The organism is Alteromonas infernus, assembly GCF_902705815.1.
In genome coordinates, this window is sequence record NZ_CACSIG010000020.1 from 1 (window position 1) to 57,671 (window position 57,671).

The following is a 57,671-nucleotide window of genomic DNA, read 5'->3' on the forward strand; positions in this document are numbered from 1 at the left end:
ATTTTGGTTGACCACGTCATATGGACTTGTAGTTACACATCAGGAGTTTTTCTTAGGAACAGGGGAAAGGATATTAAGTTTTTTATCTGAAAAGCTAAGCACTGAATTAGAGACTTTAGCTAAAGACCTTATTTATTTTCGCAACATCCATTTCTTGACTATCGAGCAATACGAAAAGCTACTTTGTATAACCAATGAAAGTGAACATTCTATAGCTGAGTTTTTGAAGTATGTGAGTAACTGTGAGTCTGATAGTAAAACGATGAAAATGATTATGGAACAATATATTGAGTCATTCTGCATCGAGGTTTGTGGTTTAAATTTACCTAACGGGTGCTCTTCAATACTAGCTGAGAAGGAAACTATATTCGAAAGTTCACTAACAGTATTAAACCACAATAGCGATCACTGGAGAATGATTGGTAGTAAAGGTGGAGATAATGGAATCATGCATTTTCTTAAATGCAGAAAAAACCTTATTCAAAATACGTATTTAAAGAAGGTTATGGCGTAATTTGATTGCTATTCTGGATAGAGTTTTCAAGCTAAAATCAAAATCTCAAAAAGTCCGCTGTTCGTTCAAAGTTGAAACTAGAAAACTAAGTCGCTTGGTGTTAACACGCATCAATTGAATCAGTCTCGACTTGATCTGTCAGATTCGAATAATAGGACTTAAACAAATCTGACAGTCGCATATGTTCCATTAGCAGTCGTTCGAATATTTGTAATTAAACGGCGGAAAAGTACGTAAAGCGGACGTCTAATATCCTCTCCATGAGTAAATGTTAGGTGGTATTTCAGGCAAAACGAGTGTTAGTATGGTGTCTTGGTAGGCAGCTTTTAGTTAGCCCTAAATCTACATGGATGTAATATGAAAATTTTGGTTTTATTTTTCGCTGTTTTCATTGCAACTAGTAGTAATGCTGTAGTGAAACGGCACGATATACCCTCCCGAAATTATGTCTTAGAAAAAGTACCCGAATACTTAATTGATCTACCTCATGAGGGTCATGGGGTATTGATAAAACCTCAATGGGTTGTGACAGTCGCTCATACCATTTTTTATAATTACATAGGTAAAAAATTACGGGTTGGCGATAAAGTCTTTGAAATAGAAGAGGTTCACATACACCCACTTTATATTGAACCAGGTGAGGTTCTCTTTAAAGGTGATGCAGCTCCCTTAATGAAGTTTTTAGAATCTAGAAGTGATATTGCTTTAATAAAGCTATCTTCCCCTGTTACAACGAGTGAACCAATTGATATCTACCCAAACATTGATCAAGCGGGTAAAGAGATCACAGTATTTGGTCGTGGAGCAACAGGTAACGGAGAAATTGGTGAAAACCTCGAAACTAAATCATTGCGAGAATTAAACCATTTTAGAAACATTATTGAATCTTCAAAAGGAAACTGGCTCTCATACAAATTTAATAAGCCGCCTGATGCATTGCCTCTTGAAGGAATGCACGCTGCTGGTGATAGTGGCGGAGCTTCAGTAATAATTGAAAACGGTAAGGCTTATTTGGTTGGTTTATCGAGTTGGCAAGTTTGGCGTGGAGATATTGCTAATTTTAAAGGCGGTTTATATGGTACTACCGCTTATCAAGTTAGGGTGTCAAATTACCGAGGCTGGATTGAAAGTGTATTGGGCAACTCGTGAGCCAGCCCACAAAATACTAATCGTTCAGTTTCTATTTCTTTTTGCCTATTTTAATCAAGCATTCATATTCCCATAGGTAAAGCGTGAACAGCGGCTCTTTGTCTCAATATAAAGCTAGCACTTAGGGACTGAAACGAGCGTAAACCGGCTTCTTACAACGGAGGTATGCAAATGGAAAAACTTAATAAAGTTATATTCAGCAAAGAGAGTAAAACTGGTGTTGCCATTCAAATTTTTGGCGTAGTTTGTTTTTTCGCTGCAATTCCTCTTCTTCACACATCAACTAAATCAAACTCGCCTGCTCTATACTTATTTTTTGCGGGCTTTTTTTCGTTCTCAATTCTTCTATGGGTGATTGGTTCTTATCAGAGACGGAAATTTTCTAAACTGGGTAAAACTCCGTTAACACTAAACCCGTCAGTCTGCACGATTGGCGAGGAATTTAAAGGCTCTATTGAAATTACAAAGCCAGATTTTAATAGTGTAAAAGAAATTTCAATTACTCTTTGGCAAAGAAGAAAGATAGCTGACGATGAATACCGAAACGATATAGTTTGGGAGTCGAGTGCGACTCCGAACATTATTCATGTAGACGGTAAAACAATCTTAGATTTTAGTTTTGTAATCCCGCATGATAAGGAGCCCACAAACCAATGGTTCTTTTCAAAAAATAAATATTTTTGGGAGGCTAGTTTCGAGTTTGTTGAATCAATGCAAAGTATAAAAAGAACTTGGGAAATCCCTGTAAAAAGGTAACTCGCAAGTCAATAGGACTAACACTGTGGGCTCAACTCGTGGCTGGCTAATGTAGACCATAACCTTAGTCCTATTTCTCAAGCTTCGAACGTCCGTTCATTGTCTTTAGCGGACTTGCGAAAAAGTTATATCCAATGTCCGCTTCACGCTCACAGGGGCTGCACAAGCAGCCCCGTACAGCCTAGATTTCAATAGACTCCGATATTTCCAAAACGTCATCAACTTCGATGCCTAAGTAACAAACTGTGCTCTCTAATTTCTTGTATCCAAGCAAGAGTTGAACTACTCGAAGGTTTTTAGTCATCTTGTAAATTAAATAGGGTTTGGTCCTGCGCAGTCAATGGGTACTGTACAGCGAGGTATTCAGTCCAAGTTTGTCAATCCATCCGTGGAAAATGCGATTATATTGTCTAGTTGATATGTGCTCAGCACCGTGTATACGAGATTTAAAAAGGTAGTCGGACGCTTTTAGTTCTGCTTTCTTCACCCAAGCCAAAATCGATTCGCCAGTGTTTGGTGTTATCTCAAATTGGACAGGGCTATCTGTTTTTTGCTGAACAACATTTGTACGCCTCAGCGCAGAACGTCCGCAAACGACGTCTGAAACTTTTAGTTTAACGAGGTCACAACCCCGTAGCTTGCTATCTAGACCAAGATTGAACAGTGCAAGATCACGCGTCCGACCTTCAATTTCTAATCGAATTCGGATGCCCCATATATGCGATATCTGAAGAGGTTTCTTCTGCCCAATTATGCGATCTTTATTCCAAGGTGTATGAATTCGAATTGCCATAAGCTGTCTCCTGCTCAGTAGGAACCAAAAGTATGACAGTCAGTTTAAATAGCATAATAATAAAATGAGCAAAAACTTCGGAATTGTGCCATTAGCGGACACTCAATCTTGACACCAAGTGATCAAAAACCAATCGAATACGTTGTGGTACTGGACCACGTTGAGGGCGATAAATATATAAATCCCAAGGCACCGGCTCGACCTCTTCTAACACTCTCACAAGTTTCTCTTGGCGTAATAAGTCTTGGACCAAAAAGTCAGGAATTTGAGCAAAACCTAGTCCATTTTGTATAGCCATTAATTCAGCTTCGGTGTCGGCACTTCGAAAACGTGTTATGGATGGCGTCCACTGTCTGTCCATGGAAAAAACCCACGGCCAAAGCTTTCCCGTATTGCGATCTACTAACCCTGTAACCGGCAAGTGGTTTAGTTCTTCAATAGACGCAGGCCTTCCCACTCTATTTATTAAGTCAGGCGAAGCCACGACATACATATTAATTTTGGTGAGCTGGCGGGCAATAAATCGACTATCTCTCATGAAACCGATACGAATCCCAATATCTATTTTTTCGTCAACTACATCCACGCGCTCGTCACTGAGTGTCAGGTCTATATCCAGTTGAGGATGTATTGTTGAAAGTTCCAGTAATACTGGCATTAAGCACTTATGACCAAAGCCAACAGGCGCTGCGATACGAACCCGCCCTTGTAATTCATTACCCGAGTTAGGGGCGCTTGTTTGAAACAATTCATCTACAGCGCGCAGGCGTTCTTTTGCTATCAAAGCAAATTTTTCTCCAACTAGGGTCACTTGTATGTGTCGAGTATTTCGATGAAATAAAAGCTCCCCTTGCAATCGCTCTAACTCCTTCACTGCTCGCGTCACTGCCTGAGGAGAAATTCCCAGACGGTTAGCCGCTTCTTTAAAGCTGCGAGACTCAGCAGCAGTACAAAATATCCGGAGCATTTCCAATCTGTTAAGCATCACGGTCATATTCAGGTTTGAAATGAATACATAAATATTATTCCAAAATATGGAATTGTGAAATTAAAACATTTCCATTTATTGGTTTTTGAAGGTAAGAGATACTTTGCTTGTTATTTAGACAACGTCATTCAACTTATTTGAGGATATTAAATATGAGCAGTGTTTTAGCAAATAACATCAGCGGTAAGGTCGTTGTTATCACTGGTGGTAGCAGCGGTTTAGGCGAGACCACGGCAAGACATTTAGCCAGCCTTGGCGCATCTGTTGTTTTAGGTGCCCGACGCATCGACAAGCTTGAAGCTATTGCTGCTGACATACGCGCAGCGGGCGGAGAAGTTGCGGTTCAAGCGACAGATGTGACTAGCCAGGACGAAGTGAAGGCCCTTGTAAATCTTGCACAAGAGCGCTTCGGTAAAGTTGATGTGGTTATCAACAATGCAGGGTTAATGGCGATTGCACCGTTAGCTGAGACTCGAGTTGACGAATGGGATCGCATGATTGACATCAACGTTAAAGGTCTGCTGTATGGAGTAGCCGCAGCGCTTCCGATCTTTCAGGAACAGGGATCCGGCCACTTTATCAATATTTCGTCCGTAGCGGGTATCAAAGTATTCAGTCCCGGCGGCACGGTTTATAGCGGAACCAAATTCGCTGTTCGCGCTATTGCCGAAGGCTTGCGCCATGAAGTTGGGGGTAAAATTCGTTCAACAATCATTTCACCAGGTGCAGTCGAATCTGAATTAAAACATGGAAGTTCAGATACTCAGGGTGCAGCCTTTGTAAAAGATTTTTATCAGCAAAATGAAATTCCATCTGAATCTGTAGCTCGTGCTATCGCATACGCAATTGAGCAGCCTGCGGATGTGGATATCAACGAGATTGTTCTGCGCCCAACAGTTCAAGAATTTTAATTCGTTTAATAAAAGATCTATTAACCAGCGGGTGATTTAACCACCCGCTGAATATTCAGTATGTGAGGTTATTGATGACAGCGTTAAACAGACAAATGCGTGCTTTGGTATTAGATAGCTATGAAGAGGGTACAGTATTCCGAGATGCCCTGATTAACTTACCCTCTCCATCAGCAGGTCAGGTGCAAGTAAAAATATTTGCAAGTGGAGTCAATCCTATTGATTACAAGATCCGCCAAGGTATCGCTCCTTACGCCATGCCGGAATTGCCCGCAGTACTTGGCACCGATTTAGCTGGAGAAATTGTTGCTGTCGGCGATGGCGTCACCGACTTTGCAATAGGCGATGCCGTTTATGGTCTGACTGGCGGAGTGCGAGGATTGCAAGGCTCATTGGCTGAATATGCCAACGTAGATGCTGAGTTACTTGCTCTCAAACCGAAAAATTTGTCCATGCGTGAAGCTGCGGCTTTACCTCTGGTTGCACTTACCGCTTGGGAAGGTTTGGTTGACAAGGCGAATGTTAAAGCGGGCCAGAAAATCCTTATCCAAGGTGGAGCTGGCGGAGTTGGGCATTTAGCCGTGCAAATTGCTAAAGCTTTAGGTGCCGACGTTTATGCCACTGCATCGACTGGAAAACAACAACTGCTCAAGGCCCTTGGTGCCACGCCAATTGATTATCACATTGCAAGCCCTGCTGACTACATGGACGCATACACCCAAGGCAAAGGATTCGATATCATTTACGACACTGTCGGTGGCTCTGCACTCGATGCCTCATTAGGTATCATTGCACATTACGGCCATATTTTAAGCTGTGCTGCATTCAGCTCACATAACCTCGCACCGTCGTCAATACGTTCTGCAACATTGTCAGGAATTTTTGTGTTACACCCACAGCTCAGCGGAGAGGGACGCAAACATCATGGTGACATTCTGCGGCAAATTACGGCTCTTGTTGAAGCTGGACAAATTAAGCCACTACTCGATCCGTTACGCTTTTCCCTAGACACGGCAATGGATGCACATAATGCCGTAGAGTTGGGGTCCATGGGTAAAGTCGTTATTGATGTAATTGCTTAAAAAGTCATTGTTGAGGATGCATATGAGCCCAAGAAAACTAATTCGAACTGTTCGTTTCCATGAATTAGGTGGCCCCGAGGTATTAACTATTGACTCGCTGGCGAGTCCAAGTTTGCAGGCCACTGATGTACGTATTGCGGTCAAAGTTGTTGGGCTCAATCGTGCTGATGCCATGTTTAGGCGAGGCAGCTATATAGAAAAGGCTGACTTCCCTTCGCGAATCGGCTATGAAGCATCCGGGATAGTCATTGAAGTCGGGGAAGAGGTAAATCATTTACGCCTTGGGGACGAGGTTTGTATTGTCCCTCAGATGGGGCTTTCTCAGAACGGCTGCTACGCAGAAGAGATTGTCGTACCAAGTGAATATGTGGCACTCAAACCAGCAGGGCTAACCTTTGCTGAAGGCGCAGCAGCTTGGATGCAGTACCTGACAGCTTATGGCGCTTTGGTCGAAATTGCTAACGTGCAAAAAGGCGATGCAGTACTGATAACCGCCGCATCGAGCAGTGTTGGATTGGCTGCGATTCAAATTGTGAATTCCCGGGGGGGTATCCCTATCGCTACAACTCTAACAGGAGCTAAAAAGGCTGCTGTGCTCAAGGCTGGCGCGGCCCATGTGATTGCAACCCAAGAAGAACCGCTGCTGGATAGCTTGAGAAGTATCTTGGGAGAAAACAATTTAAAAATCGCATTTGATGCTGTCGGTGGGCCGCAGATAGCTGAAATTGCTGAAGCAATGAGCCCTGAAGGAACAATAATAGTACACGGAGCATTAAGTCCCGAAATAACTCCTTTTCCCTTAAAAATAGCACTTCGTAAAAGTCTGATTGTTAGGGGGTATGTGTTTACTGAAGTTATAAAAGACATCGAGCGTTTTCGCAGAGCAAAGCAATTTATCCTCTCGGGTTTATCCGAAGGAACACTCAAGCCTGTCATTGATCGAAGCTTTAAATTTGAAGAGATAGTAGCAGCGCATCACTATCTGGAGTCCAATCAGCAGATTGGTAAAATAGTGGTCGAACTTGATTAACAGTTCGTAGCTTCCGCTAGTATCTCAACTCAGTCAGTGCCTGATAATAATTAGCGTGGGCTTTGTTGCGGAAATCGAATGAACTAAATCAGAATCTTACGATCAGATCAGGGACATTCATTCACTGACTTTGACTACATGCCGAAGTCTCGCTACAAAACCACAAACTGGCGCAAGTACAATATTTCAGGCGTGACAGATGCGGAAGTACTCCCAAATTTACTCAAACAAACACGCCGATCCATCAAGGAAATTTCGGGAGATGGCGCTTACGATACAAGGGAGTGCCACAGGGCGATTAGGGTTAAGAAAGCAATACCTCTAATCCCTCCACGTGAAGGAGTCGCCTTCTGGGAAAAAGGTCATCCACGTAATCTGGCGGTTGGTTGCCAAAAGCTCTATGGTTCGAACAAAAAGTGGAAACGAAAATATGGTTACCACAGTCGTTCATTGTCGGAGACCGCTAAGTATCGCGCAAAACAACTACTAGGCGCTTCATTCACTCTTCGAAATTACAATGCACAAGTTGGGGAGACATACGCCATAATCAAAGCACTCAACAAGCTAACAGAGATAGGTATGCCCGAAACTCAGTATATCGTTTAAAATGCAAACAATTTTGCTAGTATTCGCTCTCAAGTTGAATTCCGCAACAAAGCCGGTTGATTGCACGTGTTAGGGAGATGCATGCCCATTATTACGCTACAGTGGCTGATTTTGGTCGGGAATTTGCATTTTCAGTGGCGAGTAACATGGCGGAATTTATTGGAAGGCTAGATAACCCAAGCAATGAGATTTGGACGATCAAACGGGACGATAAAATCCATCTGTTGCCATTGATGGTTCATTGTGGACGACTCTTTAAGAGGTTTCGGACTAGGTAAACAGCTTCTCAATTCTGCATTAGCTTTTGCCGATGCTCAGGGTTTCGTCCAAATCAACTCATGGACTTTCTCAGGGTTTAATGCAGCTCGATATCTTTACGAAAGTCAGGGCTTTGCACTGGTGGAAGAGAAACTAGGCTTACAACGGGGTATAGAAGTCTTGGAGCAACGCTTCACCAGGTGCCTATAAACGTGAATAAATATTTAAGGAGTCTCAATGACAGCTACAAAAGAAGAAGTTATCGCTTTCATGAAATCGGAGTTTCCACAAAGCAAATGCGTTGTGGAAGCAGTGAGCAACGGTAGAGCGACTGTATCTCATCATGTAGGTCAGGATGAATTACGTCCTGGCGGAACGGTTTCGGGGCCTGTTTTAATGAGTCTGGCTGATGTGGCACTTTATGTGGCGATACTTGGTAAAATTGGCATCGTGCCATTGGCAGTAACAACTAGCCTTAACATCAACTTCTTACGTAAGCCATCGGCAAATGAGCGAATCATTGCGGAATGTTCTCTGATAAAAGTCGGCCGTACTCTCGTGGTTGGGGAGGTTTCTCTGTACTCTGAGGGGGTGAGTGATTTAGTAGCACATGTTGTGGGTACATACTCTATACCGCCCTATACATCGAAACGAAGTGAGAATATTAAAACAATTAACTCTCTGAAAGCTTGACTCCGTTTAAAAGAAAATAGGCAGTTATTTGAGGGGAAGATTAGTGGTTACCAATTGCAATCTAATATAAACGCCTACTTCAGGCCTGCAGCGGAGGCATTGAAGCAATTCGAGGCTAACAAACAAAGTCAGTCGGACAGCTAACGCTGTCGCTGCTTTGGGCGTAGAACGTTCGTCCCTTGTCTACAACGGACAAGCGCGTCAGTAACTTCCAATGTCCGCTTTACGCTCATAGCTGACCTCTGTCCCTAAAAGTGCAAACTTCAGCAATACGTACTAAGCCGCCGCCCACCTGAAGAAATCAATGTTATGCACGAAATAAACAGTAGTTCCTTCACTCCCCCTTCACTATTAACAATAAATACTTTACGCAGTTTCTATGATACTTAATCCATTGCAAGGTCGACTTTAACGTACCTTTACCGAAAACAAGGTTAGCCTTTAAAGTCCTCAACGGTTTCGATCAATTCATCTATATTTTCAATTAGCGCTTCGCGTTGCTTGCGGCTAAGGGTGGAAAACACTTCTGTTATTAATGTGGCGGTCACCGTCATATTGTGCGCACTGCTTTGTTTGTATATGTCACTCTTATAGCTGTCGGGGTTTTGCATAAGTTCGATTAAGTCTGTTTCAAAATTGTTGTTGAAACTTCGAGTAACGAATAGCTTTCTTGCCGCGTTTTGGATGTCTCTGCGATATTTAAGCCACTCTTCCCCCGTAGGGATAAACTGCGTAGCATAAGTACTTACAATTTGTTTTTGTTCATGACTAAGTTTGCCAATGCGTTCACTAATCGCTTCTTCAATACGCTCGATACGGTCCTCTAAGCGCGCTTCTTCTGTTTTTTCAAGCGCCTCTTTACGCTCTTCTTCTTCCTCTTTGTTATCTTTTTCTAACGCGGCAAAAAGCGAAACAACTTGCTCGTCATCTAAGGTCTTAGCAAGAGTCGCCAGTTCCGGGCTTATTTCATCACGAACCCGTTCCCAGTGTGACCTCGCTTTAACTAAGTGGTTGTACACTTTGTTAGAGTCTAACGTGCCTTCATTTATTTCGGCTTTAATTTCACTTAGGTGTGCTTTATACCGCCTAAGCTCTGTTGTTTTATGCCAACGCAACCAGTTCTGAAGGTGGTCATCAAACTTTTCTTCTTGTCCCTCTTTAAGTTCGATGTAGTCGTCTAAATACCAATACACCCACCAATCAAGGTTGTTGTAGGCCAGTTTTGAACTACAGGCAGAGAGAAAGACAACGAATACCAGTATAAACAACGTGCGCATAATCAATCCTTTTTTTGTTGTTTACGTTACTTACAGTCAAACCGCTTACTGCAAGTAAAAAAATAGAAAAATAAAATGGAACACCGTTGTAAAACTTTTTTAATCATTTGGGTGTTCAATGCTTCATTACAAACGTCCACTTTACGTAGCGTAGCCTTTACTTTACCTTAACCGTATTGCCTGTAAAAAGAAGGACTTTAATGTGTCAAAACGTGTCGCAATTTTAACCTCTGGTGGCGACGCACCAGGTATGAATGCATGTATTCGGGCCACTATCATTGCCTGTCAAAAAGCCGGTTATACACTGTTGGGCTATAAGCACGGGTACAATGGGCTACTGCAGCAAGAATATATTTCATTGTCCTTAGACTCTACGCATAACCTTATTCAGCAAGGCGGTACAATTTTACATAGCGCAAGGTGCAAAGAGTTTATGCGCGAAGAGGGGCTGTTGAAAGCGGCTCATAATTTAAAGAAAGCGCACATAGATTCATTAATTGTTATCGGCGGTGACGGCTCGTTTAAAGGGGCTGCTAAATTAAGCGAGCATTGGGATGGGCAAATTATAGGTATCCCTGGCACTATCGATAACGACATTGCGGGAACAGACGCAACTATCGGTTATTTCACGGCTATTGATACGGCCATGAGCTCTATCGATAAAGTACGCGATACTGCCGACGCTTTTGAACGTATCTTTTTAGTAGAGGTAATGGGGCGCAATGCTGGCTTCTTAGCCCTTAATGCTGCCCTCTCCTCTGCTGCAGACTATGTTATTGTTCCAGAGTTTTTCTCTTCAGCTGAATCTGAAATAGAAAAACTCGTGTCACAAATTAACGCTCAGCGAACGCTGAAAGGGCCTGTTAGTTTTATCGTTGTGGTTGCAGAGAACGTATGGCCCAACGGACTAGCGGGCTTAACTGATGCCCTTCAACAACGAAACCTACAAGATGTAAGGCCGGTTACTTTAGGTCACGTTCAGCGCGGTGGTTCCCCGGTAGCGCAAGACCGACTTCTAGCGACTACGCTGGGAGAAGCGGCCATTCGATTGGTAGGAAAAGACATAAGTAATGTTATGGTTGGTGAGGTTAATCAGCGCCCAGTAACCGTGCCATTGTCTGAAACGTGGGAAAATACTAAACCGCTGAACGAGGCCCGTGTCGGCGCTATGCGAACGCTTATGAACGAGCGTTATAACCTAGCAGATAACTAGCGTGCATTAAAAAGCCCTGTGGTGAGTTGCGGTTTAAGCAAACGCCCAAGGGCTTTTCGTTTTTGTAACGCCCGTTACATTTTCATTGCCGCTTTTACTTTGTCGCGGTGACTGCGGCTTACTTTAAGTTCAGTATCGTTTTGCAGTATCAAATGATACTCGCCGCTTATGTGGCTTACTAGCTTTTTGACAAAGCGAATATTAGCAATAGCCGAACGGTGAACACGCACAAAGAACTGCGGGTTGAGTTCTTGCTCTAATTCTTTCATTGTCTTACGCATGATATGCATACCATCTAGGGCATGTACGCACATATAATCGCCCGCGGCGTCTATCCATTGAATATCCTGAACATTAACACGGGTCACTTCCGAGCCATCTTTAATGGCCAGTACATCTGGGTATGGATTAGTTTCCACTGGTTCACCGTTGGCAAGCTTGCGCAAAATTTCTTCGCAGTCGTCACCGGTTAATTCAGCAACAAGGCTAACAAGCTTTTGCGATTGCTCATCTTGATGTTGAGTAGAGAAGTATTCTCTAACCTTGTTAAGCGCCGCGCCAAGACGTTCGTCGTCTGCAGGCTTTAGTAGATAGTCTAAAGCATGAACATCGAATGCCTTAATCGCATAGCTATCGTACGCAGTTACAAATACTATCATTGGGATGGGTTGCTTTAGTTCACGCAGTTTGTGAATTACCTGAAACCCGTTTAAGCCCGGCATTTGGATATCTAGAAACACTAAATCGGGGCGATGCTGAGAGATACTACTCACCGCTTCAAGGCCATTTTGACACTCGGCAAGAACCTGTACATCATCATGACGTTCTAACCTGGCACGAAGCCCTTTGCGTGCTAAAGGTTCGTCGTCCACTACAATGGTTTTAATCACTTGCTTTGTCATGTTATACGTCCTTAACTTCGTAAGGAATACGAATTCTCACTCGTACACCTGACGGCTGATTGTGTTCTATAGAAAATGCAAAATTACGATGGTAGAGCGACTGCAGGCGTTCTTTAATATTAGCTAACCCTACACCGTTTTCCCGGCTGAGCGTACCGTCTTTTATATCAGCGCCCGGGCCGTTGTCGGCAACATCCATTAATAAATCATTGCCAAATGTACGAGCAGTAATTGAAATGCGGCCACCGTTTTCCATTTTTGATATGGCGTGTTTTATCGAGTTTTCAATAATGGGCTGCAATATCATGCTAGGTACAAGGGCACTTTCACACTGCTCATCAATGTCCCACAACACCTCTAGGCGGTCATCAAATCTTACTTTTTCTATCTCTAGATAAAGGCGAAGCGCTTTAATTTCCTGCCCTAGCGGCACGCGCTTTATGGGGTCATTGTCTAAGGAATAGCGCAGAAAGTCACTTAGCCTAGACACCATGGCTTCAGCTGTATCGTTTTCCTTAAGCAAAACCAACGTTGAAATTGCATTAAGGGTATTAAATAGAAAATGTGGGTTGAGCTGATAACGCAGCATCTTTATATGTGCCTGATGAGCCATGGTGCTGGCTTTTAGCGCATTCTGTTTTTCTTTTTGCAACATCTGGAAATTTTTAATGCCAAAGTATACGCCGCTCCAGCAACCTACCATGATGAGTGAGTTAATGGTGTTGGTAAAGTACATGTACCATTCATCTGGGCGGTAGCCGTGCTTGTAGATTTCCCAGTAGTTAATGTTTTTCACCACGGCCCAAAGCAGAGCTATCAAGTAGCATGACACAATCACAATAATGATCATGTTGAGCGGAGATTGTTTTCTTGCCCACCGGTAGATGTAGCGAAGAGGAATGGTTAATAACCACCCTGCATAGGCATTGAGCATGATGATAAAAACCCAAATTGGGCGCACATCATGTAGGAAAGAACCAATGTAATAAATTATCGCGAACCCTGCCCAGCCGGCGCTGTGGAGCGTCCAAAATAAACGTTCATTACTTTCTATTACACGCTGAAAGCGACTCACAATATTACCAATTTAAAAACTTATACAACGATTATACGCAAGCCTTGTTGCGACCCAAGCGGCTTGGTCGTGCCCCTTATGCTTCTGGTCGCAGGACAACATATTGAAAACAGCGTTGTTTTAACAGCGCGTTAATTTGTTACACGCAACTAGTAACTTATGTTCATACGCTTTAGCCAGTGAACCCACCACCACGCCGGACCAACAAGCAGAAAACGTAAATCTTCAAAAAACGAAGGTTTCTTTCCTTCTATGTGGTGCCCGATAAACTGGAGTACCCACATGACGACAAAAAGCACAAGCGAAAACAGCCACACGGAAACATTGAAGTGAGCTAAGGCATTAACTGCCCCAAAGCATAAAATGGTGAGTAACGTCATTGCGGCCCCAATAGGGCCAGATAACATAAAATAGTAATACAACACAGGAACAGCAATAATATGCGCCCACGTGATGTCAAACTGCGCAATAAATTCGGGTACTGGCAAACTCCACAGTAACGCCAGTGAAACAAAATAGATACTTGGTACCGCTATCGCATGAATGATCACATTTGTTCTATTTTGATGACTTTCGCCGTATTGCATTAAGAGTCGTTCAATGCTTCTCATATTATTCCCCTTAGCTCGATATTTTGATTATTATCTAAAGAGCACCCGGCACGCCTTAAAAACAGTTTATTGTTACGTTAATAGCGTGTGTCGGGACAGCAGCGTTTTTATCAATTTTTCATCGCAGGTAAAGGCAAGACCATAGTAGACCACGTCACTTTCTAACCTGTGATTTTTTACCTTTGCGGTAAGCGCAACTTCTTTACCGTCTATTGAATAGTTTAGCTTAACATCTGCTTCATCGAGCATAACGGGCCAGTTAGGCTTAACCTGTAGTGCGACCTTGCAGCCTTTTTCACTCAAATCAATAATGATACCGGTGACTGTTTCATCATCGGGGTAAACCTCGGCATCAAGAGAAACTGAAACGCCAAGCTGCGCTCGCTTGACAGCGCGAAGCCCTATGCTTTCAATGCGTTTAGGAAAAGACGTTATAAGCAACCCGGAGGGCTTTGAGAGCAGCTTGAGTACTTTTACTTTAAATGCAATAACCTGGCCCGTATCACCTTCAAGTACAGAACGTACGACAATATCGTTACCTACGGTCAGCGCATCGCGCACGGTGATCCACTTCGCGGTCGTGGGAATATGGAACAGCATGCATTCATCAATTAGCATGCCTGTGTAATCAGTTTTTACACGCTTGGGCGCTGCAGGCATAGCAATTTGTAAATCTACCGTATCGCCGGGTACCAGAGTACGAAGCGACGCCAAGCCTTCTGCACTGAGTAAATTACTTTGTATTTTTTCAGCCATTTGTATTTGTTATTGCTGGAAATATTGTTGATTGCCTCAATGTACGCATCAATTTAACTTTGATCAACTTTATGCTTCTAACGTGGTAGCGCTTTTCTTACTAATTACGCTATGTAGCCTTACCTACTATTGGGCTTACGCCTATAGGTTGTTATAGTTAACCGATATCATTGTTTATATTAACGGATGTTTATGCCCTCTTCTGTTCTTCATTACGCGTTAACCATTTCTGATTGGCGTTCTCACCAGTTCACTGTTGCCTTGTCAGTGCCAAAACACGAGCAAACTGACCTTGAGCTTTCACTACCTAGCTGGATCCCGGGTAGTTATATGGTGCGAGATTTTGCTAAAAGCATCATCACCCTAAGCGCGGTTGACAACAGTAATGCCAAAAACGCTTTTCCAGTTACTAAATTAGATAAACAAACGTGGCGTGTTAAAACGAACGGTAGTGCCTGTACCATTCGTTATACCGTGTATGCCAACGACCTCTCTATTCGCTCGGCGTTTATGAACCATGAATACGCTTTTATTAACGGCACAAGTGCGTTTTTACGCGTAGCTGGTTTTGAGCAATCGCGCTGTGAGCTTGATATTCAGTTAGATGAAAACGACGAAACTACGGCTAAATGGCAAGCCTATACATCGATGCCTGCTCACGGCAATAGCACAAGCGTATCAAAATGGCATTTTGCTGAAGACAACTACGATGCATTTATCGACCACCCTATTTATGTGGGAATTGCCGACACCCATAGCTTTGATGTTGATGGCGTGACGTTTACCTTGCTGTTTTCGGGTAATAACAATATCGATTATCAGCGTATAGCAAACGACTTAACACCTATCTGCAAGCACCACCTTGACTTATTTGGAGCGCCGCACCCCATCGACAAGTATCTCTTTATGACATTGCTTGCCGACAACGGTTTTGGAGGGTTAGAGCATAAATATTCTACAGCGTTGCTCTACCCGCGTTTTGATCTGCCGCAAGTGGGCGATAATGAGAACAAAACCGATGGCTATATTACATTTTTAAGTTTATGTAGCCACGAATTCTTCCACACCTGGCATGTAAAACGAATTAAACCGAGGGTTATGGTCAATCCCGATTTATCTCAGGAAACTTATACTAACCAACTTTGGATATACGAAGGTTTTACGAGCTTCTATGACGATGTCACTCTTGCCAGAGCCGGGGTTATCGAGCCGCAAAAGTACCTTGATATTGTTGCACAGAACGTCAGCCGGCTAATCCAAAACACCGGGCGATTAAAGCAAAGTGCCGCTGAAAGTAGCTTCGATGCATGGACTAAGTTTTACAAGCAAGACGCTAGTGCTACTAATAATATTGTTAGCTATTATACCAAGGGCGGCGTAATCGCCCTCGGCCTGGACCTTTTACTTCGCAAAGCGTCAAATAATTCAGTAAACCTCGATGCGCTAATGAGGCTACTTTGGGAACACTATGGTGTTGACGAAAAAGGTACGCCCGATGACGTCATTCAAAACCTGTGTAAAACCCACTTTGACATCGATGTGTCAGATTATCTAAACCGCGTGGTTTACGGTACAGAAGATGTTGACTTAATTTCTTTCGTAAGTGAAATGGGCGTGCGCTTTAACACCCGTGCTCGTGTATCTGCTGAAGATAAAGGTGGTTTGACGCAGCTGCCAGCAATACGTAATCAACTTGGGGCGACATTGAAACCAGCAAGCCTAGGCTTAACGGTAGTACAGGTGTTTGAAGGGTTGGCCGCTATGCAAGCCGGCATTTTGTTAAACGACGTTATCATTGCCCTTGATGGGCACATTGTTAATGTGCAAAAGCTGCAGCGCCTGCTTGATACTGCGCAAAAATCAGCTGTAGACGTTACCCTTATTAGGGATGGCAAACTACTTACCCTGCCCCTTAACGTGGTTAAAGCACGCGCTGAAATGGCGTATTTTGATATCGAAGATGTGCAAACACTTAACCAGTGGCTAGGCCGATAAGCTATCATCTTGGCATAGTAAAAAAGGCTCCTTATGGAGCCTTTCTATTTACTTCGAATGTACGCTTTTAAGCGACAATATTATTGGGTTTCAGGGGAGCCAGAGATAATCGTTTGAGGATCAAGGCGCATTTTACCTAAGTTTATACGCCAATCTAAGTGCGGACCTGTAGAGCGTCCTGTTGTCCCGATAGTACCGATCAGCTCGCCTTGTTTAACCTTTTCACCCACGTCTACTGTTATTGTATCCATGTGCAGAAATGTAGAAAACACACGCATGCCATGATCAAGAATAAGCGTGTTGCCTGAATAATAAAGGTCGTCTGCCATGGTCACAACACCGTCTACTGGTGCATACACAGGCGTTCCTGTTTCGTTCGCTATATCCAGCCCATAGTGTGGCCACTTAGGTACCCCGTTTAAAATGCGCTGGCTACCATAAACCCCTGAGATAACGCCTTTTGCCGGCCACTCAAACCGAGTAAAAAGCGCGTCGAGATCCGAATTAACGCTGCGCGCATTAGCCACGTTTATATTATCTTGTTTAATACGCGCCGTGACTTCAGCAGGCGGCGTTACCATTTTTTGTGCTAAACCGTCGATGCGTTGAATATTGTATTCGCGCTTTTCTAGTGTAATTTCTCGTTGCCACGTTTTCCCACCCCCATACTCAACGGTAAGGGTTTGTTTAAGCGGCGCCTCTCTTTCAAACCCAACGACAAATTTTCCATCTTTATTGGTAGGTACCGGCTTACCGTTTAGAAAAACTTTTGACTCAACCGGCGCCTGACCGCGTAAAAGTGCCCCTTGGGTAAATTTACCGTTAAGAGAAACAGCAATATCATTCGAAGCTTTGTTACGTAAATCATTGGATGCTTCAGCTGTCGACGCCACAGATGGCGAAGGCAGTAAGCCCAAAGCTAACGTGCATGCCATGGCCGAGATAACTAAGCTTGCGGTTTTTTTTATCAATGCATTACCTGATTGGGAGAGTCTCATGGTCTATTCCTTAGCTTTAACTGCGTTCGAGCTTTGGCGGTTTAGCCTTTTACCGTGGCACCTTTACCTACGCCTTCATAGGCAATGACTTGGCAAATACCTTCTGGTGTGCGCTTCTTTTGCTCTTCAAGCAAGTATTGCGCTAAGCACTCTACCGTTGAGTCGGTGTCAATCACTTCGCAATCAGATTTAGGAATTAATAATTCAAAGTAACCTTGAGACGATTCATAGGCGAAACAATAGTAATCTTCTGCATTGTCTACCGTACCCTTTAACTTTCTATCGCTGTAGGCAATTTCGTCTTCTTGAGTTGCAATGTAAATATCTTCCCAGCGGTCTGCCCAATATTGCTGACTTTCCACACTAACTTTACCGTCAAGAATGATATCAATACGCGAACGATGACCGTGGGCAATACGCTGACAGTTGCCATCATGCTTTTTCAGGCCGTGAGTATAGTGATAAAACGGCGAGGTTATTACTTCTTCACGTAAATTAAGGGTAATGTTTTCGACGTTTTCAGGAAGATGTGTAGCAAGCACTTCTTTAAGGTAAACACCTACTGAATCCATGTTAATTTCATCAGAATAGACAAAAGCATAAGCTTCTGCCGGGCAGTGCAACATAATGCTGCGGCCATCTGTGCAGGTAAAGCGGGTTTCTACCTGTTCGGTTTCATCGTCGTGAAGTACCTCTGAGCCGCTGTACTCTGCAGGCACTAGCAATTTATGATCGACATATTCATCAATCAAACGCTTAAGGTTCTTCTTCACGTGACCAAAGTCCTGAACCATGCTCTCTTCGTTGAGCTCTCCGTCCAAAACTACATCGACAATCCAACTTTCTCCTACCATCCACGCTGTGGGCACAGGTAAGAAAAGTCCATCACTGTCAAATCATTTACAAATAATTGCATAACACCCTTGAGTCGAGTTTATTTACTATAAAGTGAGGCTGGCGTGTGTGCTTGATTAACACGCAAGCAACAGCTATGCCCCTAGTATACGTCTTTTATCTTGCCTTAGCAGCGACTAGTCCATTGAAGATTGTCGATTCAGCTGATCTTTCAAATTCGGTGGAATTCCACGGATAGTGAGTGTATCTGTCGCTGGGTCATAAAATACCCTATCGCCCATAAGTTTGCGCTCAAAGCTCACAGACACGCCGCCACCCTGACCAGTAAACTTCGCCAACTGTTTAAGGCAGCAGGATCGGGCTGAATTTCTTTTCTAATGGCACGTCCAAAGACTCTGTAAACGCCTTGAAGTTGCTGCTGGTCTCTTCATTTTGAGGTAGACGGTTGGCTAATTCATTAACAGACAAACTTTCGCCCGCATCAATCTTCTCTTTAAAGTAAGATTTTACCTCTTCACGATGTTGATGCTGCTCCTGTGGGTCTAACGACTCACTAGCAAGATACGCATCTACCGAAGAGATAAGTTGCTTATTTTGCTGTTTAACATCAACCAACTCTTCGCAACCAACAAACTGCATAAAGAAGTCTGATACCTTGCGCCCCATTCTTCCTTTAATAAAACTAACGTATCGCTGTTGCTCGGGTTGAATATCCCACTGAGTTAAATCAAAACGTACAGCAAGCTGCATTTTCGCTAAATCTAAATGCTCGCGAGCAGATAAATCTAATGAGTTCGTAACCTCTACATGAGAGCGAGTATTTAATAGCGCAATCATTAAATACTGGGTTGCTAGGTATTCGTACTGGCAAAAAATTAGAAAACCTGTCTCGACCGTGCCAGTTTCCGCTAATGTGCGAACCAAACGCTGAGTAGCAGACACCGAAAAAGCATGGAAAGCATCTTCTACGTTATCGCCTGCTTCTTTTTGAACTTCTAAATATTGCTTTAGACCTTCAGCAAACTCTGCCACATTTTCCGTGCTTTTTTCGGTGGTGGTTTCACCCTCTTCATTTTCTATTTTTGTTTCACGGGTTACTTCACTAACAAAATGCCCCACACCTTTGCCTGGTTTAGCATTAAAGCTGTGGTTAATTTGATGGGCAAGAAGCTCGATTTCCGGTGTCACTGCTAAGCAGTTATCGCGGGGAATCGCTTCAATTTTCTCTTCTTTGTTTACAATCAATCGATGTACAACAAAGTGGTGAATCAGTGCACTCATAGAGTATCGGGTGTCCTGTTGCTTAAAAAGTGTCAGAAATATCCAAAGAATTGCGGGATTTTAGAATGAATGATTGTACTCACTCAAACAACGATTATAATCATTTTACGTGTAAAACCATTCTTTTTATCAAAGAAATCATAAAAAAGAGGCGTAGCAATGCCCCAACAGAGCCGCTATAGCAACGACCAGTTCGAAACGCTAATGAATAACGTTATTCTAACGCTTGAAGAAGGCGGTGCAAACCGTGATCTTTCACTTATGGTGTTAGGAAACGTAATTACGCACATTTTAAACACTCAGGTAGCCCCTGAAGATCGCGAAGCCATGGCAACGCAGTTTGCCGATGTTCTTAAGAAAAGCGTAAAAAATAGCTAAGGGACTGCATGATACTTGCCGAATCACCTCGTCGCCAGCGTGTTACTAAACTGGTAAATTGGGGGCACTGGTTTGCCTTGGCGAATATTATTATCGCCATTGTTATTGCCTCAATTTTTGTTTTCTCTTCACCTATGCCAGGCACGGGTGTCGGCACCTTGTATCTACTAGCCAATTGGTTTGGTCATATTGGGTTTATGACCTTTTTTGGCTTCGTTATTTTTATTCTCCCCCTGTGCTATTTGGTCAATAACCCCAGGGTTATAAAAGGCAGCGCCTCGATTATTGCCGCTGTCGGTTTGGCGCTGCTGGCGTTCGATGCCCTTCTATTTAACCGCACAGGCTTTCACATTAGTTTTCACGCCGCAGACTTATTGAGAAGCGAAGCTCAGTCAAGTATGACCATTGAAAGCTGGCAACAGTGGGCGTTTTTATTCTTGCTGTTTATTGTGTGGTTAGGCTTTCAATTAGTGCTAGCCAATGCAATTTGGAAGCGAGTTGAGCGCTTCACTCGCTATAAGGTCGGCGTACCTGTTACTACTTTCTTCGTAAGCTGCTTTGTACTGAGCCACGCGATACACGTATGGGCAGACGCCAAGCTCTATCAGCCTATAATCAAACAAGACAATATGTTTCCGCTTTCATATCCTGCTACGGCTAAGACGACTATGTCTCGTTACGGGCTTCTTGACCTCGCGGCCTATGAGGAGCGAAAACAGCTGCAGTTTAGCCCAGACATTCACAACATTACGTATCCAGCACAACCGGTTTACTGCTCAGTGGAAACAAACAAGAACCTAACCGTAGTGGTTCAAATAGACAACGAGCAGTCGGTAGATTTACGTAGCGTGGGCGCTAAAAGCTTAAATAAAGTGAGTAATTATTATTCTACTGCTAGCAGCATTGAAGGCTTAATAACGTCAACACTGTTTGGCGTACCGGAAATCTATCAAGACGCGTTATCGAAAAAGCGCCCTGTTCTTCTTGCGCTTCCGTTAGGTTCGGGCATGCCTGTGTCTATTCATAGCGATGAAGCACTGCCACTGCCGCAGCTGTCTGGGTACTTACAACCCATTACGAATAATCACGACGGCCTACATATTGCGTTTATGAAAAGCAATGATATTGCACGTTATGTAGAGAATACGCTTAAACGCAATCACGACGTAATCGTAGCCACAGGTTTTGGAAGTGAGGAAGGTAAAGGCGCGTTGTACAGTACGCTCAATCTGAAGGCCAATTTAGCCAGCACTGAAGACTTAGCGCCGACCATTTTAAATGCGCTAGGCTGTAATGCACCAGCAACCTTTTATTCTACGGGCCAAAGCCTATTAGCCCCTTCTAGAGCGTGGCTAGTAAGCACATCAGGCGAACGTATTGTCGTATTCCACGATAATAAACGTACTGATGTGTTAAGTAACGGCAGCTATGAGATAAGCGATATGGAAACAGGAAAACGCAGTAAAGACGCGCTAAACGTTGATTTATTAAGCCAAGCGATTAAGCATCTTTCGCGGTTTTCAACACAAAACTAACATTCAAAAAGGCTGCAGCAACATAAGTTACTGCAGCCTTTTCATATCATGTTTTTAAAAACTCTTTAATTTCAAATGCTTGATGCGTTACGCGTAACCAGATTAAGCAGTGAATTATGGTGGCGAAATTTCTGAAAGTGAAGTAACGATGTTAATTTTGTGACCTTCACTAAGCCCTTCAGCCTGCTCAGGTGTGACGACCTCTTTTGAAGAATATGCTTTGTTTAAGGCCCGCTGCATCAGCGGCTTGTATGTCACGCCAGCTGTCCCCAATTAGTATGCTGTTACAAAGGTCTATGTTTAAATCTTTTGCAGCTTTTAATAGCATTCCTGGCGCTGGCTTTCTGCATTCGCAGGAAATAGCATAGCGAGATATCGAGCCCTGTGTATGATGAGGGCAGAAATACACAGGTATGTTATTTATATTGTGTGCAGTAAAGTCTTTTTGAACTCTTTCCATGAGCGATTGGAACTCAGTTTCAGTATAAAACCCTCGGGCAATACCGCTTTGGTTCGTTACAATAACAGGCTGATAGCCTTTTAACTGAAACTGCTTGATGACATCGAATATGCCGTTTATATATTCAAAGTCCGCATACGTTCCTACGTAGCCATGGTCAATGTTTATTACGCCGTCACGGTCTAAAAACAATGCTTTTGTCGCTGGGGCAGATTTAACTATATTTGTCATCACGCTTCTACATCACTGTGCTTTTTCCAAAGCTGGATGTGAAAATCGGCGGTAACGCTTTTTAGGGCTTCGACAATTTCATCAATTTTACCTTTGGGTAATTTCCAATAGAAAGGCGTCATCTTAATTAACGCAAGGGCATGTTCGCGGCTTTCAAACGCAATAGGAAATGAAAAAGTTTCGTTTTCTATACGAGAAAACCCTTCCTTTACACTATCGTTCAGCTCATGCGGTCTTGGATTAGCGTAAACCTGTTGCTTAAGCTCGAATAGATGCTTTTGTGCTGGGTCAACGGTGATCAAAAGGCCGTTATCTTTAAGTACCCTAAAGTATTCTTTGTCGCTTCCCGGCGCGAAGACCTGCAGCATCACGTCCTGACTATCTGTTTCAAGGGGAAGTTCAAAGCTACTTGCCACCACAAATTGTGCCTGTTTGAACGCTTTAGCCGCTAGTTCAACCGCGACTTTGGCGATATCACTTCCTGCACCTTGCACATCAAAACCGTGTTCCGATAGTCCTTGAGTTATCGCGTCGAGGTAACTCCCCTCACCGCAACCTGCGTCAAAAATATTGATACAACCGTGCTCGCCTTGACCATTAACAGTAGGTTGCCCCGCGTATAGGTCTTTTAGAGAACGTTGCAACAACGACACCATTTTCTCTTTTAACGGACCATACGCATTTAACTGATGGAATTCCCGTCTCGCTTTAACCATCTCCTTATCGTCACCAGGCGCTTTCGACTTTTTGAACTGAACAGGGAGCAAATTTACATACCCAGACTTCGCTTTGTCGAAGCTGTGGCTATTTTGACAACGAATTGGAGAGGCTATTAACGATATCGGTGCTTTACAAAGTGGGCAGTGCCACATGATGGGTACTTATGTGTTTGAATTTGCCGTAAAGGATACCAAAACCGATAGCTTTACGGCAATAAGCGGTGCGACTGGCGCCATACTTTTCTAATGCATAGTCATAGAAATATGACGCTTACACGGTTGTAGCGGCTTTATGTATGCACAAACCTGCCTGAACAGGATGCCGCTCGCGTTTAGTACGCTTTGTACTACAAAGCAGCCAACGGGTGTGCTTCTTTAGACCAAGGAGACGTGAAGAAATGCGCTATCTCGGCTTCAGGAACGTCTTCAACCTTTTTGAATTTCCATTGGGGCGTCATATCTTTGTCAATTAACAGCGCCCTTACCCCTTCTTGGAACTCACCACTTTCGCCGCATCGACAGGACATATCAGCCTCCATTCTAAAGCAGTCTGCTAAGGACATAGTAGCGCCCTTTTTACATTGTTCGAATACCAAGTGCATCGTTATAGGCGAGCCCTTTGCCAAGGTGCTTTGCGCTCTAGATAGCCATTTGTTGCCCTGCATATTGGCGGTCAATATGGCATTTACAACCTCGCTCACATTGTTGGCACTACACAAGTCATTGATAAGGGGCATGTTGGGCCCTATGTTGCTTTGCACTTCCGCTTCAGGCTTTTGTAGGCGGCTTAACACCGTGTTTACTGCGCCTTCAAGGGTTGAGCTGCTTGTTTCACTCCACGCATAATCTACGAGGCCCTGCAACAAGTTTTCTTTTTCAGCACTACTAACCATTACATCAGCGAGCCCAACGTACATAGCATCTGCTGCATTCATTTGACCGCCGGTTAAACCTAAGAATAACCCCGATTTACCGGGAAGACGGGGAAGAAAGTAACTGCCACCCACATCAGGATACAACCCGATAGAAATCTCAGGCATCGCCAAACGAGAATTTTCTGTCACAACGCGATGGCTGGCGCCACAAAGTAACCCCATACCGCCCCCCATGACAATGCCGCTGCCCCAAACAATAATAGGCTTGTTGTAGTTATGAATGGTGTAATCGAGGGTGTATTCGGTTTCAAAGAAGGTTTCGAGGAATGCGGGAATCTCTCCATGGGCTTCAACCATCGAATTATACATAGAGACGATATCGCCACCTGCACAAAACGCCTTCTCACCTGCAGCGTCTATGACAACAGCGACAATGTCGCTGCGCGCTTGCCATTGCCGAAGTGCGTCCAGCATTATACCTGCCATTTCCAAATCTAACGCATTCAGTGCTTTGGGTTTATTAAGCGTTAACCGGCCTATTTTGTAGTCTTTACTTGCTGTAGTAATTTCATCAACCACTACAACTGAATCGGCATTAATCATCGTTATTTCTCGCCTCCTTCTTCGTGTTTACAACCATAAACACGTTCCATTAAAACCACGTCTAACATAGCTACTAAAAGCGCACTACAATACGCTGCGTTCATCCGCCAACAAACGTCTTCCAATAATAACGCGCATAATCTCATTTGTACCTTCAAGGATCTGATGCACTCTAACATCTCTAAAGTGTCGTTCTAGAGGGTACTCTTTTATATAGCCATAACCGCCGTGTAATTGAAGCGCGTCGTTACACACGTTAAAGCCTACGTCGGTGGCAAAGCGTTTAGCCATAGCGCAGTAGGTAGTTTTATCTGCATCATTATTATCTAATTTACAAGCCGCCATACGCACCATTTGTCTCGCCGCAACTAACTCCGTTGCCATATCTGCAAGTTTAAATTGTAACGCTTGAAACCCGGCAATTGGTTTACCAAACTGTTCTCGCTCATTCATGTAGTCGCGCGCTACATTCAGCGCTTGCTGCGCAGTCCCAACTGAACACGTGGCAATATTAATACGGCCGCCATCTAAGCCTTGCATGGCCATTTTGAAGCCTTGCCCTTCCTCACCTAATAACCAACTTTCATCTAACTTTACATTATCAAAGGTGATCATGCGGGTCGGCTGGGCATTCCAGCCCATTTTTTCTTCTGCTTTTCCATATTCGATACCGTCTGTATTCGCAGGAACGGCAAATGCAGATACTCCTTTAGGGCCGTCTTCACCTGTTCTGGCCATAACCACTAAAATATCTGTACTGCCTGCGCCAGAAATAAATACTTTTGCCCCATTTAGTACGTAGCCACCGTTTTCTTTAGTAGCTTTAGTTTTAAGTGAAGCCGCATCTGAACCTGCGCCTGGCTCGGTAAGGCAGTAAGACGCTAGTTTATTGCCTGTTACCAACTGCTCGCACCATGCATCTTTAACGTCGTCGCTACCCCACGTCGCAATCATCCATGTTGCCATATTGTGTATGGTTAACATTGCTGTCGTCGTGGTGCACCCCATAGAAAGCTGCTCAAAGATAATAGACGAGTCGAGCCTCGATAGGCCAAGGCCTCCGGCACTTTCTGGTGCATACAATCCACAAAAACCCAATTCACCTGCTTTTTTAATAGCATCAACGGGAAAGTGGTGCTCTCTGTCCCACATCGCAGCGTTTGGCGCAAGCTCTTGTTGAGCAAATTGGCGGGCGGTTTCTTCAAAGGCTAACTGATCATCGGTTAAATCAAAGTTCATTTTTCTTACCTTTAATATATTGGACTTTTCGGTAACCATACCCAATACCTACCCCTTACGTAAACGTAAAGGTAAATATTTGTTTAAATATTATAATCTATAACGTAAATATTTTGTGACGAGATGAGTCAGTTAGGTAATTGTGCGCACGATTGGGGGGGAATCTTAGCCTTATTAATAATGCACTTTTATTCTGCTGCTGATAATCTAGTTACTTTACAATAACCCGTCAGGTTACCGTGGAATTTAGAATAGCCATTGTAGAGGACAATGCGACCGCTCGAACTGCGCTTCGAGGGCATTTAATGTCTATCGCAAATTTATCAGTGAGCAGTTTTGCATCAGGCGTAGAGCTAAAAGCCGCCCTCAAGAAACAAAACTTCGAATTACTGCTAATGGACTATCATTTAGGCGAAGGAAAATCGGGCGTTGAATGGGTTCAAATTTTACGGGAATCGGGTTTTATTAGGCCCAGTACCGGCATTATTTTTCTTACCTCTGACCGCTCCCCCCAGACCATTGGTCGGGTCATGGATTTACAACCAGACGTATTACTAATAAAGCCATACACCATTGCGTCGTTAACACGCCAAGTCAATCATTACCTCTCATATCGCGACTTTGTAAAAAACGTACTGCATGCATTAGACAACAAACAAGTAGAACGCGCAGTCAGTATTGTTCGCGCGAAAATTAAAGATGGCATACCGCCGCGTTTAGTTGGTGATATAAGAAAGCTTTACGCCCGACTTCTTTTTGAAAGCGGAGAAATCCGCCGTGCGCTTAGTATTTACGATGATGTATTGACCCGTTCAGACAAAGTCTTATGGGCCCAATGGGGTAAAGTCAAATGTCAGTATGCGTCTGGACAGTGGCCCGAATGCAAAGACCATTTAGGCGATATGGTTAACTCAAGCCTTGCTCGAGATAAAGCATTCGAATGGTTGGCGTCCATTTCATTTGAGCAAAACGCTTATGATCAAGTTGAAAAGTATTTAGATGAAATCAACTTTAGCGAGTTAAGTTTACCCGCAGCAAAGATGAAAACAATAGCATTTCAAAAGCAGGACAAGGTTGTTGAAGCCATAGATCTGCTACAAAGGAAACGCGCTATGCACCGCAGTGCAAAAGACAGGTTTAATGACTTTACCTTTGAACTTGCGGAATTCTATCTTTTCCTTGCAGAAGAATCGCCTGAAACAAATCGTTCAGAAAGTTTATCTCAAGCACGAAAATTGGTGGGTATTGCAGGAAGAAGCCAAGGAGACCCGCAAGCCTTGCAAAAACGCGATTACCTTTTAGCGTTTTCCGCCGTCCTTGACGGCGATGTAGAAAAAGCCACACACCTGCTTGAAGGTGACTATGTCGATAATTATTTGCGTACTGAACCGTCTGTTTTGGTTATTGCTGCTAAAGTGCATCACGGCTTGGGTGATGAACGAAAGGCGGGAACTGTTATTAATGGCAAAGCAAAAGAGTGCTGAGCTACAAGCAGTATCAGAGCAAGTGATGAACGATGAACTCATCTTTTCCGGCGGGGAAAGCTTAGGTCTTAATCACCAGCAAGCCGTTTCGATTAATGAAACCGGTACACAGCTTTTTATTGAAGGGCTATTTAGTAAAGCCATGAAACACTTTTATGACGCCTTTCAACTTTCGCCGCAAACTGCCGCTTTTGGCCTGAATTTACTTCAATGTATGATTGAGGCTGATATTGGCGTATACCGAAAGTATAGGCTCAAGCAGCTTATTGAAAAGGTAACGGCATTGACGCTAAACGAGACAAACAAGGCCCGTTTAGAGCAGCTTGTTTTACTTGCGCAAGAACACGCACTTTAGCTATTGGTTATAAGGGTTTAAGCCATCATTACAAAAAAGGGGGCACCTGAAATATATCTTTAGCGCTGCCCCTTTACAATGACGTAGTCTTTTAAATTATTTCAGCCGTGTAAGTAAGCTCGACGTGTCCCAACGGCCTCCACCCAGCTTTTGTACATCTGCGTAGTACTGATCAACCAAGGCGGTTAGCGCTAGCGTAGAACCGTTTTTTCGCGCTTCATCTAGCGCAATACTCAAATCTTTACGCATCCAATCTACTGCAAAGCCGAAATCAAAGCTGTTGCTTAACATGGTGCTAGCTCTATTTTCCATTTGCCATGATTGGGCTGCACCTTTGCTTATTACATCAACGACGGCGTTACAATCCAGCCCCGCTTTTTGTCCAAAATGTAGGGCTTCGGCGAGGCCCTGTACAATGCCAGCTATACAAATCTGGTTCATCATTTTAGCAAGCTGACCACTCCCACTTTTGCCGAGTAGCTGACTGTGTCGAGCATAGTGAGCCATGACAGGCTCGACCTTGTTATATTTATCTTCATCGCCCCCTACCATTATCGTTAGCTGGCCGTTTTCAGCCCCCGCTTGACCTCCTGACACAGGCGCATCAAGAAACCCTACGCTCTTTTCCTTACACGCAGCGTACAGTTCTCTCGCTATATCGGCAGATGCCGTAGTGTGGTCAACAAGTATACTACCCGGTTTCATTACTTGTAATGCTTGCGTGGCCACTTCTCTTACATCGTTATCATTGCCAACGCACATAAATACGATATCGGCTGCTTCGCATGCATGGGCTACCGTTTCACTTACGGCAACATTTGCCCCACCCTTTTGATATTGGGTTGCCCAGGCTAAGGCTTTTTGTACGGTACGGTTATAAACATTAACCGAATAGCCTGCATTGCTTAAATGCCCTGCCATTGGAAAGCCCATAACCCCTAAACCCAGAAAACTCACTTTCAAATTACTCATACAAAATATACTCTAGATAGAATCAACGATGTTTGGTTTACCTAAGAGTAACAGACTTAACAACAACAAAAATATAGGAAAATGACTTTGGAACTCTATCAGCATTCCCTCACGCTAAATACCGGCGAGCAAACCACCTTGGAACAATACAAAGGGAAGGTGTTGCTTATAGTGAATACTGCCAGCAAGTGCGGTTTTACGCCGCAATATGAGGGGCTTGAAGCGCTCTATAAAAAGTATCATGACAAAGGCTTTGAAATATTAGGTTTTCCTTGCGACCAATTCGGACACCAAGAGCCGGGAAGTGATGAAGACATTGCACAATTTTGCACGCTTAATTTTGGTGTGTCTTTTCCACTGTTTAAAAAAACTAACGTTAACGGCCCAGACGCCAACCCGTTGTTTGAGGCATTAAAAAACGAAGCACCCGGCCTGTTAGGGTCTAAGCGAATAAAATGGAACTTCACTAAGTTTCTTATAAACGCAGAAGGTAAAGTATTAAAACGTTACGCACCGACCATAAAGCCCTCTTCCATCGATAGCGATATCGCAGAACTATTAGAAAGGAATAGCGAATGATCTAGCTTCACTGTATGTTTTAAATTGCGTTTATCGAATACTACGAGGGAGCGTTATGAGCCAGAGCAAAATTGAAACTGACAGTGAAAGTAGCAGAAAAGTTGTGTTTTTCAGCACCCGCCCGTATGAAAAACAGGTTTTCACTGCCTTACTTTGTGAACGTAATAAAACGCTGCAACCCCGTATAGAAGCCACTTTCTTTGAACACCCTTTAACCCCTTCAACGGCGGTAAGTTGTAAAGGTTTTTCTGACGTCGTGGTATTTGTTAATGATGACGTAAATGCAGAAACAATTGACGCACTTAAGCACGCCGACGTAGAGCATATTGCACTTCGCTGTGCAGGTTTTAATAACGTTGATGTTAATGCTGCTACCCGAGCAGGCATTTCAGTAAGCCGTGTACCTGCATATAGCCCTGAAACCGTTGCCGAGCATACCCTTGCCCTTATACTGACATTAAACCGTAAAACCCATAAAGCGTATAATCGCGTGAGAGAGGGTAATTTTAACCTTGCCGGGTTGATAGGGTTTACTTTACATAATAAAACGGTAGGTGTAATCGGCACCGGCAGAATTGGCAAGGCCGTAATACGGATATTGTTAGGCTTTGGCTGTCGCGTGCTTTGTTTTGACCCTATAGAAGACGTAAGCGTAAAGAAAATGGGAGCGCATTATGTCTCTCTTGACGAACTATTCGCAATGAGCGCGATAGTTACGCTTCATTGCCCACTTAATGAACATAGTCATCACATCATCAACGAAAGTAGCCTTGCCCAAATGCCCGACGGTGTCATGCTTATTAACACGTCCCGAGGGGGCTTAGTCGATAACGATGCGATAATAAAGGGCCTAAAATCAAGAAAAATTGGATATTTAGGGCTAGATGTATACGAACGTGAATCTGAACTCTTCTTTGTCGATCATTCCCAAGAAATCATTCAAGATGACGTATTTCAACGGTTAACCACTTTTCCTAATGTGTTGATAACAGGCCACCAGGGCTTCTTCACCGAAGAAGCCCTAGAAGAAATTGCCAATACAACCATCGACAACATACTAAGCGGTAGCAATCGACTTTAACCTTTTTCTAAAATAAGGTGGAAGTATTTACCTAACCACAGGTACGGCGGCATTTTGTGGTATTGCCGTTCAAGCGCTAATAATTCATCAAACTTACTATTTTGATGACTAATATCCCGCATATAGTCGTGAAAGCAGCGGATCCCCGCTTTGTCTAACACCTTAAACCCCAAAGATTCACAATAGTCTACAACTCGCATTGCACCAAGCGGTTGTTTTGGGTTTAGCCTCACCTGCTTTTTCGCTTTCATGCCCTTAGCAATGTAATCGAAATTACCGTAAATCGCATTTGCAAATAGGTTTGCGTCTTGATTAAAAAAACCTCAGGCTAAGGCGTGCGCCACGTTTCATATTCTTATGAATAAAGTCGATAGCATCGAAGGGGGCATCTAACCACTCTAATACCGCATGGCAAACCACTAAATCATAGGCTGCTAAATCATCTATTTCCTGCAAGTACTGATGTCGAATTCGTATATTATCGCTGGCGTTGAGCAAAGGGGCGGCTTTCGATAGAACATCACTTGATGCATCGGTAAGGACAACGTCATGACCCATTGCAGCAATATGCGCAGTCATCACGCCCGTTCCTCCACCAATTTCAATGGCTTTTAACGGCCGGGCTAAATATGGCGCAAGTACATCACACAACAAAGTATGCCTAAGCCTGCCCTTCGTTGTACCATAAATGTTGTTTGCGAACTTTTCTGCGATGCCGTCAAATATATGGTCGTTCTTCATATTGTGCAATTACAGCTAAGCTGGGTTATCAATATCGATAAATTCAACCGTTACGTCGAAGTGTTCAGCAATATGCTCTCCAAGAGATTTAACACCGTATCGCTCGGTAGCGTGGTGGCCGGCTGCTAAAAAGGTTATTCCCATTTCTCGGGCTGTATGGACAGTTTGTTCCGATACTTCTCCGGTAATAAAAGCATCGACACCAAGTTCAACAGCTTGTTCAATAAAACCCTGACCACCGCCGGTACACCATGCCAGTGTTGTAATGGGTTTTGACGTTGGACCTTCTAATAGCACATCTCTTTTTAGTATTTGCTGAAGTGTAGATTGCAACGTCACACCGTCGGTTTCATCTTCTAACGTGCCCTGCATCACTACGCCAATCGGTTTAACATGGCTAACTGCATGAATATCTTGAATACCTAACAAAGACGCCAGCTGGCGATTATTGCCAAATTCAGGGTGAACATCCAAAGGAAGGTGGTAGGCATATAAGTTGATATCGTTAGCAAGTAAAGCGGACAATCGGCGTTTTTTCATACCCGTGATGGTCTGCGACTCACCTTTCCAAAAATAACCGTGGTGAACGATAATGGCATCTGCGTCAGCGTCTATCGCTGCGTCAACAAGCGCTTGAGATGCGGTAACACCAGTTAACAATTTTTTTAATTTTACCTGTGCCCTCTACCTGTAAGCCATTTGGACAGTAGTCACTGATTTCATTCGCCCTTAGAACGCCATCGAGATAGTTTTTCAGCTCAAGGTTATTAATAGACACAGGTCCTCCGGTGGAAAGTTAGACAAATAGGTTAAAAAACGCTATAAAATGTAGCGAACGTTTATGAAATTACCTGCTATTTAACTGAAATAAGCGCGAGATACTGGTTGTCACATAGGCGCTGCATATGTGCACCGCGCCTTTAGGGTTTCCGCTGTAAACGTTGCCTTTACGTTTAACGCGTATCTGGTGTTCAGGTAAGTCATTATTCGTTCGTCATCTTAACAAAATAAAGAGCAAAAAAGCATGGCAAACTTAGACAAAGACACGGTAATCGCTGCATTTTCTGACGCTTATAAAAAAGCCCACGGCAAAGCACCTAACATAGAAGCTAAAAGTGGCTGGTACAGTGTTGATGGTGGTAAAAATGTACGTTTAGCACAGCTTCAGGAAATGGTAGATTCGATGTCGTCACAAACAACGACGAAGAAAGAAGCCAAAGCCTCGTCTACACCGAGTAAGAAAAAAGCATCTGGTCCAGCAAAGTCAGGTTTTTCTGTGAAAGATTTTTGGGCAGAAAAGCTTAATGCAGAAGTACCAGGAGCCACTTTACCCCGTTAAAAATATGTTTAACGGTGTATATTGGTTTTACACCTACAGGCAGATACAAACTGTAGGTGTAATCTTGGCTTTTTCGCAAAAAAAAACCGTTATATATCGATTACCTGCCGGCTAAGCCCTGTGCAACAAACGGAACAAGGTGGTTTATCACCTCTTCGATATTGACGTGCTTGTGAAAATCCGACTCGGCTATCTCTGTCAATGCCTGACTTGATGCCATTGAAAATACAAAGCTCCCCATTGCAAAATGAAGACGCCAGAATAACTCCTCTTCAGGCAAGTCTGGCAAACACTGCCTAATGGCATTCACAAGTGTTCTAATACAATCACCATAATCAGTCATTATAAACTTACGCAAATGGCCTTGGGTTTCGTTATACCCGCGGCCAAGAAGTTTTACAAAGGTGGCGGTGCCCTGAGGCGACAATTCGTTTAAGTCTAACATTGGGGGAATGAGTGAATACAGCAGCTGCTCTACCCCTTTTGCCCCCTTACTAGGCTGAATTTCAGCTAAGCACGACTGTACTTGCGGCATTAGATGGTCAAAGTAGCGCTTAAATACCGCCTGAATAAGGTTTTTCTTACTGCCAAAGTGATAGTTAACCGACGCTAAATTGACGCCGGCTCTTGCAGTAATATCTCGCATGGAGGTTTGTGTAAACCCGCTTTGAGAAAACAGAAACTCTGCCGCATCTACAATATCGCTTTTAGTATGCCGTGCCATATTCTTTTTATTATCTTTATGTAGGTTAATTAATTACGTTACGTCTGCACCCCAAAAGCCGTAAAAAAACAGCATAGTGCGCCCTTAAAGCGCAGACGTACCGCTTGCGTTAAAACCAGTGACGCGCTTTGCTCATTGATTTCATAAATACCCTTTCAACAACGCTTGCTGCTGACATACCTAGCTTTTCAGCGACGTTCTTCTTCACTGAATATTTAACGCTAAATATTTCCCGTGCTGGATAATGAGAGAGAATATAATCATCTGATGTGGTTATCTCGTCGACCAAACCTAGCGTCTTAGCTTTGATACCAGGCCAGTACTCACCTGTAGCGACTTTGTCAATGTTCATATCAGGGCGTTGGCTTTGAACAAAGTCTTTAAAAAGAACATGAATTTCTTCAATTTCTTCTTTAAATTTGGCACGACCTTCGTCGTTATTTTCACCAAAGATCGTCAGCGTTCGTTTAAATTCACCGGCGGTGTGTTGCTCAAACTCAATGTCATTCTTCTTGAGCAATTTATTGAAGTTAGGAAGCTGCGCCAAAACGCCAATACTGCCAATATAAGCAAACTGAGAAGCAAGTAATTTATCAGCAACACACGCCATCATATAACCGCCACTCGCCGCTACTTTATCCACAGCGATAGTTAACTTAAGGCCTTTTTCTTTAATACGCTGAAGCTGTGATGCTGCAAGTCCGTACCCGTGTACCACACCGCCGCCACTTTCAAGGCGAACTAACACTTCGTCCTCTTTATTAGCAACACAAAGAATAGCGGTAACTTCTTCGCGTAAATGTTCAACTTCGTTTGCGTCCATCGAGCCTTTAAAGTCGATGACGTATAAGCGGGACTTGTTCGCGTCTACGCCCTTTTCCTTATTTTTTGCCTTAGCTTCTTTCTTTTGTTCCTTTGCCAGTTTTTTAAGCGCGTTCTTATCTAAAAGTACCTGCTTTGCATAATTCGTTATGTCTTTTAACTGTTCAGAAATAGACACGATTTCAAGTTGGCCTTTCCCCTGCTTCTGCTTACTTGCCACACCGACAATGGTTGATACAACCACGATAAAAGCAACGACGAGTGTTACTGCTTTGGCAACAAACAAACCGTATTCGTACAAAAACTCCAAACTCTACTCCTAGTAAAATAAACGGGTAAGCAACGTTATCTACCCAACACGTAAATAGCGACTTTACCAATAAATGGCAAAGTCGCTGTTTTCATTGCGCTATAATACCAGTCTCACCTTAGTCTGACGATAGTGTAACGTGCTCAATCTTATTGGCCTCGATCTCTTCTTCCGTAAAATAGATATCTCGTAGCGTTGGTTGCGTTGAGTAGAGGCGAGTTTGGTCTAAGAAGTGTTCACTGCCATATTTTCGAGACTGAGAATACGTCAAAATACCACGGCCTTTCGGGCCTTCATCGGTAAAATTGATTACCATAGCCCAGCTCGTGCCGTAGTTAATGTGGTAACCCTCGGCTTGGGCACTCATTGCCGTATTGTTGTTTATTGTCTCGTAGGAATGTCTAGGCAACAGCGTTCCATTTCTATTGCTACTAACATCGAATACGTTAAAGCCACCTTCAATGTTGTGTGCGCCAGCCCACGGCAGTTTTACACCCGAAGCCGTTCCATCAGGAAGACTACGTTCAACAAACTGCACATCGCCAAGTGGCGCATCAAAAGCAATACCTGCTTCTTCAATTACCTGCGTTGCACGCGCTAATTGCTGAAGCGTTACATCATTTTGCATTAAGCCTGAAGGTGTGGTTACTGGCATTTCCAATGAGAACGGTGTTTCCCACTGTGGCGCTTGGTTAAATTGGAACGCAAACTCTCTAAAGACGTGAGCGCCGGTACTGGTAAGATTCATGGTTCCATCCCAGTCTTCCAGTGCAGCACAAGATACAGAGATATCCACTGCCGTACCGTCTACATTAACAGGCGTATCGCCCTGATTCGCACACGCCTCTAATAAAGAAGGTAAAATATTTTCAGCCAAGTAGCTTCGGTTGTTAAACAATAAACCTTCTACTTCTTGTGGCGTAAAGGTACCGTCACTCCCCGCTTCATTTTCGATAAACTGCTGCCCCATTCGTGAACGCAGGCTTTGCTGGTTGTCGACATTACCAAAAAGCGGGTTGCTCACAACAATAGGTGAATTCAAATTTGTCAGCCAGTAACTGTCATTTGAATTTTGAACTGAATCTGTTCCTTCGTATTTAGGCGCTTCTTCGTAAGGTACAGGCCCCTCGAAGTCGAACTGAGAAATATTTCCGGGTAAGACCGTAAAACCCGCAGCAGCCTTCGTCTGAATAAGCAACGGGTTAGTGGTGAGTTGTTCAATAGCCGTTTCTGTTAAATTCGGCACCGTCGAATCATCGATATAAAATACCTGGCCGTCGCTAGAAGCCGCCATCGTATTGTTAAATATTACCCCGTCATAGTCTTTAAAGGCTTGTTTGAACTCGTCCATTGACGTGGCCATGTTCATGGCTAGCCAGTGGTCGACAATATCAAAGTTAGGCAAGTTAGCGTCTTTTATTGCAAACGCGTTGGTGTCGCTCCAATCAAAATTACCTGGCACCTCTATCATAGGGCCATAATTCGTATAATAAGCCGTTTTTTCTAGCGTTATTGTTTGTCCACCGCCCACAGCCACGTCGATTTGCATTGGCTTTTCGTAGATAGTACGTCGGTTACCATCGACAACATGGGTTAGCCCTGCTTCGTCGTTTTCATCTAGCGTTAGTTGATAAACCACAAAATGTTCTGCCGTGGAAAAGGTATGTGTCCACGCGACGTTTTCATTAAAACCAATGTTCACTGCCCCAGGTAACCCCATTAATGAGCCCCCCGTTACGTTTAAATGACCGGGAACTTGCGCATGAAAGTTCCAAAAACGTAGGTTGCCAGTATGTGGGAAGTGTGGATTACCCAATACCATGCCTTTGCCATTCGTTGTTTTATCACTGCCTAAACCCCACCCATTTGAGCCCATTTCCTGCGGATTGCGATCGGGCACCTTAACGGTAGGAGCGATCTTAATGGACGCCGTGGACTCAGTTGAAGATGCAGTTGGGGTTGGTAAGTAACTTTCCCCTTCAGGCGCTGCGATAAACATTGGGCCTAAAAAGTTAGCGGCACCAGGTAGCAGCGCTACGCCTAATGAATAGGTTAATAGGTCTACACTGTCGATTTCAGTAACCCAAGGCTGACCTGCACAGCTTTGATCTTGCTCATCTACGGGCGTTTCGTTTAAGTAGCGATTGTACCCAGCAGTATAGCCCTGAAACATAGCTCGTGAGTTTGCAGATAACCGGGGGAGGTTTTCCTCTGCTAGCTCTCTTATGCCTAAAGTTATAAAACCAAAATCATTAATGAGATGCTCTGAGTCTCCGCTGCCTGGTACTGCATCCGGTCCGAAATACTTAGCACGCTCTGAATTATATTTAAGAATTTGATCGGCCAGTACGCATAAATTGTTACGCGCAAAAGCATAGCCAACACCGTAGGCCATGCTCTCTAAAGTATCGGCTTTAACATGAGGCACACCGTACTTAGTCCAGGTTACGTCTGCCGATAACGTTCCGTCAGGTGAAAAAGCGGGAATAGGCTCAGGTGCTGGCGCTGGTGAAGTTGGGGGCGTTGGTGCCGGCTGTTGTATGTTTGAAAAATCGTTGTCGTTATCTCCGCAAGCACTTAGAAGCGCTGTGAGAGAAAGTGCAATAAGCGTCCGTTTACTAGTAAACGTGGTTTTATTAATCATCGCATGTTTTCCCTAATGATGAATGAATAGGCCCTTTTCTATGCTGCTCACACGTTTTTTTAATGAGTGTGTTACGCAGAGAGATTTATACTGATCTGACCTCTGTTAACACTACATTAACAACCTGCAACTTTCAAACAACATTATAATTTATATACAAAAAAGCCGGTTTAAAGAAACACTTTAAACCGGCTATAACATTGTTTAATGGTGTTGTTTTAACTACACCTTGTTACCAAAGTAACGTGCACTTTTAGTTTGCAACCACACTTTCATCAGAGATAGGTAACGCTAACGCATCTGAAGCTATGTAGCCAGCCACTTCTTTTTGCATTTCGGTAGTAACCGCTGCGCTCGCCGCTGGGCTTAAGCTAGATGCGTGAGCCCCACTGTTGAACAATACCAAGCCACTAATTGGGTCAGTACCTGGCCCTTGAGTCGTTGTTACCTGCTCTAGGCCAATAGTAGCAGCTAGCGGTAACTGGCCCGACAGTGGTAAGGCTGTAGACACTGGAATTACTTGGTCAGGCAAGTTCTCTTCGCTGCCATCACCTACTACCGTCATCATGTGAACAGGCGTATTACTACCAAGCGTTTGTGCATAGTTGGTTGGGTCACCCGCATCCATGACGGTTTGAGCAGCAAAAGCAAACTCAGCAAATACCGCATTTACTTCAGCAGCCTGTTCTTCTGTTAACGCCTCTTCAAAGATAGCGACTGCCGCTGCAAGTTGTTCTTCGTTTACGTCAGTTGTTTCATACAACTGCTGTAATAGAGCAACAAAATCTTCTGATGCCTGTGAAAGCAGTAACCCTTTGATCAGGGGACCAAAAGCAGCAGACTCTAGTAAGAATTGTGCTACGCCGCCTCCCGGCGATTCAAGAGACGCTTCTCTAACAGCAAACATACCATCAAGTGCTGCTAAATCACCGCCCATTGATGTATTTGCAACCGCAGCAAAATTACCGCCAGTAATCGCCCCTAAAGAAACACCCATGATAGACACACGAGACATATCAAACTTAACGTTTTGTGTTGTTGTATTATCAATCACTGCGTTTAAGCCTAAACGTAAGCCAAGAAGATCAGACACACTTTGGCGCAAGTTATCCCGCGCCGTAGGCAGGCTTGCTAGGTTCATATAGTGCGTGGCGCTTACGCTTGTAGCGTTAAGGTCGTCAGTGCCATCGCCATCTAAATCAAAGCCACGGCTACCGTGTAGCGGTTGGTCAATGGCTACAGACGCAATACCTGCCAGCGACAGCGTACCCGTAATGGCAAGCATATCTTCTTTTTGACTTGTAATGCCATGCGCTAAAATAACGACCGGCCATCCTGCTTCTGGCATACTAATTGGGAAACCTAGTGCACCAGCAATGGCTGGATCAGGAATCGTTACCTGCACGTCTAGCGTCTCCGTTCCCATGTTACCGCCGGTAGGCTGTGGATATGGATTGAACTTCGTAATGTTTCTAGCGCTATCTAGCATTTCACCATTAATGCGAACATCGGCAAGGCCAAGAGAAGAACACATTTCTGCATTTGGACCTGGCTCAGCATTAGCAAGCAATTCTTGCGGTGCGCCTGCTAGCACAATGCCGCTATCACACGCTGCTTTCCAGAAGTCATTTACTGGTGCTAATGGGTTTTCAGCGCTCGGAACACCTAGGAAATAAGGCAGTGCAATATTACCCTCGTAGCGCTGTGCCGCACAGAATGGACCTGCTTGCGCCAAGATACCCGTAGATACGCCAACAGCAAAGTCGTTTAGTGCGCCCCACTGCGCAGACAATTGGCCAGAAACTGTACCAGCCAGACCTGCACACGTTTCCAACGCGCTAAAATCAGTTGCATCAATGGCAGCCTGTACTTGCTCAGATAACCCCTGTTTTCCCTGCTCTACCGCACCTGCAACAACCGTAGAGTTTACAAGCCCTAGTGCTTCCATTGCATTTGGCGCTACTGCTGCATCACCAACTGTAATCGCCGGTAGTGCTGAAGGCGCAGAAGGATCACCGCCTGCTGCAAGTTGAGCAAAACCACTAATCATGACTTTTTTAATCGTATCTAGCGAATTAGCAACAGATTGGGTGGTAAAAGCAGACACATAAGTAATATCTTCACGGGCAAAGCCGGCACCTAGAAGAGGGTTAACTAAAGAATTAACTAAACCTTGTAATTGAAGCTGTGCATCGCTTCCTAAAGGGTTGGCATTAATATCTTGCCTTACCAAGTCCCACGTAGTTGAGCCTTGTACTGACTTGCCTGAAGAATCTTTCAAATCAGTAGTCATGACCAACATGTAACCTTGCGCAGCCTTAAGTGGTTTTAAAGGCACAAAAGTAATCGTGTTGCTATCAGCAAGGCTTAATACATAATCAACACCGAAAGTAAGTTGGTCACCAAGCTTACAACCCGCTGATGGCGTGGTGATTTGCGCGCAATCTGGGTCGCTTTGGTCAAGACCTAGCGTTGCTTCATACAACAATACGCCAGATGCTAGCGTGCTCTCGTCTAACGAAGCACCCGGCGGTGTTTCTACGTTGATAACGAACGGGTGCTGAGTAGACCACCCATCTAACACGTTAAGCGCATTTTGCGGGTCAGCAAAGTCTGTGGGGTCAGCCACTGGGATATTTAGTGTGTAATCGAAGAAACCGTCATCGCCCGGAAGCATAAGAAGGTCGTTTGGAATGTTGAGGTTCCCTGCTGCTGGGTCAAAAAGGATCCGCGAAAATGGGGTTTGGACTTCTGTTTCGGCCTGAATGTCGGAAAGGGTTTCATCGGAGCCACCACAGCCTGCTAGACCCAGCGCAAGGGCCACACTGGAACTTAATACGAGTTTTCTCATCTCTACTCCCTACAAGCATTGTTGTTATTCTGCGTCTAAAACTCAACTCTTATAAAAGTAGCCTGCACTATCCTGTCTTTACAGGTGTAGTTAATAGTTTTAAACATGTTAGACCAGTTGTATCTTCCTCAATCTTATTGACTTTGTTGCAACTTTGCAAAGTTTTGTTAACTATTAATGTTAACTTTTTTTACGTTTGAAGAGTTTTTTCATTCAATGTTTTACTTGTGAGTCAGGCTGAGTATGATCTGGGGACTTAAAAAGCGAAGCGTTACTGACCTTTAAAACTTATTAAAGGGCAACAAGCTTCGACTTTCGCGAATGAAAAATTAACCTTTTAAAGGAATACGATGAACGATTACAACGCACCAGTAGATTTGTTACGCGACAAAGTGATTCTTGTCACCGGTGCCGGCGATGGGATTGGTGCACAAGCCGCGAAAACTTATGCTGCTCATGGCGCTATTTGTATTTTATTAGGCCGTACTGTATCAAAACTTGAAGCCGTCTATGACGACATTGTTGCAGCTGGTGGCCAAGAGCCTGCGATTGTCCCCTTAGACATTAAAGGTGCTACCCCCTCTCACTATCAGCAGATGACCCAGACGATTATTGACCAGTTCGGCCGTCTAGATGGGGTGCTACACAATGCAAGCATTCTTGGGCATTTAAGCGCATTTAAAGATATCGACGCCGAAGAGTGGCAAGACGTGATGCAAGTTAACGTAAATGGTATGGTGTACATGACTCAAGCACTCATTCCGGCGTTAGAGAAAGCCGAGAATGCATCAGTGATTTTTACCACATCGAGTGTAGGCCGAAAAGGCCGTGCGTTTTGGGGAACCTATGCGGTTTCTAAGTTTGCGACAGAAGGCGTTATGCAAACCCTCGCCGATGAGTACCAGAACAAAACACTAAGGTTTAATTGTATCAACCCTGGCGGTACTCGCACGCAAATGCGCGCTCAAGCGTTTCCGGCAGAAAATCCAGATACATTAAAAACGCCTGAAGATATTATGCCTATGTATCTTTACTTAATGGGGAATGACAGCATCGAAGTTAACGGGCAGTCACTCGATTGTCAGCCAAAAAAATAGCGCGTACACACGATATCTATTAAATTAAAAACGAGCGCTACCAATATAAAAATAAAAACCGCTTAAGCTAGCTTAAGCGGTTTTTTTTAACAATGAAGCCGATACATGTGGCGTATATAACTAGATTATTCGCCTATTTTAGCCCATGTGTCTCTTAGGCCGACAGTGCGATTAAACACCGGTTTTGCATCAGTACTGTCTTTGTCTACACAAAAGTAGCCCGTGCGTTCGAATTGCCATGCACCTACTTCTGGCACATTTCCAATTAAGCCAGCTTCTGCCCAGCCCTGCTTAACTTCGAGAGATTCAGGGTTAATTGCGTCGGTAAAGTTCTCTTCTGCCGCTGGGTTTGGCACATTAAATAAGCGGTCATAAAGTCTAAATTCTGCCGCTTGTGCGGTTGCCGCATCTACCCAGTGAATAACGCCTTTGACCTTGCGGCCATCGGCTGGATCTTTACCTAATGTATCAGGGTCGTAAGTACAATATACTGTGGTAACGTTCCCTTCTTCGTCTTTCTCGACCCGATTAGCTTTAATAACGTAGGCGTTGCGTAGTCGTACTTCTTTTTCTAACACTAAGCGTTTGAATTTCTTGTTAGCCGACTCACGGAAATCTTCCGCTTCAATGTAAACCTCACGACTAAAGCCAATGTTACGCGTACCCATACTTTCATCGTTAGGGTGATTTGGCGCAACTAGTGTTTCGGTCTTCCCTTCTTCGTAGTTTTCGATAACGAGCTTTATTGGGTCAAGTACCGCCATAGCACGTGGCGCATTAGCGTTTAAGTCATCGCGAATGCAGGCTTCTAGCATGGACATCTCAACCATATTGTCCATTTTAGTTACGCCAATTCGTTTACAAAACTCAACAATAGAACCCGGTGTGTAACCACGACGACGCAAGCCCGCAATTGTAGGCATGCGCGGGTCATCCCAACCACTTACGTGGTTTTCTTCTACCAGTTGAATAAGACGACGTTTACTTAATACCGTGTACTCCAAGTTCAAACGAGAAAATTCGTATTGACGGGGCGTACAGTCGATAGAAATATTTTCAATTACCCAGTCGTAAAGACGACGGTTATCTTGAAACTCTAGTGTACACAAAGAGTGTGTTATACCCTCAATGGCGTCAGAGATACAGTGGGTAAAATCGTACATCGGATAGACACACCACTTATCACCTGTTTGGTGGTGATGAGCGTGTTTAACCCGATAGATTACAGGGTCGCGCATACACATAAATGGCGATGTCATGTCTATTTTAGCGCGTAAACTACACTCGCCCTCTTTGTAGTCGCCTGCTGTCATTTTGGCGAACTCTTTAAGGTTTGTTTCCACGTCTGTATCGCGATAAGGACTATTTTGGCCTGGCTCTTTCAACGTACCACGCATTTCACGCATAACGTCTTGCGCAGAAAAGTCTACATAGGCTAAGCCTTTTTCAATAAGTTCAACCGCATAAGCGTGAAGTTGATCGAAATAGTTTGATGAATAGCGCGCCTCGCCATCCCACGTAAACCCAAGCCAGGTTACGTCTTCTTTGATTGAGTTAACGAAAGTAATGTCTTCTTTCGCTGGATTAGTGTCGTCAAAGCGAAGGTTACAAGACCCGGTGTAGTCTTCTGCAATACCGAAGTTTAGGCAGATAGACTTAGCATGGCCTATGTGAAGAAACCCGTTTGGTTCCGGCGGGAATCGAGTTTTAATAGCGTCATGCAGACCATTAGACAGGTCTTTATCAATAATCTGACGGATAAAATTGGTCGGACGGTGTTCAGTCTCGGCCATTCGCAGGTTCCCCTTATGCACGTATAATTTCAAAATCTGTTTGAGTATAACACTGTCACAATTGGTTCAACCATGTTTTATTCAAAGAAGCATAACAAGTGGTTGAATTAGCAGCGATCCAGCAAACCTAAGAGTAAATGTATGCACCGCGTTGATAAGCCACACAGGTACACTACGCCTTTGCTTGCCATTGCGTTACGATTCCCGCTTTCGGCATTCAAAAAGCGCGCGTAAAAAGAAAAATATGGTAATCTACGTGCAGCGACAACAAAGTCGTAGCAGCAAATCATGGTATTTATGAAAGAAAAAGCAACCTCTTTTGACATTGCCCATCTGGCAGGGGTTTCACAGTCAACCGTTTCTCGGGCACTTAATAATAGCCCGTTGGTTAATCAAGAAACTCGTGACCGCGTTCAGCGTATTGCTAGGGAACTCAATTACAAAGTTGATAAGAACGCAAGTAACTTGAGAAAGCAAAAGAGCAGTACAATTGCCTTACTCTTGTTTGAAGACCCAACGTCTGATGACTCAATGATCAACCCGTTTTTTCTGGCAATGCTAGGCAGTATTACTCGAGCCTGCGCTCAGGCTAACTATGACCTCCTCGTGTCTTTTCAAAACTTAGAAGATGACTGGCACGCAGAATACGAAGATTCTAATAAAGCTGACGGCATTATTTTGTTGGGTTATGGTGACTACACCGACTACCAAAACAAAGTTGCACAGCTTGAATCTCAAGGTACGCACTTTGTTCGCTGGGGTGCACCTGATGAAGCCCACCCGGGCGTTAGCATTGGGTGTGACAACTACCAAGGTGGTCAAAGCATCACTGAACACCTGATTGCATTAGGTAAACGCTCGTTTGCTTTTATTGGTGACAATGGTGAACATGCCCCCGAGTTCAAAGCGCGCTATAACGGATATTTTGAAACCCTTATGGCTCATGGCCTGGATAAAAATAGTGTGCAAGAAAACGCGAATTCAACAGAAGATGCAGGCTCAGAAGCCATAAAATCGCTACTTCAAAACAAAGCGCTGCCTCAAGCTATTGTTTGTGCATCTGACCTTATCGCTATGGGCGTGCTTAGGGCGCTTAGGCAAGCTAAAGTCAATGTACCCGACGATGTAGCCGTGGTGGGGTATGATAATATTGCGGTGTCAGCATACACCACGCCTTCGCTAACCACGGTTCAGCAAAATACGAAGCTTGCCGGCGAATTACTTGTTAATACACTGCTTAAAGCTATTAATAATGAAGAGGTAGAAGATTACTTAATGCCTGCTGATATTATTATTCGCCAATCTTGTGGTAGCGAATAGCGCAGTTGAGTTGACCGTTAGTTATCGTTATTGAATAGTGACGTAGCGAATATAAAAAGCCCCGAAAAATGTCTATCGGGGCTTTTTTGTATCAGTAATCAGGTGAGTATCACCTGAATGTTCGTTAAAGCATGGGCGTCACGCGATAACATCAAGGTAATAAAAAATAACAGACCTTTACTGACGCGATAGCTGATACTTAATTTGAGCAAGCAGTGCCTCGTTCTCAACCTTCCCTTCGCGCAGCCACACCTGCACCCCGTTTGGTTCAACAGTAGCGCTTAATTTCCCGCCTTCAGCAATGGTTAATTCGCGCCCCGTTAACTGCTCAACCCAGTTACCCGACTGGATGAATTGATTAACATTAAACGTCTGTGCACTATCGCCTTTATTAAGCAGAACCAGAGCAGTTTGCTGGCTTTCTTCCGTATTAATCACTCGGTAAAACGCTGCCGTGTGCCCGCTAAGCGCTACACTTACCTGAATACCACGTTGTAAAGCAGGCGTATTTTTACGAACGTTTGCTATGTCGGTTAAGGCTTGTTGAATAGGATGATTAACCGCTGCATCTAACCTTTCTTGCCCTACGTAATTACGGTTCCCTGCATGTTCTGCAGTGCCGCGCATAAACCCGATTTCAGAACCCATGTATACCACAGGTATTCCCCTTACCGTGAATAACCAGTTGTGTGCGTTAATAAAACCATTGTCCGTCGCGTTGATACGCGCCATATCATGGTTGTCGTAAAACGTCGTTAAATCGTACGGGTTATGGTAAGGTCCATGCGTAAGATGTAACGCATTTTCTAAATCAGCAAAATCGCTTTCCAGTGGCTTTTCAAATACGCTGACCATGGCTTTTTGCATCGGAAAATCAAGAACGCTTACCCCACCATTTTTTGGCAGTGTATGCTGAGCAATATTATTGGCCTCGTAATCAAACGCTTCACCAAACATGAAGAAGTCTGGGTAACGCTCTCTAATTCTATCGGAAGCTTCTCGCCAAAAAGCGTGGGGAACGTGTCTAATCGTATCAATTCTAAAGCCATCGGCGCCCTGTGAAATCCAATATAGATAACTATTTATGAGATAATCACGAACTTCAGGGTTCTCATCATCAAGGTTCGACAGCTTTACCAAATCAGGATAGTCATGAAAAAAACGGTGAAGCGGGTTGTTTTCTGGGTCTAATTCTTGAGGGGGTAAATTTTGATGATCAGCAACCAAGTTGTCATCTTTATCATAAATTTCACCGTACCCAGGTAAGTCTTCCTCCATCGTAAAGCTTGGTGTACCGTGATTTGCCACGATATCAAACACCGATTTTAACCCGCTAGCCTTCATTTTAGCGGTGTAATCCCTCACGCTTAAATCATCACTAACAAGGTGCTCGTCGGCTTTGTAGAAATTTGTTGCCCAATAACCGTGATACCCTGTTTTGCCACCGTCTTTAAAGGCGCCACCATAGGTAATAGGTTCATCGCCATTGAAGGCGTAATCAGGGTTATCGTGAACAGGCGTCATCCACACTGCAGTGAAACCCATATCCTTGATGTAATCAGCATTGTTTAAAATGCCTTTTAGATCTCCGCCCATGTAGCCCACGTACGCTTTTTTACCCTCAGGGCCTTCAAGCGGAAGTTGCCAAGTGGGGTATTCCCCACCTTGTGTCTCATGGTTATTTGAAGGGTCGCCATCAACAAATCGGTCGGTAACAACAAAGTACACCGCTTCACTGGCAAACGGCGTGTCCGTACCGACAATACGGTCAGCGGCAACCTTTGACCTTACTTCATTATTTACAGTGCTTGCGCACGCTGAGCAAAGTACACCTGCTACAGTCAACGCGATAGCTGTCCGATTAAATTTCATATTACGCTCCCTTTGCTGCTTCAAGGTCTTGCTTATCGGCTTCTTTTACAAAAAATACTGAGGCAGCTCCAATCAACATAGACACACCCGCTACAACAATGATGTATTTAGCATCGTTATCGAAGACGCTACTTAAAATCCATCCAGCTGTTAAACCCGAGACAATCTGTGGCGCTGCAACGGTAAAATTAAATATTCCCATGTAAACGCCCGTTTTATTTGCAGGTAGTGCACCCGCAAGCATAGCGTATGGCATCGCTAAAATGGCCGCCCACGCGATACCTACACCTATCATCGGAATAAGTAACTTAACAGCGCCAAGCGGCACCGTTACTTCGGTGATAAGTAGGTTAACGTTTACCATGTTTAAGTCTTGGAAAAGCAGGAAACTTACATAGCTGATACCGCCTAATGCGAGGGAACCGGCATAAACGGTTTTACGACCGAATTTATCTGCAAGCTTTGCAAGAAAAATAGAAAATATGGCGGCAAACACAGAATAGGCAGCAAACAAGATCCCCACCCAATCACCTGCGGCACCTTTAGCCATAACTATCGCTTCCGGCACAACTGGCGCTGCTGCGATAAAAGTAGGGTCAAACCATTGCTTATCTACGTTCCATATATGTTGCGTAATGGCTGGCGTGGTGTAAACCCACATAATAAACAGTGCAAACCAAGAGAAAAACTGCACTACAGCTAATTGCCTCATGGTCGTTGGCATGTCTTTTACCAGTGTAAAAAACTCAGCCAGACGCTGCCCTAGCGGCGCCTTTTTCTCTTCAGTTGTTACAGAAGCTGTCTCGCTAAGGCCTTTGTAACGATTGTAGTCTTCGGGTGCATATTCTTTAGTGCGGATCACGGTCCAAATGACAGTACCTAACAACACTGTTGCGCCAATATAAAACGCCCAAATGACGGAAGGAGCAACCTGCCCCATTTGTGCCGTATTTTCAAGACCAATGACGTTCGTTAGGACAAAAGGAAGAATAGAGCCGATAACAGCGCCAATATTGATAAGTAGCGATTGGATAGAGTACCCAACATTGCGTTGCGACGGCGGTACCATGTCAGAAACTAACGAGCGAAATGGCTGGAAGCACACGTTAAACGATGCGTCCATTAGTGCCACCATCAATGCCCCCATTAGCATGGGCGCAAGAAACGCCACAAATAGCGGGGCGTTTGGTAACAGAATCATTCCCAATACTGCTGCAATAGCGCCTGCTAGAATAAATGGGCGGCGTCTGCCTAGACGGTTCCAGGTTCTATCTGAAGCTGAACCAACGATGGGCTGTACAATAAGCCCCATAATGGGCGCTACAAGCCAGAAAAGAGAGAGTGAGTGTAAATCGGCCCCTAAGTCTGACAAGATGCGACTAACATTTGCGTTTTGCAGTGCAAAACCAAATTGAACACCGAGAAAGCCAAAACTGACGTTCCATATTTGCCAAAAAGAAAGGCGTGGTTGAGTTGCTTGCATACTTTGCTCTATTTATTGTTTTATTTTAATGGATACCGTTAACGCACAATGAAAACATTAGCTGACATAGCAGACAGGCTTATGGTATCTGTTGACTTGAACGTTTTACCGTCACTTATTCTTGTTATCGAATCGTTGGTCTTAAGCATTTCTGTGTAGGTCGATAAAGGCAAATCTACCGCTTTCTTGTTAAGAATTACCATGATTTTTTCAACATTGTTTCCGTTATCTGATTGGGCACTGCGCTTAGCCCCCTTTTCAGCCTCTCGAAAATAGGTGTAAACACCGTCAACGGGCGCATAGTGCTTTAACTTGCCTTGAAATAGTTGCGGGTATGTTTGGCGCAGCTGCAATAAGGCTTTAATGCGCTGCTGAGCCCAACGTTCATCGTTATTAAGCCCCTTACCCGTAAAGGCGTTTTTATCATTATCTGAAGGCCACCCGCCAGGGAAATCAGAGCGTATAATACCGTGATCGTCACTGCCTTCGTTACCCATTAGAATTTCCGTTCCGTAAAATACCTGTGGGATCCCTCGGGTTGTAAGCAATAAAGTCATCGCCATATTCCACTTGGCTTTATCGTGTCCAAGTTGCGTATAGATTCTGCTCATATCGTGGTTATCGGGAAAGACAACCAGATTGTTCGGGTCGCCATATAAAAAGTCGGTAGCCAGGGTTTCATAAACCGTAATAAAACCAGAATTCCAACTTTCATCGCTATTTAATGCTTTAACAACGGCAGCCTGCAATGGAAAATCCATCACGGATGGTAGCGCGCTATCATAGTCATCGTGGCGCTGACTACCCGCTTGCCAATAGGCCGTGATTGCAGGGTTTACAGACCATTCTTCACCCACGATATTAAAGTTAGGGTATTCGTCCATTAAGCGATTTGTCCATTCACTTAAAAACGCTTTATCAGGGTAAGAGTATGTATCTACGCGAATACCACTTAAATCTGCAGTCTCTACCCACCAAATAGCATTTTGGACTAAATAGTTCGCCAAGTGTGGATTGCGTTGATTTAAATCTGGCATGGTAGGCACAAACCACCCATCGCTAAACCCTTTAATATCGCTTTCTATTGCATGAGGGTCGTGAAGAGATTCTCTTTTATGGGTGGTGCCGACGAACTTTCCTTCATTATTGATCCAATCCTTTGATGGCGTATCTTCCATCCACTTATGATTACTACCAATGTGATTAAGCACCATATCCATGATAATGCCAACCCCTTCGGATTTTGCTTTTTCACTGAAATCTATAAAGGCGTCATTAGAACCAAAGCGCGGGTCAATGCGATAGTAATCTGTGGTTGAATAGCCATGGTAGCTGTACTTGTCCATCGCATTTTCAAGCATAGGCATGGTCCAAATCTGCGTGAAGCCCATGCTTTTAATGTAATCTAAGTTGTCCACGATACCTTGGATATCGCCGCCATGACGGCCACCTTTAAATTGGCGGTCTACCTTATCTTGATAACCGTCAACATTATCATTTGCGGTATTACCATTTGCAAAGCGGTCAGGTGCAATAAGGTAGATAGCGTCTTCTGGTCCAAAGCCTTTTCTTGATGCAGAGCCTTCTTTGCGTTTTTCAAGCGGGTAATGCACCGTACGTTGGCTTCCATCATTGTCAGTCAATGTAAGCACGAGGTCTTGCGCCTGGGCGCCTGAAGTATCAAGCGTTACGAAAAGATAGTTTTCACTATCAAGTGCCTTAACTCGGCTAACTTTTACATTTCCCGTAGCAAGAGAGGCGGCGTCATCAGCTACGTCTTCACCGTAAATCATCAACTCGACTTCGGGATTTTGCATACCTGCCCACCAATTAGGTGGGTATACTTCAATTTCACCCTGCTGCAATGCATAAACGGGAACCGCGGCTAGTGAAATAGCCGAAGTGAGAATTAACGGTAACGCGCGATAGCGGTTTAAACAAATAGAATGGCTTACGCTGTTAAAATTAAACACATGAACACCAATGTTAAAAATACGTTAAGTACAAGATTATATCGAGATACTACCGTGTACACTTATTCATACCAACGCTCTGCATACGTATTCACCGAAGACCTTTTAAGAATACCTGGTCAAAATACCATGTAAAAAACAATAGCCTTCCACGTTGTACGCCTGCGCTAACTTAATGAAACTTACGGAGCTTGCTTAAAAAGCAAACACCTTGGTTTCCAACGCGTCTAACGTTGTTGTAGCGCGGTAGTTCACCTCGCCCTGCTCAAGCGTTAAACCGTCATGAGAAAGTAAAGGTTTAAGCTCAAGCTTGTTGCCCGCGGTTTCTATCGCAGAAGCCGGTACTGTCAGTGAAATAGGGCCTGTAGCGTTATCGCTAAAGTTAGCAATAACAATAAAACCTTGGTCGTTTTTCTCTCTTATGAACGCAAACTGCTGCTCAGAATACGCAGATCCTTCAACGCCTAGGTTCAGGGCATGCAGGCTTTGATAACGCCCAGTAATTGCGCTATTGCTTGTAGCGATGTTCATGACGTCTTTATAAAAGCGATGCAACGCTTTTTCTTTCTCTGTTGACTGCCCTGCATCAAATTTGCCGTTGTTCATAAAACGTTGATGAGCCGGTACGCCTGCATAGTCAAAAATAGTGGTTCGTGTTGGATCGCCAAACCCAGTCTCTTCGCTACCGTCTTCACCAACATCTTGTCCAAAGTAAAGCAAGGTAGGAGCGCTACTAATTAGTGCACTTACGGCTAAGGCAGGTTTTCCTTTGTCAGCGTCGCCGACAAAATCTGGGCTGGCTATGCGCTGTTCATCGTGATTTTCTTAAAAAATGCAGCATATGTGGCGCAATATCGCGAACTTCTTCATGGATAGCGACCAAATCACTTACTGCACCACTGCCCTGCATAATCTTTTTCAACGTATCGTAGAAACCTACTTTGTCGTACAAATAATCCATTTTACCTTGCTGGATATAAGCACGGTATTTATCTGGTTGGTAAACTTCAGCCAACAGGAAGGCGTCTGGCGCCTTTTGTTTTATGCTGCTGTTTAAAAATGACCAAAATTCAACGGGTACCATTTCGGCCATATCATAGCGAAACCCGTCTACCCCTTTATCGAGCCAATAATGCGCTATATTTCTAAACTTGTACCAGGAATCCGGTACGTCTTTTCCTTCCCAGAACGCCGCATGTTCCGCAAAAGACTTTTCGCTAAAACCTTCAGGTAGGGTTGGGAAATCATATGTACCGTCGGGCCTTACGCCATAATTAACCTTAACGGTTTCATACCAGTCATTAATATCGGGCTGAGCGGCACGTGCCCCATTACCCGTCCACTTAGCTGGAAACTCATCAAACTTGCCATCGGATAAGGGATGACTGTCACCACCAAGGGGCTTATAGTCGCCGCCATCAGGAACTTCAAACGCTTCGCCAACAACATAATAAAAGTTGTTGTCGCGGGCATATTCCACAGAGGTATCATCATGGGCACCAAAGTCGCTGACTCCCTCTGGGGCTGACAGTGATTCATAGTCGCGGGCCACGTGATTAGGCACAATATCGATGATAACTTTCATTCCCGCATCATGCGTTCTGGCAATGAGAGCTTCAAACTCCTCTAAACGCTTGGCCGGATCATCGGCAAGGTCGGGGTTAACATTGTAGTAATCTTTAACCGCATAAGGTGAACCTGCGCGGCCTTTAACCACATCTGGGTCATCATTTGAAATACCAAACGCGGTATAGTCGTTAATAACGGCGTGGTGCGGAATGCCTGTATACCAAACATGGCTAGTACCTAGGGCTTTTATCGCTGCCAGCGCTTGGGGCGTAAAATCACTAAACTTTCCAACTCCGTTTTGTTCTATCGAACCCCAGGGGTGGTTAGCGTTATTAGTATTGCCAAATAAGCGAGTAAAAACCTGGTATACAACCGGTTTTCCCTGTGTTTTGTCAGAAGTATTAGGTGCAATCATCTCTGCATTTTGCGTTGAGTTAGCAGTTGTCGAGGTCGCTTCTCCAGCTACTGACTTTTGAGAGGGTGATGGACCTGAGCACGCAGCCAGTCCAATGGAAAGCATAACAAAAGATAATGGTTTGAGACAAAAACGACGTTGAATTCTTGGCATTGTAATCATCATAGTAACTATTAATAATGCCAACAGGATACGCGTTAACCGTTTGTTAAAAAACATGCATACGTATTCAAAACTAAAAAAGCCGCCAGTGTAGGCGGCTTCTGCTGTTAGATATTAAATACTAACTAGGCTGCGTGCGCAACGCGTCGGGGTTGCGGTGTATACTGTACAGTTGGTACCTGTGGAGTATCCATAGCTTGAAGGGCGTTTTGTAGTCTATTGTGAATCTTCATATGAAAACCTTTTAAAGGCTTTGCAATCTCTTCAAGAAGCACGCTAGGCGACAATCGATATGGCATTCGTTTGCCATTAAACTCAATAGCCTCACCCACAGGCTCAAAATGAATACCAAATGCTTTCATACGTCGCGCAAGCTTTGGCTCCATAAGTACATAGGCATGCTCTACATTTAGGTGCTGACATACGCTGGTTGCCATTAAATAAAGCGCGATAGAAAGATAGGGAAAATGTTCTAGGTTAAACGATGTAGTACTTTTCTTTTTAGCTTTTTCTAACTTCTCTGAGGGCAAAATCTTAGAGCGCATCTGGCGTACTCTAAATTCTCTTGGTATCGCTAAACGCGATATTTCACATACGCTTTGCGGTGCTAAATTAGAGGGAAGTAACGTACCGTCTTCAAATGCATCTTTGCATTTCTCTTCTAAGGGAAGTGAAAGACCAGCATTGGTCGGTAAAACTAAACGTATTGTACCTGCGCACTCCCCTGTTGGAAGATGTTTGATGTAGCAGTTTATAGCGCGGTCGTCGAACTTATCTTTTTCAAGAGCAGTAGCATTGGTTTGCTCAAAGTTCATCTCTTCACAATAAACCTTATGCCGTGTTTTATAACTTTCTTGCTTTTCGCTTTCTTCGTTAGCAATCACTAGTTCATAACGGCTAAAGAAGAAATCGGAAATACTTTGCTCAAGCGAAAGTCGTTTTGGAAGCACTTTTGAAAGTTGCGTAGGCAGTTTATTTAATGTGCTTAATACAGCACCGTTAAATGCACGCATTGCATTCACTGTTCTTATCTTCAATGTAAAGTTCCCCTGAATTAATTTGTTATTAGGCTTGTGGGTAACTTCCTGGTCGCAACGACAGCCTTTAGTTAACGTTTAATTTATTTTTGCTTTGTTATTGGTATCTCGGCTTTGTCTGATAAGCGCATCCCCGCTTACATAATCAGACTTCGCTAAGCGGTCATACAGTAATACATTTGCAGTGGCCGCTAAATTCATACACGAATAGGTGGGCACGTACACGACGTGATCGCACCAAGACAAGATGTCTTCACCAATACTTCCATCCTCCGGACCAAGTAAATAAAACGCATTTTCCGGATGCTCAAATGAGGGAAGCGGCGTTGCGCCTTCTACTAACTCCACTGCAACGACAGACGCATGTTGCGGAATAACATCGCGCAGGTTATCTACACCTATCGTTGGAATGGTTTTATGAAACGCTTTAGTGTCTGCATTGAAATCCTTAGCGAAGCGATAGCGCTGGCCTGTGTAAAATACACTCGCTACGCCATAGCAACCCGCCGCTCGTAGAATTGATGCAACATTTACTGGATTTTTAGGGTTCACTAACTAACCCAATTGATATTTTTTGATTTTTTATTTGCACGTTTTTTGTTTTTTTCTTATTTAATTTTGATAGTGCCACGTATGACTTAATGCTTCTAGATCAACGCGTAAAAAGTAACCTTAAGTATAATAAGCGCTCTCTAAAACAGCGCATTTTCAACACTTTAAAGCCTAGATAAGCGCTAATCGCGCTATTTTTACCGATTTTATAAGAAGGCCCCACGTTCTCCCATTTTTCTACTTGTTCTTATGTTTTAAGGCTACAACGAGACGAGAAGCTAATTTTTTAATGTCAGATTACTTCGCGACATTTCTCACGTGTGCATACACATCGTATTGAGCAATTTGCAGACCAAGTTAATGAAAGAATTACACAATGCGTGCAAACTTTACATACCTACACGGTGACAATTATGTAAATAGTCATGAGATCAGAGGCTTAGGGTTTAGTCTTTTCAACGCAATAGCGTTAAAAGTAGGCAGCCGGTTAGTATTCGAGGGAAAAATTTAAGGAAAGTAGGCGGTGATACGTTTAAGAATAATTCACTTCAGACACGTTAAAGCAACTTACTCCCCGCAGCTGTTGCAAAAAAGAAACATCGTAAGAATCTGAAAAATAGCAAATTTTTTAACGTTAACAAAAAAGCCCAGTAGAAACGTGGGCTTTTGTTCGATTTGTTGCTGTTTGCAGACACAAATAATTGATAAAGATAGGTTGCTTTTACAACGCTACCTTTTTTTGATGTCTAAAACCGTTCCCACTTGAAAGCTTAAGATAGCGCCTTGCCATACGCCTACCCTGCCCGTAACCTTTTAAAAGTTTCTTTTTGTCCATGGTTAACCGTTTTACACAAAACGCCTCATCGGGTGCAATTACGCGAATGGTACAGTCGCTAGGAGGGCTGTTAAGAAACGCAAGGGTGTCGTTATAAATGGAGGCCCGTTGCAGCATTTTTTCAAGCAATGCGGGTTGGTTTTTGTACATCTTTTGCATCAACCATGGCGATTTAACTTCAGGCTTCGTGAAACCCACGGGTTGAGACAAGATTACAGTAATATCTCTCGCCCCCATTTTATACGCTTGTATAGCGGGAATAGCGTCAGCGACACCACCATCTAAATAACGCGTACCGTTAATGGTTATTTCATCGCGGTACGCCGTTGGTAACGCACATGATGCCACCATCAAATCGTCTACATTATCTTTTGTCGCTTGAATATATTCGCACTCTCCAGAGTCTGCATTAGTAATTCCAACAAACAAGGGCATGCAGCTTTTCTCGCCAGGTGCAGGGATATTCATAGACTGTTTTGAATGATGCCAAAGCCAGTGGACATCCGTCATATGCCCGCCTTTGATGAAGCGTAATGGGCTGAAGAATTCTCGTTTGGTGGCATATTGAGTAATGATGGTTTTACTCAAACCCGGCATTTTAGATACATACGTAGAGAGGTTAGTTGCGCCCGCCGAAACCCCCAGGGTGAAATCGAACGCGTAATAATCATGCTCCATAAATTTATCGAGTACGCCAGCTGCAAATATGCCACGCATCGCGCCCCCTTCTACTACCAGTGCACTTTTCATTTTCCATCTCCTTTTGAAATACGCTTTTATCTGGTAAGACCACCTATGACAAACTTCATCCTACATGATTTTACAGAATTTCAAAGTACAAGAGATGTGCCATGTTAAAAGAGGTACCAAAATAAAAAACCGCGAACGATGTCGCGGTTTTACAATTTTTTCATAACGAGGTCGTTTATTTCATCGTTATCGTTAACGTTGGCGCATTTCCATCAGGGCCTGACACTTTAAATTCATAAAGCCCAGACTCCGCAACTTCAATCATGAGATTATTGTTACTTGCGCCAAGTATTTTCGGCTCGCTAGGCGTTACTACGTTGCTTGCTGCATCGTTCGGGCTGCCAAGGTTTACTGTCGACCAGTCTTCAGAAGCGACTTTGAATTCAATACTACCTGCGCTCAATTCAATGTCTGCGGTATAAACACCTTCTCCTTGATATTCAAACATATCGACCGCTCCCCAGCCATTCATACCACCACGAATATAAACTTGAGTGTCGCCCCAAAACGCTTCTTTAAATACACCAATGGTTGGCGCATCTAAATCAGTGACGTTGAATACGAACACATAGCGGTCTGCGGTTTCAATGTTCAAAATAAGATTGTCGTTAGTGGCGGCGAGTCCCAATGTCTGACCAGGCGCAAGGTTGCGATCTGAATCATCGGCTGAGATCGCACCGAAGTTCACGGTATTCCAATCTTCTGAAGAAACCTTAAACTCGTAAGTCCCTGGCTCAACATCACGAGAGAAAGTGTAAACACGTCCGCCTTGGTAAGCAAACTCCTCAGCCGTACCCCAGTCGTTCATTGCACCACGAAGATACACTGGTGTGCCAACATAGGGCTCTTCGTTCTCTACCATAAGGATTGGTGCTTCGCTATCAGTCGCATCAATAGTAAACAGGTAGGTCGCGCTCGTCGCTGGTGTAAATGAAAGGTTGGTATTAGTACGTGCAAGAACCTTTTCTTCACCCGCTATTACCGTACCTTCTTCACCATCCGCTGCGCCAAAGTTCACTGTACTCCAATCTTCAGATGCGAATTTGAATCCATATGTAACGCCACCTTCAAGTGTAGCTGTTACGGTGTACTTACCGTCACCCTGATAGGCAAATGCATCATCCGTTGACCAACCATTCATATCTCCACGCAGGTAAGCGATGGTGTCGCCGTAAGGAACAACATCAGGCGCACCAGACGTGGCATACGCTGATAGTCCATAACCTTGGGCTCCAGACTGTGGTTTTACGAACACAGCAATAGTTAGTGCAGGAACGGTAAAGGTTCCATTACCATCCTCACCTTCTACAAATGTGGCGCCGCGTACCGCAGCATCGACAGAATTCATTTGTGTGGCGTGAAGCGAAAAACCTGTTGCTGTGTTTACCGTGATAGACTTCTCTTCATACCCTGTATTCACTAGCACCATAACCGCATCATTCATCATGTCTAAATCTTGGCGAGGTACTTCGCTGTTTTCAGATATGCCGTCATCAATACTCATCGCTATAAGACCACGCTGCTGGCGTTCGCCAATATTATGGAAACCTATACGGTCGATGATGTCTTCAGCGGTGGTTAATCTAAACAGCGGACTTGTCATTCTAATATTAAGCAATTCTGCAAACACATCAGAGGCAAACATTATATCTGCCATTGAGGCCGCGCGATTTGGATTGTAAATGAATTCACCCATTTCTTCCCAACGGGCTTCGTTGTCTTGTGCCAACGGTAAACCTACGTTCCAATTGTTCGTTTCGTAGGTGAAATCGACGTAGTTAAACCAGTCGCCCGCATCATAGGTATTTCTATCCATTGATTTTGAGCGAAGCATGTCGCCGCCCATTTGTAAAAATGGAATTCCCTGAGACACTAGATTAATACCCATTGCTACATTTTGGGCACGAACCCGCTGTTCTAGAGTAATATCTTGTGGAAGCGTATAGTTTAACTGATCCCACAATGTTTCATTATCGTGCTTCGACACGTAGTTAATGATATCCGCAGGATCTTCTGCATAGCCGCCTAAGTTACTGGTAGCGCCTGCACTTCCTGAAGACGTCTCCAAAACATAGTCTTTTAACGTTCCGATCATGCCCATTTTTACACGGTCTTGCGCGCTTAATAGCCCTTCATCTTCCGGCCTAAAGATAACGCCTTGGCGAATAGCTTCGCGAATACGGTCGTTATAGGTACCAATCTCGGTACCAGCCATATTGAGCTGGCTCGCTTGCTCGTAACCGCGGTCTATTTTAGTCCAGCCTTCACCGTAGAAATAGTTGTCAGCATCGATAGCTTGGACTGCATCACGCAAGCGTACCATAGTGTCTTTTGTAGCTTGGCTCATGATGTCGAAACGGAATGAATCATACTTATAATGCTCAGTCCACATTAGCAGCGAGTCTTCCATGAACTTTTCCATCATGACATTGCGAGGCTCTGTGTCATCACAGCACGTTTCACGAACAATCGCACCCGTATCCACTTCATATCGGTGATAGTAGCCCGGTACCGCTTTGTCTAATACTGACTTACTGAAAACACCCGACGCATTGGTATGGTTATAGACTACATCAAGTGCAACACGTAGCCCCATCTCGTGAAGTGCTTGGATCATGGCGCGCATTTCTACAATGCGTTCTACACCCTCTGCACTCGACGCATAGCTGCCTTCCGGCGCGTTAAAGTGATGAGGATCATAGCCCCAGTTAAATGTATCTAGATTACGTAAATCATTAGTAAGCTGCTGAGCTTTACCCGCTTGAGATAAAGGATCGTAACCGTTGTAAACGTCAATTAGCAATGCATCAGCGCTTTCTTCTTCACATACAGCAGCACTGCTATTTAAGCGACACAGTTTGCCTACCGTATCGTATAAATCTACCGTTTTTGTTGGATCCTCATCGATGGTTGCAATGTCATTTGCTGGGAGTATATGGAAGTAAGTAAGCCCTGCTTCAACAAGCTTTTTAAGGTGCTCAACCGGTGCAGTGCCCTCTTCAGTAAAGGCAAGGTATTTACCTCTATTTTCCTCAGACGTAGACATATCACGTACGCTAAAGTCACGAACGTGCCCTTCGTAAATGACTGCATCTTCATAATTTTCAACCGTCGGAATAGTATGAGTA

The 57,671-nt window shown here is 44.0% G+C and carries 47 protein-coding genes and 5 pseudogenes (1 of these 52 running past the window's edge); 20 read left to right on the forward strand and 32 right to left on the reverse strand.

Annotation, left to right across the window (positions count from 1 at the left end):
* From ACX5J7_RS05610 to ACX5J7_RS05620, 3 genes are all read left to right on the forward strand, one after another.
* A partial coding sequence (locus ACX5J7_RS05610; RefSeq protein WP_498706393.1) for a hypothetical protein occupies positions 1–514 on the forward strand: 514 nt, incomplete at its 5' end.
* A gap of 357 nt (positions 515–871) precedes the next feature.
* Positions 872–1,663, forward strand: a complete 792-nt coding sequence (locus tag ACX5J7_RS05615; protein WP_023559708.1) for a S1 family peptidase — start codon at positions 872–874, stop codon at positions 1,661–1,663.
* 171 nt (positions 1,664–1,834) lie between these two features.
* Entirely contained in the window at positions 1,835–2,419 is a 585-nt protein-coding gene (locus tag ACX5J7_RS05620) for a hypothetical protein (RefSeq protein WP_287149568.1), read from the forward strand.
* Between the two features lie 337 nt (positions 2,420–2,756).
* Here the strand turns inward: ACX5J7_RS05620 and ACX5J7_RS05625 are convergent, their stop codons facing one another.
* Together ACX5J7_RS05625 and ACX5J7_RS05630 are read right to left on the reverse strand one after the other, a co-directional pair.
* On the reverse strand, positions 2,757–3,212 hold the full coding sequence (locus tag ACX5J7_RS05625) for a tyrosine-type recombinase/integrase (RefSeq protein ID WP_024016314.1): 456 nt from the start codon (positions 3,210–3,212) through the stop codon (positions 2,757–2,759).
* A gap of 91 nt (positions 3,213–3,303) precedes the next feature.
* On the reverse strand, positions 3,304–4,197 hold the full coding sequence (locus ACX5J7_RS05630) for a LysR family transcriptional regulator (RefSeq protein WP_041912891.1): 894 nt from the start codon (positions 4,195–4,197) through the stop codon (positions 3,304–3,306).
* A 155-nt stretch (positions 4,198–4,352) separates the two neighbouring features.
* Here ACX5J7_RS05630 and ACX5J7_RS05635 point away from each other — a divergent pair, with 155 nt between their 5' ends.
* From ACX5J7_RS05635 to ACX5J7_RS05660, 6 genes and pseudogenes are all read left to right on the forward strand, one after another.
* On the forward strand, positions 4,353–5,111 hold the full coding sequence (locus ACX5J7_RS05635; protein WP_012518416.1) for an SDR family oxidoreductase: 759 nt from the start codon (positions 4,353–4,355) through the stop codon (positions 5,109–5,111).
* Positions 5,112–5,185: 74 nt separating this feature from the next.
* Positions 5,186–6,193 carry a zinc-dependent alcohol dehydrogenase family protein gene (locus ACX5J7_RS05640; protein ID WP_020745896.1) on the forward strand — a complete coding sequence of 336 codons (1,008 nt, stop codon included), beginning with the start codon at positions 5,186–5,188 and terminating at the stop codon, positions 6,191–6,193.
* A 22-nt stretch (positions 6,194–6,215) separates the two neighbouring features.
* Complete coding sequence (locus ACX5J7_RS05645; RefSeq protein WP_012518414.1) at positions 6,216–7,223, forward strand: zinc-dependent alcohol dehydrogenase family protein; 1,008 nt, start codon at positions 6,216–6,218, stop codon at positions 7,221–7,223.
* A gap of 180 nt (positions 7,224–7,403) precedes the next feature.
* Positions 7,404–7,829, forward strand: a pseudogene (locus ACX5J7_RS05650) (transposase); the annotation flags it as partial.
* 243 nt (positions 7,830–8,072) lie between these two features.
* Positions 8,073–8,297 (forward strand): GNAT family N-acetyltransferase, encoded by a 225-nt coding sequence (locus tag ACX5J7_RS05655; RefSeq protein ID WP_012518411.1) that lies wholly within the window; start codon positions 8,073–8,075, stop codon positions 8,295–8,297.
* Positions 8,298–8,324: 27 nt separating this feature from the next.
* Positions 8,325–8,780, forward strand: a complete 456-nt coding sequence (locus ACX5J7_RS05660; RefSeq protein WP_012518410.1) for a PaaI family thioesterase — start codon at positions 8,325–8,327, stop codon at positions 8,778–8,780.
* 434 nt (positions 8,781–9,214) lie between these two features.
* Here ACX5J7_RS05660 and ACX5J7_RS05665 read toward each other — a convergent pair whose 3' ends face one another.
* A complete protein-coding gene (locus ACX5J7_RS05665) occupies positions 9,215–10,057 on the reverse strand; it encodes a DUF6279 family lipoprotein (RefSeq protein WP_278384004.1) in 843 nt (280 codons plus the stop codon).
* Between the two features lie 202 nt (positions 10,058–10,259).
* Here ACX5J7_RS05665 and ACX5J7_RS05670 point away from each other — a divergent pair, with 202 nt between their 5' ends.
* Positions 10,260–11,270, forward strand: a complete 1,011-nt coding sequence (locus ACX5J7_RS05670; protein ID WP_498706400.1) for an ATP-dependent 6-phosphofructokinase — start codon at positions 10,260–10,262, stop codon at positions 11,268–11,270.
* A 74-nt stretch (positions 11,271–11,344) separates the two neighbouring features.
* Here ACX5J7_RS05670 and ACX5J7_RS05675 read toward each other — a convergent pair whose 3' ends face one another.
* From ACX5J7_RS05675 to ACX5J7_RS05690, 4 genes are all read right to left on the reverse strand, one after another.
* The gene (locus ACX5J7_RS05675; RefSeq protein ID WP_012518407.1) at positions 11,345–12,172 is read right to left on the reverse strand and encodes a LytR/AlgR family response regulator transcription factor; all 828 of its coding nucleotides are present in this window, start codon (positions 12,170–12,172) and stop codon (positions 11,345–11,347) included.
* Between the two features lies 1 nt (position 12,173).
* Entirely contained in the window at positions 12,174–13,247 is a 1,074-nt protein-coding gene (locus ACX5J7_RS05680) for a sensor histidine kinase (protein ID WP_012518406.1), read from the reverse strand.
* A 149-nt stretch (positions 13,248–13,396) separates the two neighbouring features.
* Positions 13,397–13,858, reverse strand: coding sequence for an Mpo1 family 2-hydroxy fatty acid dioxygenase (locus ACX5J7_RS05685; RefSeq protein WP_012518405.1), 462 nt, complete (start codon positions 13,856–13,858; stop codon positions 13,397–13,399).
* Between the two features lie 72 nt (positions 13,859–13,930).
* Positions 13,931–14,614 carry a PilZ domain-containing protein gene (locus tag ACX5J7_RS05690; protein ID WP_012518404.1) on the reverse strand — a complete coding sequence of 228 codons (684 nt, stop codon included), beginning with the start codon at positions 14,612–14,614 and terminating at the stop codon, positions 13,931–13,933.
* A gap of 192 nt (positions 14,615–14,806) precedes the next feature.
* On the opposite strand from ACX5J7_RS05690, the gene ACX5J7_RS05695 reads away from it, so the two are divergent.
* Complete coding sequence (locus ACX5J7_RS05695; protein ID WP_498706401.1) at positions 14,807–16,609, forward strand: M61 family metallopeptidase; 1,803 nt, start codon at positions 14,807–14,809, stop codon at positions 16,607–16,609.
* 80 nt (positions 16,610–16,689) lie between these two features.
* On the opposite strand, the gene ACX5J7_RS05700 is transcribed toward ACX5J7_RS05695, so the two are convergent.
* From ACX5J7_RS05700 to ACX5J7_RS05715, 4 genes and pseudogenes are all read right to left on the reverse strand, one after another.
* Positions 16,690–17,607, reverse strand: coding sequence for a M23 family metallopeptidase (locus tag ACX5J7_RS05700; RefSeq protein WP_474376495.1), 918 nt, complete (start codon positions 17,605–17,607; stop codon positions 16,690–16,692).
* A gap of 41 nt (positions 17,608–17,648) precedes the next feature.
* Positions 17,649–18,523: pseudogene (locus ACX5J7_RS05705) on the reverse strand (6-carboxytetrahydropterin synthase).
* A gap of 115 nt (positions 18,524–18,638) precedes the next feature.
* Positions 18,639–18,770, reverse strand: coding sequence for a nucleoid-associated protein (locus ACX5J7_RS05710; RefSeq protein WP_498706403.1), 132 nt, complete (start codon positions 18,768–18,770; stop codon positions 18,639–18,641).
* A gap of 34 nt (positions 18,771–18,804) precedes the next feature.
* Entirely contained in the window at positions 18,805–19,743 is a 939-nt protein-coding gene (locus ACX5J7_RS05715) for a nucleoid-associated protein (RefSeq protein WP_498706404.1), read from the reverse strand.
* 159 nt (positions 19,744–19,902) lie between these two features.
* On the opposite strand from ACX5J7_RS05715, the gene ACX5J7_RS05720 reads away from it, so the two are divergent.
* Together ACX5J7_RS05720 and ACX5J7_RS05725 are read left to right on the forward strand one after the other, a co-directional pair.
* Entirely contained in the window at positions 19,903–20,121 is a 219-nt protein-coding gene (locus ACX5J7_RS05720; RefSeq protein WP_012518399.1) for a YejL family protein, read from the forward strand.
* 8 nt (positions 20,122–20,129) lie between these two features.
* Positions 20,130–21,656: a DUF3413 domain-containing protein gene (locus ACX5J7_RS05725; RefSeq protein WP_071951533.1), complete on the forward strand. Its 1,527-nt coding sequence runs from the start codon at positions 20,130–20,132 to the stop codon at positions 21,654–21,656.
* Positions 21,657–21,843: 187 nt separating this feature from the next.
* Here ACX5J7_RS05725 and ACX5J7_RS05730 read toward each other — a convergent pair whose 3' ends face one another.
* From ACX5J7_RS05730 to ACX5J7_RS05745, 4 genes are all read right to left on the reverse strand, one after another.
* The gene (locus ACX5J7_RS05730; RefSeq protein WP_498706405.1) at positions 21,844–22,347 is read right to left on the reverse strand and encodes a D-glycero-alpha-D-manno-heptose-1,7-bisphosphate 7-phosphatase; all 504 of its coding nucleotides are present in this window, start codon (positions 22,345–22,347) and stop codon (positions 21,844–21,846) included.
* Positions 22,347–23,219, reverse strand: coding sequence for a putative RNA methyltransferase (locus ACX5J7_RS05735; RefSeq protein WP_287149114.1), 873 nt, complete (start codon positions 23,217–23,219; stop codon positions 22,347–22,349). The genes ACX5J7_RS05730 and ACX5J7_RS05735 overlap by 1 nt, the downstream gene beginning before the upstream one ends.
* Before the next feature lie 194 nt (positions 23,220–23,413).
* Entirely contained in the window at positions 23,414–24,544 is a 1,131-nt protein-coding gene (locus ACX5J7_RS05740) for an enoyl-CoA hydratase/isomerase family protein (RefSeq protein ID WP_278383993.1), read from the reverse strand.
* An 84-nt stretch (positions 24,545–24,628) separates the two neighbouring features.
* Positions 24,629–25,783 carry an acyl-CoA dehydrogenase family protein gene (locus ACX5J7_RS05745; RefSeq protein ID WP_012518393.1) on the reverse strand — a complete coding sequence of 385 codons (1,155 nt, stop codon included), beginning with the start codon at positions 25,781–25,783 and terminating at the stop codon, positions 24,629–24,631.
* 239 nt (positions 25,784–26,022) lie between these two features.
* Between ACX5J7_RS05745 and ACX5J7_RS05750 the strand changes: the two genes are divergently transcribed.
* Complete coding sequence (locus ACX5J7_RS05750) at positions 26,023–27,267, forward strand: response regulator (protein WP_498706408.1); 1,245 nt, start codon at positions 26,023–26,025, stop codon at positions 27,265–27,267.
* On the forward strand, positions 27,245–27,622 hold the full coding sequence (locus ACX5J7_RS05755) for a hypothetical protein (protein WP_498706410.1): 378 nt from the start codon (positions 27,245–27,247) through the stop codon (positions 27,620–27,622). The genes ACX5J7_RS05750 and ACX5J7_RS05755 overlap by 23 nt, the downstream gene beginning before the upstream one ends.
* Positions 27,623–27,718: 96 nt before the next feature.
* Here ACX5J7_RS05755 and ACX5J7_RS05760 read toward each other — a convergent pair whose 3' ends face one another.
* Positions 27,719–28,594: an NAD(P)-dependent oxidoreductase gene (locus ACX5J7_RS05760; RefSeq protein ID WP_015067229.1), complete on the reverse strand. Its 876-nt coding sequence runs from the start codon at positions 28,592–28,594 to the stop codon at positions 27,719–27,721.
* Positions 28,595–28,681: 87 nt separating this feature from the next.
* Between ACX5J7_RS05760 and ACX5J7_RS05765 the strand changes: the two genes are divergently transcribed.
* On the forward strand, positions 28,682–29,173 hold the full coding sequence (locus ACX5J7_RS05765) for a glutathione peroxidase (protein WP_071951528.1): 492 nt from the start codon (positions 28,682–28,684) through the stop codon (positions 29,171–29,173).
* 55 nt (positions 29,174–29,228) lie between these two features.
* Positions 29,229–30,254, forward strand: coding sequence for a 2-hydroxyacid dehydrogenase (locus tag ACX5J7_RS05770; RefSeq protein ID WP_071951527.1), 1,026 nt, complete (start codon positions 29,229–29,231; stop codon positions 30,252–30,254).
* Here the strand turns inward: ACX5J7_RS05770 and ACX5J7_RS05775 are convergent.
* From ACX5J7_RS05775 to ACX5J7_RS05785, 3 genes and pseudogenes are all read right to left on the reverse strand, one after another.
* A complete protein-coding gene (locus tag ACX5J7_RS05775) occupies positions 30,251–30,505 on the reverse strand; it encodes a hypothetical protein (protein WP_498706413.1) in 255 nt (84 codons plus the stop codon). The two genes, ACX5J7_RS05770 and ACX5J7_RS05775, sit on opposite strands and share 4 nt — an antisense overlap.
* Before the next feature lie 61 nt (positions 30,506–30,566).
* Positions 30,567–30,995 (reverse strand): methyltransferase, encoded by a 429-nt coding sequence (locus ACX5J7_RS05780; RefSeq protein ID WP_498706415.1) that lies wholly within the window; start codon positions 30,993–30,995, stop codon positions 30,567–30,569.
* A 15-nt stretch (positions 30,996–31,010) separates the two neighbouring features.
* Positions 31,011–31,773, reverse strand: a pseudogene (locus ACX5J7_RS05785) (Nif3-like dinuclear metal center hexameric protein).
* A 246-nt stretch (positions 31,774–32,019) separates the two neighbouring features.
* Here ACX5J7_RS05785 and ACX5J7_RS05790 point away from each other — a divergent pair.
* Positions 32,020–32,334: a hypothetical protein gene (locus tag ACX5J7_RS05790; protein WP_012518386.1), complete on the forward strand. Its 315-nt coding sequence runs from the start codon at positions 32,020–32,022 to the stop codon at positions 32,332–32,334.
* Between the two features lie 100 nt (positions 32,335–32,434).
* Here the strand turns inward: ACX5J7_RS05790 and ACX5J7_RS05795 are convergent, their stop codons facing one another.
* The 4 genes from ACX5J7_RS05795 to ACX5J7_RS05810 form a co-directional block, all read right to left on the reverse strand.
* On the reverse strand, positions 32,435–33,058 hold the full coding sequence (locus ACX5J7_RS05795; protein WP_462835339.1) for a TetR/AcrR family transcriptional regulator: 624 nt from the start codon (positions 33,056–33,058) through the stop codon (positions 32,435–32,437).
* 109 nt (positions 33,059–33,167) lie between these two features.
* Complete coding sequence (sohB, locus tag ACX5J7_RS05800; RefSeq protein ID WP_020743564.1) at positions 33,168–34,190, reverse strand: protease SohB; 1,023 nt, start codon at positions 34,188–34,190, stop codon at positions 33,168–33,170.
* A gap of 118 nt (positions 34,191–34,308) precedes the next feature.
* Complete coding sequence (locus tag ACX5J7_RS05805; RefSeq protein WP_498706418.1) at positions 34,309–36,834, reverse strand: acylase; 2,526 nt, start codon at positions 36,832–36,834, stop codon at positions 34,309–34,311.
* Between the two features lie 253 nt (positions 36,835–37,087).
* A complete protein-coding gene (locus tag ACX5J7_RS05810) occupies positions 37,088–39,685 on the reverse strand; it encodes a VolA/Pla-1 family phospholipase (protein WP_474369863.1) in 2,598 nt (865 codons plus the stop codon).
* Between the two features lie 350 nt (positions 39,686–40,035).
* On the opposite strand from ACX5J7_RS05810, the gene ACX5J7_RS05815 reads away from it, so the two are divergent.
* Positions 40,036–40,782, forward strand: coding sequence for a YciK family oxidoreductase (locus ACX5J7_RS05815; RefSeq protein WP_015067224.1), 747 nt, complete (start codon positions 40,036–40,038; stop codon positions 40,780–40,782).
* A gap of 125 nt (positions 40,783–40,907) precedes the next feature.
* On the opposite strand, the gene glnS is transcribed toward ACX5J7_RS05815, so the two are convergent.
* Complete coding sequence (glnS, locus tag ACX5J7_RS05820; RefSeq protein WP_015067223.1) at positions 40,908–42,575, reverse strand: glutamine--tRNA ligase; 1,668 nt, start codon at positions 42,573–42,575, stop codon at positions 40,908–40,910.
* 297 nt (positions 42,576–42,872) lie between these two features.
* On the opposite strand from glnS, the gene ACX5J7_RS05825 reads away from it, so the two are divergent.
* Positions 42,873–43,895, forward strand: a complete 1,023-nt coding sequence (locus tag ACX5J7_RS05825) for a LacI family DNA-binding transcriptional regulator (protein ID WP_015067222.1) — start codon at positions 42,873–42,875, stop codon at positions 43,893–43,895.
* Positions 43,896–44,072: 177 nt separating this feature from the next.
* Here ACX5J7_RS05825 and ACX5J7_RS05830 read toward each other — a convergent pair whose 3' ends face one another.
* From ACX5J7_RS05830 to ACX5J7_RS05865, 8 genes and pseudogenes are all read right to left on the reverse strand, one after another.
* Entirely contained in the window at positions 44,073–45,767 is a 1,695-nt protein-coding gene (locus tag ACX5J7_RS05830) for an alpha-amylase family glycosyl hydrolase (protein ID WP_498706420.1), read from the reverse strand.
* A gap of 1 nt (position 45,768) precedes the next feature.
* Positions 45,769–47,250: an MFS transporter gene (locus ACX5J7_RS05835; protein ID WP_015067220.1), complete on the reverse strand. Its 1,482-nt coding sequence runs from the start codon at positions 47,248–47,250 to the stop codon at positions 45,769–45,771.
* A gap of 38 nt (positions 47,251–47,288) precedes the next feature.
* On the reverse strand, positions 47,289–49,223 hold the full coding sequence (locus tag ACX5J7_RS05840) for a glycoside hydrolase family 13 protein (protein ID WP_498706422.1): 1,935 nt from the start codon (positions 49,221–49,223) through the stop codon (positions 47,289–47,291).
* Between the two features lie 195 nt (positions 49,224–49,418).
* A pseudogene (locus ACX5J7_RS05845) lies at positions 49,419–51,360 on the reverse strand (alpha-amylase family protein).
* Between the two features lie 134 nt (positions 51,361–51,494).
* Entirely contained in the window at positions 51,495–52,406 is a 912-nt protein-coding gene (locus ACX5J7_RS05850) for a PEP-CTERM/exosortase system-associated acyltransferase (RefSeq protein WP_278384208.1), read from the reverse strand.
* A 78-nt stretch (positions 52,407–52,484) separates the two neighbouring features.
* A pseudogene (locus ACX5J7_RS05855) lies at positions 52,485–52,998 on the reverse strand (RNA methyltransferase).
* Between the two features lie 681 nt (positions 52,999–53,679).
* Positions 53,680–54,543 carry a patatin-like phospholipase family protein gene (locus ACX5J7_RS05860; protein ID WP_015067215.1) on the reverse strand — a complete coding sequence of 288 codons (864 nt, stop codon included), beginning with the start codon at positions 54,541–54,543 and terminating at the stop codon, positions 53,680–53,682.
* A gap of 175 nt (positions 54,544–54,718) precedes the next feature.
* A protein-coding gene (locus tag ACX5J7_RS05865; RefSeq protein WP_498706425.1) for an alpha-1,6-glucosidase domain-containing protein crosses the window boundary here: on the reverse strand, positions 54,719–57,671 show its 3' portion. It continues 1,379 nt past the right edge of the window; 2,953 of the gene's 4,332 nt are visible here — the last part of the coding sequence; the start codon falls outside the window, past its right edge; the stop codon is at positions 54,719–54,721.

Coding starts and splice junctions, on each gene's coding strand:
- ACX5J7_RS05615 (WP_023559708.1), top strand. CDS start 872: ATGAAAATTTTGGTTTTATTTTTCGCTGTTTTCATTGCAACTAGTAGT.
- ACX5J7_RS05620 (WP_287149568.1), top strand. CDS start 1,835: ATGGAAAAACTTAATAAAGTTATATTCAGCAAAGAGAGTAAAACTGGT.
- ACX5J7_RS05625 (WP_024016314.1), bottom strand. CDS start 3,212: ATGGCAATTCGAATTCATACACCTTGGAATAAAGATCGCATAATTGGG.
- ACX5J7_RS05630 (WP_041912891.1), bottom strand. CDS start 4,197: ATGCTTAACAGATTGGAAATGCTCCGGATATTTTGTACTGCTGCTGAG.
- ACX5J7_RS05635 (WP_012518416.1), top strand. CDS start 4,353: ATGAGCAGTGTTTTAGCAAATAACATCAGCGGTAAGGTCGTTGTTATC.
- ACX5J7_RS05640 (WP_020745896.1), top strand. CDS start 5,186: ATGACAGCGTTAAACAGACAAATGCGTGCTTTGGTATTAGATAGCTAT.
- ACX5J7_RS05645 (WP_012518414.1), top strand. CDS start 6,216: ATGAGCCCAAGAAAACTAATTCGAACTGTTCGTTTCCATGAATTAGGT.
- ACX5J7_RS05660 (WP_012518410.1), top strand. CDS start 8,325: ATGACAGCTACAAAAGAAGAAGTTATCGCTTTCATGAAATCGGAGTTT.
- ACX5J7_RS05665 (WP_278384004.1), bottom strand. CDS start 10,057: ATGCGCACGTTGTTTATACTGGTATTCGTTGTCTTTCTCTCTGCCTGT.
- ACX5J7_RS05675 (WP_012518407.1), bottom strand. CDS start 12,172: ATGACAAAGCAAGTGATTAAAACCATTGTAGTGGACGACGAACCTTTA.
- ACX5J7_RS05685 (WP_012518405.1), bottom strand. CDS start 13,858: ATGAGAAGCATTGAACGACTCTTAATGCAATACGGCGAAAGTCATCAA.
- ACX5J7_RS05690 (WP_012518404.1), bottom strand. CDS start 14,614: ATGGCTGAAAAAATACAAAGTAATTTACTCAGTGCAGAAGGCTTGGCG.
- ACX5J7_RS05695 (WP_498706401.1), top strand. CDS start 14,807: ATGCCCTCTTCTGTTCTTCATTACGCGTTAACCATTTCTGATTGGCGT.
- ACX5J7_RS05700 (WP_474376495.1), bottom strand. CDS start 17,607: ATGAGACTCTCCCAATCAGGTAATGCATTGATAAAAAAAACCGCAAGC.
- ACX5J7_RS05715 (WP_498706404.1), bottom strand. CDS start 19,743: ATGAGTGCACTGATTCACCACTTTGTTGTACATCGATTGATTGTAAAC.
- ACX5J7_RS05720 (WP_012518399.1), top strand. CDS start 19,903: ATGCCCCAACAGAGCCGCTATAGCAACGACCAGTTCGAAACGCTAATG.
- ACX5J7_RS05725 (WP_071951533.1), top strand. CDS start 20,130: ATGATACTTGCCGAATCACCTCGTCGCCAGCGTGTTACTAAACTGGTA.
- ACX5J7_RS05730 (WP_498706405.1), bottom strand. CDS start 22,347: ATGACAAATATAGTTAAATCTGCCCCAGCGACAAAAGCATTGTTTTTA.
- ACX5J7_RS05735 (WP_287149114.1), bottom strand. CDS start 23,219: ATGTGGCACTGCCCACTTTGTAAAGCACCGATATCGTTAATAGCCTCT.
- ACX5J7_RS05740 (WP_278383993.1), bottom strand. CDS start 24,544: ATGATTAATGCCGATTCAGTTGTAGTGGTTGATGAAATTACTACAGCA.
- ACX5J7_RS05745 (WP_012518393.1), bottom strand. CDS start 25,783: ATGAACTTTGATTTAACCGATGATCAGTTAGCCTTTGAAGAAACCGCC.
- ACX5J7_RS05755 (WP_498706410.1), top strand. CDS start 27,245: ATGGCAAAGCAAAAGAGTGCTGAGCTACAAGCAGTATCAGAGCAAGTG.
- ACX5J7_RS05760 (WP_015067229.1), bottom strand. CDS start 28,594: ATGAGTAATTTGAAAGTGAGTTTTCTGGGTTTAGGGGTTATGGGCTTT.
- ACX5J7_RS05770 (WP_071951527.1), top strand. CDS start 29,229: ATGAGCCAGAGCAAAATTGAAACTGACAGTGAAAGTAGCAGAAAAGTT.
- ACX5J7_RS05775 (WP_498706413.1), bottom strand. CDS start 30,505: ATGAAAGCGAAAAAGCAGGTGAGGCTAAACCCAAAACAACCGCTTGGT.
- ACX5J7_RS05780 (WP_498706415.1), bottom strand. CDS start 30,995: ATGAAGAACGACCATATATTTGACGGCATCGCAGAAAAGTTCGCAAAC.
- ACX5J7_RS05790 (WP_012518386.1), top strand. CDS start 32,020: ATGGCAAACTTAGACAAAGACACGGTAATCGCTGCATTTTCTGACGCT.
- ACX5J7_RS05795 (WP_462835339.1), bottom strand. CDS start 33,058: ATGGCACGGCATACTAAAAGCGATATTGTAGATGCGGCAGAGTTTCTG.
- ACX5J7_RS05805 (WP_498706418.1), bottom strand. CDS start 36,834: ATGATTAATAAAACCACGTTTACTAGTAAACGGACGCTTATTGCACTT.
- ACX5J7_RS05810 (WP_474369863.1), bottom strand. CDS start 39,685: ATGAGAAAACTCGTATTAAGTTCCAGTGTGGCCCTTGCGCTGGGTCTA.
- ACX5J7_RS05815 (WP_015067224.1), top strand. CDS start 40,036: ATGAACGATTACAACGCACCAGTAGATTTGTTACGCGACAAAGTGATT.
- glnS (WP_015067223.1), bottom strand. CDS start 42,575: ATGGCCGAGACTGAACACCGTCCGACCAATTTTATCCGTCAGATTATT.
- ACX5J7_RS05825 (WP_015067222.1), top strand. CDS start 42,873: ATGAAAGAAAAAGCAACCTCTTTTGACATTGCCCATCTGGCAGGGGTT.
- ACX5J7_RS05830 (WP_498706420.1), bottom strand. CDS start 45,767: ATGAAATTTAATCGGACAGCTATCGCGTTGACTGTAGCAGGTGTACTT.
- ACX5J7_RS05835 (WP_015067220.1), bottom strand. CDS start 47,250: ATGCAAGCAACTCAACCACGCCTTTCTTTTTGGCAAATATGGAACGTC.
- ACX5J7_RS05860 (WP_015067215.1), bottom strand. CDS start 54,543: ATGAAAAGTGCACTGGTAGTAGAAGGGGGCGCGATGCGTGGCATATTT.